This is a genomic window from Endozoicomonas gorgoniicola (genome assembly GCF_025562715.2).
GTDB classification, from domain to species: Bacteria; Pseudomonadota; Gammaproteobacteria; order Pseudomonadales; family Endozoicomonadaceae; genus Endozoicomonas_A; species Endozoicomonas_A gorgoniicola.
The window spans coordinates 4,392,501-4,450,171 of sequence record NZ_JAPFCC010000001.1; the positions used below are offsets into that span (position 1 = coordinate 4,392,501).

Genomic DNA, 57,671 nt, shown 5'->3' on the forward strand with positions numbered 1-57,671 from the left:
ACCATTTTACCCAGAAGCTGGGGCCTTCACAGGCTCGTCATCAGCGTATAAATCACGTTACATTGACGCGCAACAGAAACCATGACCACTGGGGAGCAGATGTTGCGTGCCCGATGTATTCTGCACAGTCGGTACCCGTTGCGCAATCAGTTGAGGAGCAGGCGGGTTACCTGAGGCGTTTGATTTCAGCAATTGTCGGATGTCTGGGCAGGAGAAATGAGCAGCAGGAATCGCCGTCAGATTTTGAACTCAAGCCCGGAGTGCAAAACATGATCATGGAGAACATTAACCCTGACACGCTTTAAACTGCAGGTTGGGACAGGCGACAAGTAGCGTCGAGTGCCGCAACAATAACACCCCGGGCAACACCATTGTCACCAGCTCTGGTAGCCCGTTAACAATTTCGCTGCCACGTCCTTAGCTCTGCTATTAGCAGAGCTACCCAGCAGAAAACCCCGGAGTATCAAATGTTTTACGTAAAACTTGCGTACATTTTTCTGGCATCATTGCGTCAGGAACGTATTCGCTTGAAAGGAATGCGAAAACACAGTAAAGCAAACACAACAACCAGATAAAAGACCGGTTGGGAGTAATCACTTTTAACCAGCCAGAGATAATGGATCACTGCCAGAATGGCAGCCACGTATACAAGACGATGCAGCCTTGACCAGTTTCTCCCCAGCCTGCGCATCATCCCCTTTGTTGAAGTGATACCCAGAATAATAAGAATGATAACCGCCAAAGCTCCGATAATAATATAAGGTCGTTGGTAAAGATCTTCCAGCAAGGTCAGCCATTGCCAGCCAAGCATAAAAGCCAGATAGGAAACAGTGTGCAACAGACCATAAAACAGGGTAAACAGGCCGAACATACGACGAAAGCGAATCAGTTTCGGAACCCCTGTCACCTTTCTGAGGGGCGTTATCAACAACGTCAGACAAAGGAAGCGCAAGGCCCACTCGCCCAGCTCTTTAGTCAGGGCATTGCCCGGGTCCGGCCCCAGCTGATTGGAAAACGCAAAATATACGGTCAAACCCAGCGGAACCAGGCAAATGGGAAAAGCAATAAGCTTCGTTCTGGCTATCCAGTCCATCGTATTTTTCACCGTGAAATATTTTTCACCACAGAGGGTGGCGAAAATATTTAATCCCTTTATGCCTGTCTGTTATCTACATTACCCATAAAGCTACTGGCTGCAACCCGTGTAGTCCAGAATAATATTTCTTAATAAGTAAGTACATGCTGCCAATCAACGCTTTTATTCATGCTCAAAAAACATCAAATCTATATGTCATTTTTTTTTGCATTTTCAGTATCACTGCCTTTGCAATGGACTCCTATGAAATGACGTACTTTCAACCCTATGAGGTAGAGGCTGATGTGGATGTAATGGGTGGGGAAGAAACAGGGGAACCCTTACCAGAGCCCCCGGCAAGGTTGTATATAGGCAGGGTGGGGAGAGAACACTGGATGGCTTTGGAAAGGCGTTGGCTGGGGCAGTTAATGCTTAGCTGGCGCTGCCTCTCTATCCCTTCCATCCTCAGCCGACTGTTCGGCCTGGAGTATGAAAACGCGGAGTCGCTATTTTGTACAATGAGAGATTCACATCAATTTGGCTTCACACATCTTGAATTAGCCTATCTTTGGACACATCTTTGCAACGGACGGCGCTGCGAAATCACCGCTTTCGATAGCCACAGAACAGTAAGAGTCATTAGAAGGGGAGAAGCCGTTGATGTTTTTGGCCGCAGTGCCGACGACAAAGCTTTTCGTAACATTTTTTCTTTCTGGGCGATATACTCACAGATACTTCTTCAAACCAACAGTGCAAGAGTGCAGATCAGGGCATCGCTCTCGTTGATATACCCCGAACCATCATCTTACCCTCTTGTTGTATACCAGAGAATTGAGTCTGACGAGGTCATCATTCTACAGATGAATCCATTCAGGGAACGCAGATGGCCCAGAATAGAACTTGCTGCTGACTGGATTATTCAACAGACGAGAGCTAATGCGCAAACTATCAGAACAGAGCATTTTATTATTAGAAGAGAGTAATGCTCGCATTGATAAGAACTGCGTCAGCACTAATCAGTTTCATCATCACCCAGCATCGATTTATAAAAATCAACAACCGTATCTGACTGCATTGCAAAGTTCTGACTGTACAGCTCTTTAATGGCTTTTAGCTGATCCGGTGAGAGTTGCTGTTGATCTGAAAGATTGAAACTGTCCATATTCCAGTCATTGAATCCACGCTCTGGTACTTCCTGATCCACAATCCGAATAACCTCTGCATGCCGTGGATCAGCAGTCACAACGTCCATCAACCCTTCCAGATCAGGCTGTTCCCCTTCGATAATCTGCAAAAATTGCTGGTTGTGGTAAAACAGCAACCCGGTGATGTTGAGCGCAGGGTTATTGTGCTTTGCTGTCTGGGTGATAGTGCGCAGATCATCTGCGATCTGAGAGGTCTCGCCAGTATAACGGCTGGTATAAATGATGAGGTGCATTCCTGAGTCCCTGTAAGTATCTACTTCCCTGTCAAAACCAACTACCTATCAATTAATATAAGCGGTTGCACACAAAAACAAAACGTTTTATGTGTATCGCTTTGCCAGTTCTTTTATTTTTCACTTCCGCCTCGCTGAGTACCTCATCACCTAATGGCGGCGCGCTTATGCAGCCATCTATTTATGGCAGGGCTGAAGCATCAGTAAAACCGCTGTAAATCCATACCTTTATACAAGTGAGCCACTTCATCCCCATAGCCATTAAACATGAGCGTATCCCTGCGGTTCGGGCTTAACAGGGTAGCAGGCAGGCGTCGCTCTGACGCCTGACTCCAGCGGGGATGGCTGACATTCGGGTTCACATTGGCATAAAAGCCATACTCCCGGGGTGCAGACAGCGCCCAGGTGGTGTCCGGCATTGTCTCAGTAAAACGAATTTTAACGATGGATTTGATGCTTTTGAAACCGTATTTCCAGGGTATCACCAGCCTGACTGGCGCACCGTTCTGTGGCGGCAGTGTTTTGCCATAAACACCTACTGACATAAACGACAGTGGATTCATTGCTTCATCCAGTCTCAAACCTTCTACATAAGGGTATTGAATGGAACTGAAACGGGACTTCTGGCCGGGCATCTGTTTCGGGTCGTACAAGGTAGTGAATTCAACAAACTTTGCTTTTGAAGTGGGTTGAAAGCGTTTAATCATATTTGACAGAGAAAAACCCACCCAGGGAATAACCATTGACCATGCCTCGACACAGCGTAGGCGGTAAATGCGTTCTTCCATCATTTCCGGCCGGATTAGATCCTCAAGATGATAGGTTCCGGGCTTTTCCACCGCGCCTTCAATCACCACCGACCATGGATCAGTGACAAAGTCTTTAGCATGTTCCGCCGGATCGGTTTTCTCATAGCCAAACTCATAAAAGTTATTGTATTGAGTCACATTGGCATAAGGCGTGAGTTTTTCATCGGTGACAAAATCACTGCGTTTATAGGTGGAAACTTTTTCTTTTAACCACTGTGGTGCAGGTAACTGGGGAATGTCCTGATAGTCACTGGCAACAGAGGCAACGGTTTTATCAGAAGCGTCCGAGCAGCCCGTCAGTGCCAACCCCAGGCTGGCAAAGGCGTACTGTCCTGACTTTTTCAGAAAGTCCCGACGTTGCTGGTAGATGGATTCTGAAGTAATTTCACTACTGCTGACATCGCTGGTTCTTTTCGTTTTTATTAGCATTATCATCGACCAAAGCTGTGAGCCAACCGTAAACTCTACGCTACTGACAACGGTGTAAGCTGTCCATCATTTTTCTGTGTTGAATAAAAAGCATTAGGTAAGGCGGGGCTATTGCCCCGTCCTTCCCACAGAACCGTGCGTACGGACCTCGTACACGGCTCCTGCACTCTCTATCCCTTAACAATAAGGGGCAAGAACGCCCGTTTTAACGCCTTCCAAATTGAACAACTTTATCTCATTGAACCAGTTGTTCGGCATGGCTAAATGCGACAGGGGACTGCACGCATTTCTCCATGAACGCATTTTGATGTACTTAAATGGTGGCTTGTAACCCAGTTGCTTCAGCCGACGATGCAGCTTCGCTGGTTTCTTCCACTGTTTCAGTTGTAAACATCTCAGCCTGCGCCTCATCCATCCTGTCAGCCGTTTTAATTCACGACTACAGTTCGCTATCCTGAAGTAATTAGCAAATCCTCGTATCACAGGGTTCAGTTCTCGGATTACTCCTTCAAGGTTCGTTCCCCGATTCCTTTTCGTGATTCGCTTTACCTTTGCTTTCAGTGCGTTGAGCTTCTTTTCCTGTATGCGCGTATAGCTGCTCAGGATTTCAACTCCCAGAAATTTCACACCCTCGCCGCTATGGGCTATGTGTGTTTTATTCTGGTTGACCGTCAGTTTCAGGTCTTGCTCCAGTACTTTGGTCGCCACTTTCAGAGCGTTTTCTGCCGCTGCTTTGGAGCCACACAGAATCAGGATATCGTCCGCATAGCGGACAATCCTGTGCTTGCGTCGCATCATTTCCTGATCAAACGCATCAAGATAGACGTTTGAGATTAAGGGACTGATCACTCCGCCCTGTGGACTGCCTGTTTCCGTGGCTTCCAGTTGATAGCCAACCATCACCCCGCTTTTCAGGAACATTCTGATCAGGTTCAGGATGCTTCCATCTGCCACTTTGTGCCTGAACGCCTTGAGAATTAACTCGTGGTCGAGTCGGTCAAAGCATTTGGACAAGTCCATGTCCACCACCCAGCGTCTGTCGTACTTCCGTATGAACAGGGTCGCCTTGGTAATGGCTTGATGGCAGCTTCGATTCGGTCTGTACCCATAGCTGGACGGGTGGAAGTCCGGATCAAAGATCGGGGTCAGGATATTTAGAAGTGCTTGTTGGACGATTCGGTCTTTTACTGCGGGGATTCCCAGCAGACGCTTTCCACCGTCTTCTTTGTCGATTTCTACACGCTTTACCGGTAGCGGTTTGTAGCGCTTTTCCCGCAATTCAAGCAGTAACTGTTCAAGATTCCCACGCAGATTCGAGGCGTAGTCGCTCAGGCTCTGCCCATCTATTCCGGCCGCACCTTTCGCTTTCCATACCTTTTTGAATCCGTTGTAAAGCGCTTCCATCGTCAGCAAGCGCCCATACAGGCTATAATATACTCTCATCAGTTACTGTCTCACGACAGACAGATTGCGCCATCCTTCTACTGTGGCCGGATTCTTCATGGACATTCACAGGCGTTCTGGCTCAAGGCAATCTACCTGCTACCTGTCCTTTACTCCCGAGCGCGGCTCTTTCTTTTAGCAGGATTGTTCCCAACCTCACCAGCCAAAGATGTCCTGCCTCGTCAGGCAGCTTGTGCGCTCACAGTATCATTCCTGCGGTCTGACTGTTCTTTAAGAATGCTTCACCCCTTCGCAACATCTGCCGCTTTTGACGACACATGCCCTACAGTCACTCTGGCTGTAGTCATTCCGGTTTTGCCCTCCGAACGGTTACCCGCCTTCACAGGCCGGAATTTCATCACTACTACAGGATCATCTGCCACCTCACACCACTGTTACCCTTGAGTTTCCTCTTGCGATAACAGCCCCTGAGATTCAGAGATTGATGCCAGGCTTCCCCAGTTAAGTAAATGATCCACGTTCTTAGAACGTGGTTTTGCTTTATGCCCCCTAAAAGGGGGCTGAAACCGCCAGCCTTCAGAGAAGGCTGGTGAGAGTTGTCCCAAGATTGCAGGTTATTTCCTGAAGTCTATCTCCTGTTGGAGACGTTCTTTCTTTTCTTGGTACTTCACATACTTACGGATCATTTCTGCATCTACACCGACAGTATCGACACAGTAGCCTTTTGACCAAAAGTGATTGCCCCAGTATGGTTTCTTCTTGAGGTACGGAAATCTCGTGAACAGCCTCAAAGCTGTTCGCCCCTTCAACGTTCCCAGGAGCGTCGATATCGAAACTTTCGGCGGCACTTTTACCAGCAAATGCACATGGTCACTCTGGATGTTCAGTTCCACTACCGTACATCCAAGCTGACTACAAAATACTTGAATACTGTTATGAACCTCGGCTTTCACGGCTCCGGTCAGGACTCGAAACCTGTATTTGGGCACCCAAACTATATGATATTGGCAATGCCAAATGACATGCGTTAACTTTTCAAATCTACTCATGCTACTTCCTATCTCTAGTAGTTGTGGGGACAACTCAGAGATAAGGAGTAGCATGGGTAGTTCATGGCAGGCGGAGCCAACCATTCATGACCACGTCCATAGGACGTGGGTTTTCACGATGCACTAAACGGTTCCCCGTCAGAAATGCCACCCTCAAGCACAGAGTTGGGACTGACTGAGTATCGGGCTTTGCGCTATTTCGCACGCTTGCCGCTCCCAACCTGCCGAATCAGGTTCGCTTGCGCTGTGTACCTCTGACTTCCTATGGCTTCCTTCAGACCCAACCGTTGGCCAGTTACGCCCTTGCCATTCAGATTGCCTTCCCCTCAGTCGGGGCGGCTCAGGCTTCTTTCAGCCTGACGGGTTTGCCCGCTTCGCTGGGCAAACAAAAAAAACGCCGTCATCTGACAGCGTTTTTTAACCTTATCGGCAGGGTATCAGTCCGAAGTGGATTCCTTTTTATCATGCCTGCCCATTCGCATGATGGCCGTCACAGGGCCAGAGCAGGCATAGGCAAGGAAAATCAACAGCAGTACACGGGGTGGGTCAGTAAATACGACAGCGAACCCAAGTACCATGACCAGCAGGAAGATAAAGTGTACCCGTCCACGCAGGTCGAATTTTTTGAAGCTCTGGTACTGAATATTGCTGACCATCAGAATGCCCGCACCGGCAGTGATCAGGGCTCCAAGAAATGACACCAGCACCGTGGTTTCACCATCAATGCCAAAATCACTCAGCGCCCAGACCATACCAATCACCAATGCGGCGGCTGCCGGGCTGGCAAGGCCGGTAAAGTAACGACTGTCAGTCTCTTCAATCTGAGCGTTGAAACGAGCCAGCCGCAACGCGGCACAGGCTGCATAGATAAAGGCAACCATCCAGCCGACTTTGCCCATGTCACTTAATGCCCAGCTGTACGCCACCATGGCGGGTGCCACACCAAAGGTCACCATATCAGCAAGGCTGTCGTACTGTTCACCAAATTTACTCTGGGTGTTGGTCATGCGGGCAACACGTCCATCCAGCCCGTCCAACACCATTGCCACTAATACAGCGATACAGGCAGCGGCATAGAAGCCCGCCTGAGCACTGATGATGGCGTAAAAGCCACAAAACAGGTTACCTGTAGTAAACAGGTTTGGAAGAATATAAATGCCTTTGTGGCGAACGGTTTGTCCGCCTTCGACCACTTCTTCAAAATGCTCGTCGACAGGGAACATCCCGTCAACCGCATTACCGCTATTTTCGGGTCGTTCCGGTCTATCGGTCATTGCGAAATCTGCTCATGTAAAAGCCATTAATCGAAGGCATCACTTTACCACGATTTATCACTATGCTGTATGTAACACAGATCAACCAAACAGCCATGATCAACGGAGAATAAACTTTAAAAAATTGAGCGCCCTGCTTTCTGAGCAAAATACTTAAGTGCCTCCATCCCGACAATAGAGTTGCCTTTCGGTCCCAGCTCAGGGCTCCAGACGCAGATCGACATTTCACCAGGAATGATGGCAACAATCCCTCCACCGACACCGCTCTTGCACGGAAGTCCAACTCTGAACGCAAATTCTCCGGCTTCGTCGTAAGTACCACAAGTCATCATCAGAGAGTTAATCCTTCGCGCCTGTAGCCTGGAAACCACCTGTTCATCTTTATATGGGTGTTTACCATCCTGAGCCAAAAAGCGGAAAGCCCGGGCAAGATCACGACAACTCATGGATAGAGAACACTGGTAAAAATAGAAATCCAGTACACGGGAAATATGGTTATCCAGGTTGCCAAAGCTTTTCAGGTAGTTTGCCAGTGCCGCATTACGCTGACCATTGTCGTATTCAGAACGAAACACTTCTTCATCGTAATGTACGTCAATGTTATTAGACAGACCTCGTACAAAATCAAGAAAGTCCCGTTTGGGGGATTTCACAAACTCCAGCAATGCATCAGTTACCACCAGCGCACCGGCATTGATAAAGGGGTTACGGGGAATACCGTTTTCATACTCAAGCTGGGATAACGAGTTGAACGAGGTTCCCGAGGGTTCTACACCAACACGCTTAAACAGGTCTTCACCGGCATAATGCATGGCAAGGCTCAGGTTGAATACCTTGGAAATACTCTGGATTGAGAAGAACTCATCAGCATCGCCAATCACAAAGTCATCGCCATAAACCGTACTGATTGCCACTCCGAACTTGCCGGGGTCCACCTGCGACAGTGCCGGTATATAGCCTGCTGGCTTACCCTGACCAAAAGTGTCAGCAACAACCTCTGGCAAAGATGCCAGTACATTCTGGATGTTCTCCATTCTTCTGTGATCCTCAGTCTAAGACTGCTAAGAAATAACAATAGAAATACGTAGTTCAATATTTTTTATATAACTTGAAAATATAGGCTTGCCCGGATTAAAACAGCTTAAGGAATACTATGCAGCGTATTACCATGATCGTCGCCATGAAGCAGGAAGCGGCTCCTATTATCAAACACCTGAACCTGTCTGAAGTCAAAATGCAGGACCCGGTGCTCACCTGTCAGGCATTTCAGGGAAACTATAAAGGTCTGGATATTTCTCTGGTCGTAAACGGCACTGATCGTGAATATAACGTAGAGTCTGTGGGAACTCAGCCAGCAACCATTACCACTTTAGAAGCCATTCGTCAGTTCACACCTGACCTGCTGATTAACGCGGGAACCTGCGGTGCCTTTAAAGACAAGGGCAGTGCAATCGGTGACGTTTACATGGGTGAAAGAATCCGTTATTTCGACCGTCGTATCCCACTGGGAGAAAACTATTTTGCCTACGGTGATGGCAGCTATGAATCAGTGTTGGCCCAGAATTACGCAACCCGGCTTGGACTGAAGGGAGCCGTTGTATGCACAGGCAACTCTCTGGACATGAGCCCGACCGACGAAGCCATTCTACGCGAAGAACCTCTGGTAGCAAAAGAGATGGAAGCAGCGGCTATTGCAGCGGTTGCAAAAATGTATAAAACACCACTGCTTGCTATTAAATCCGTCACCGATCTGGTTGATGACGAATGTACGACAGCAGAGCAGTTTCTGGCTAATCTGGCCAGGGCTTCTGAACTATTACAACAGAATGTTTTCAAGCTGCTGGACGTGTTGAGCAAAGACGCAAAATCTGCTGTTTAAAACGTCTTGATCGTGGTTGTTCCCGCCTTTTCCATCAGGCAGGGAACAGCCCTGCAGGCAAGGTATAAGGGGCTGTTCTGTATCTATTGAGTGCAACCATCCATATCCCCAGAATATATACTGCAACGCCTGCCTCCAGCACCAGTCCAACAGAACAGATCGCTGTGAGTAACCGTGCGCCTACTGTATGTATATTGCTTTCTCTCTCACAAATTTGCATAAGGGGCTGCACAGCGTTAATGACCTCCCGGCAACCTCCCTGCCCCAGTGGTAAAAAACCACTGTAGGCTACCTGAATATTGAATTGACCGCCTTGATTACAATGAATTCCGTCATTGCAGACGACAGTCGTCATGCATTCGAAACGGGAATGCCCTGTACTAAACAGTACGCCATTTTCGTTGTCCTTACTGATATCAAGAGCGTTGTTGGTGATATCGATCATTATGTCTTTAATGATTTTTCTGGTAACGCAGATTTCGGCATGAGGATCATGGCTGTCATTTGTTCGTGAAAAATAAAATGGGTACTCTTTAGCGATATCATTTTTGTGAAACATCTCCCATACCGTACAGGATTCACCGGATAATTTATTCACTTGCGGACACAGATTCAGGTTGCCTGAGCTAAAGAGTTTGTCTGAACTTTCTATTTTCCGGATCACCCAGGGAGAAATTGTGTTCTCATTTTGATCGTCTGCCCAAAGCATTTTGCTGGTAAACAGCAGCAACAATGGCAATGTGTATAAATAATATGAATGCACACTGGCTCCATTTACATGGTTACGAAAACAAAATCGGATTCTATACTTTGCAGGCTTATGAAAAAATGTACTCACTGAGTGTATTCCTGCTTGATATAAACCGTGAACCTTATTAATGGGTAACTGCTCATATTCCATTGGCAAGAACCGTTTCCTGATAGCCTGATGCCTTCAGGATGAGATGCCCCAGCTGCGGAATCAGATTGGTTCCAGTCAGCCTGTCCCTGAGATAGTTGGCAAAGGACACCCCGTGTTGTTTACAGGTCTTTTTCAAACTGGCAAAGGTGTCGCGGCATTTCCTCCCAAGTTTACTCCGGGTACCACCGCTAACCTTTCGCCGTTTCACATACTCTCTGATCTGCCTCTCGCTCAGGTTGTTGTGCAGTGGCAGCCACGGATACTCAAGAACCAATAACAGCTCTTCCCTGACAACCATCAGTTTGCCCAACTCAGCCTGCAAGGCAGGGTAGTCAACCCGCTGTGTTACCCAACGATCAAACTCCTGGTAGAGCTTCTGTTTCTCCTTGTCCGTTGGTTTTTTCTGGTAGGCCTCAATGTCGTCGTAGAGGCACCAGTACTGATCCTGCACGGTGTCACGGGCGGCTCGTTCCAGGTCATTGGCCGGTATCAGCTTGTCCATGTTTCTTCCCGCATGGTACCAACACAGCGAATGCTGAAAGGCTGTATCAAACTGCCGGGCTCCATCGCTATGGATAATCAGGTTCTCAAGGCGATGATTGAGCATCAATGCGGCCTTTAAAACACCCTCTGTCGCCCAGCGCCTTTGTTGCGGGGCAGCACAACCAATGCTGTTAAGGAAGCTCTCCCACTCTTCTTCTGTTGAGAAACGCTTCTCGCCGCATTCGGATAGCGCAGTGATCCACTTCTTCGACACATCAACCTGATTCTCCATGTAGTCAATGGCAACGTCGTTGAGAAGATAAAGCCGCTGCTGCCCTTGCAGACAGCCCAGGAAATTAATCCTGCTCTTACTGTCGCTGCTATGGAAGTAGGAAAAATAAGGGTTGCCGATAAACAGGCAGTAGCCGTTTTTTCCTTGGTGGCGAGCACCTGTGTCGTCGGCCTGGAGATAATCAGAGCAAGTCAGCCCTGCTTCCAGCAATTCTTCTTTTTCCTGGTGGAAAATATCATGGCCTTTCGTCAGGATGTTGCTCAGGGAACCTTCTGATATTGAGCATCCATGGTCGTGCAGCCAAGATAGCAGTAGTGGCTGTGTCGTACTGCATGAATGATAAAAATCCAGCAGATGGGCTTTCAGGTTGTCGCCAAAACGGTCTTTCACATGATCAGGTAGCGGGGCTGACACCCCGCCTTCCGGAGTTGTGTAATACTCACGCCTGTAGCGAGTAGTGACAAAACGCAAGTCCAGCTCAGTATGGAAAAAGTCGATATAGCACTTGAAGCGCCAGTTCTCACCGGGAGCAGCGATTGAACAGATTTCCTCTCGGTCAACAGTCATTGGTGGTGCAGCGGTTTCACCGGCTTCTTGTGATCGTGGTCGTTTACTTTTCGGCGGACGATCAGTGTCACTTTTCCCGGCAGCCTGATCAGTGTCTTCCGCAGAAGAGCTGTCTTCCTGATCATCGCCCTTGTCCGAGACATTAGGCCTGATTTTAGGCTTGCCCTTGTGCTTCTTCAGGTGGCGAATTTCTGCTCGAAGCTGTTCGTTCTCTTCGACCAGCTGTTCGATCTGAACGCGCTGCCTTTCAATTTGCACAGATTGCTTCTCGACCGTGTCGAGAAGGTTTTTGACGAATGAACGCAACTGTTCATTGTCTGTACTGGAGAATAGTGAGTCAGGCAGGTGCATACGGTGAAATATACGAAAGATCAGGATAACTTTCTTTGACCTGTAGAGGTTGATTTGCCAGTCAATTTTGAGCAGTTACATTAATGGTGACTTTGAACGCATGTTGGCATGCTCTGGATTATAGCCATTACTGCGTCAGCGACAGCCTGATTCGTTTCAGTGCCTGTTAGACAGCCATAAGCCAGTAAAGATAAACCCTGCCCCAGGGCAGCGAGAAGCCTCTTTCTAACAGCTCCATCCTTTATCATTCTGATTTTTCCATTGAAACCACCAAATTATTGACTTTGAAGGTTGTAGTATCTGTTTGTTTTTATGAATTGGAGTACAGGGGTTATGACACCATCCATCAAAAAACTAATGTAACCAAGGAACTTTACTGAAGCCAGCCAATCTATAGACCCGTCGGACAAAATTAATTTGTCTTATCCAGTTCCTGACATTCAGATATTATGGAGAATACCGATGTCACTCCCTGTTTCTAACCCTGTTTCTAACCCTGTTTCTATCCACACTGCCTCAAACTTCAGCAATTTTACCGAAGTATCTGCTTCAGACCCAAAACCGGAAAGCGAAAATCAATGGGGTACCCGGAAAATAGGGAAAAGCCACTCGTCCAAAATCACTGATAAGAAATCAGCCGCAGTCAATGGTAAAAGCTTTTTTGATATGTCGATAACAGAGCGTCTTGTTTTTGCTCTTAGTCTTTTTTCAGGTTTGCAGGGTGCGTTTGCACAGAATAGCGGAAAAAGTGACAGTCACAGTATGATTTATCCAACAAAGCCTGAACTCAGCACCTGTCCAAAAACAGATTTTTCAGACTGGATCACAACGTTAGATCAAAAAAACAGTAAAAGAAGTTATGCACAAGCAGAGTGCCTGACAGACCAATGCTCAGCACCGGAAGTAACAACCAAAAAAGAAATATCACCATCTAAAAAAGAAAGTCAGTTACCATCCTGTCAAAAACCAGATCTGATGGAACAGATAGGTCCAGTGGACAAAATGACGGGTGTTTATAAAAAGTCAGATGAAACCAGCATAACTCTTGGTATTAAACATCCTGAAACAGTGCCTGTAATGAGAAAATATAAAGACCTTGCCAATTTAGAATCCAAGGCAATGCAGCTGACACAGACACTGGAGCAAATAAATAACTACATAATTCAAAACAACTATGATTTCAGAATGCTGACCTACAATGAAAAGCAACATATCATGCAGAACACTTTCAGAATCAGACCATTAACCCCGTGTATGAAAGGTCTGATTGACGAACTGGATAGCTATGATACAGCACTTAAAGAAATTTTCATGTACCAAAAAGAATCCGGTGATTATCAAGCCTATGCTGAAGAGCTGAAAGCATTAACAGAGGGACGAAAGGCCATCATAGTTAGCTTGTTGAAATCATTAAAAGCAGAGCTTCAAGGTATAGATAATTACACATCTGCTGTATTTAAAGAGCAACATGATAAAGTAGAAAGGAATTTCCAAAAAAATAAAAAATATATTTCTTCTCAGCTTAAAAAATCAGAAGCCATACTCAGCTCTAAAGAAATAAACAAAATGATGCAACAGTGCCTTAAAGATCAAAGAAAATGCATCAATGAACAAAAAATTGCAGAGGCTAAAGACATTGCTGACAGAGTCAGAGCCCAGAGGGAAGCAAACAAAAACAGCTTCGGCATGAAGCTCCTTAATTTATTCTCTGCAACTTATTTAGCTTCCTTTATTGGTCTGGTTACTTCTTCACTTGCAATGATATGTTTACCTAAAAAGGTAACCCGTTACTTCACCTCCATAAAAAAAATAAACACAAGACGTATATTAGAGCAGAGAATAAAAGATAAGAAAGTAGTATTACCAAAGAACATCAAACAATCTATGGACAGGTGTGACAGCGCAGAAGAAAAAATTCGTTCAAGCCAGACCAGCAGTAAACTTAATCCATTTCCTGAAGGCTGGGAACAGGTAACCCTGTCAAAGTATCATGACGTAACTCAGCTTAAAAAAGAAAAGCGTGACAAACGAAGCCAAAGAACAATGACTGAGACACTTAAGGATATTGTCATGCCAGAAGAAAGCAAGATGCCAGAGATGCCGTGGAAAACGGATATTTCGATAAACCACCAATTTATAAAGCCTGTCTACAGGAGAGGTTTTGTACCATCAGATAAGGAAACCAACAAAAAGAATATTGTTGCCTATGCATTTTTTGATCCTTCATCTGATGGGGTTAAAAACTCAATATCGGATGATGGCATTAAAAAAATGCAAAGCATTCATGAAGCTGGCCGATATGCGCCACACGAAAAAAGCGCTACAGGCTACAAATGCTTTAAACATAAAAGCTCGCTTTTGTGGGAATTTAAAGTGGCCGGAGATGAACGTTTGTACGGAGTAACCATTCCAGCAAACGACGAAGGGAAAAAAGCGGGTGTCGCTCCCCTGGTTGTATTTGACACAATATTGAGTGAAAAATTATAAACGACGTCCGGCTCTTATACTCAATAATTAAGAGCCGGAGCATTAAGATGAAAACTTAGTTTTTTGTCTTATCTACCAGCTGGTTAGCAGTAATCCAGGGCATCATTTCACGCAGCTTGCCACCCACCTTCTCGATAGGATGTGCTGCATTGTTGCGACGATAAGCAGTCATGGACGGATAGTTGGTCGCCCCTTCAACAATAAATTTTTTGGCGTATTCACCGTTCTGAATATCCTTCAGGCAATCGCGCATGGCCTGACGGGATTGTTCGTTAATGACTTTTGGTCCCGTTACATACTCACCATATTCCGCATTGTTAGAGATGGAGTAGTTCATATTGGCAATGCCGCCTTCGTACATCAGGTCAACAATCAGCTTCAGTTCGTGCAGGCATTCGAAGTAAGCCATTTCCGGGGAGTAACCGGCTTCGGTCAGTGTTTCAAAACCAGCCTTCACCAGTTCAACCGCGCCACCACAAAGAACAGCCTGTTCACCAAACAGGTCGGTTTCGGTTTCGTCCTTGAAGGTGGTTTCAATGATACCGGTACGACCGCCCCCCACACCAGAAGCGTAAGATAAAGCAACGTCTTTAGCCTTACCGGAAGCGTCCTGGAACACAGCCACCAGGTCTGGGATACCGCCACCTTTAACAAATTCAGAACGAACGGTGTGACCCGGAGCCTTGGGGGCAATCATGATCACGTCCAGATCTTTGCGAGGCACAATCTGATTGTAATGAATCGAGAAGCCGTGGGCGAAAGCCAGAGTAGTGCCTTCACGCAGGTTCGGTTCAATCTGCTCTTTATAAAGCTGAGACTGGAACTCGTCGGGTGTCAGGATCATCACGACGTCTGCCTGCTCAACGGCAGCCGACACTTCCTGCACTGTCAGGCCGGCAGAAGCGGCTTTTTCCCAGGAAGCTGAGCCTTTGCGCAGACCTACCGTTACATCCACACCCGAATCTTTCAGGTTGTTGGCATGGGCGTGCCCCTGAGAACCGTAACCGATGATAGATACTTTTTTGCCACGAATAATGGAAAGGTCACAATCCTTATCGTAATAAACCTGCATGTGAAGGCTCCTCTTTATTATGAATATGTTGTTCTTATGTCAGTGCAAATTCGATAGGCGTAAGATAGGTCAGACAATACGTTTCGTAAAATGATATATTTGAAAAACAGTATCCCGAATTATGAAACAAAAGATTAACGCTTATGGATACCAGACTGCTGAAACACTTCCTGGGCCTTGCCGACAGCCTGCATTTTGGTCGTGCCAGCCAAGCCTGCCATGTCAGCCCTTCCACCCTGAGCCGGAGCATTCAGCATCTCGAAGAAACCCTTGGTGTTTTGCTGTTTGAGCGAGACAACCGCAGCGTCCAGCTCACCCGGGAAGGCTTACTGTTTCAGGAATACGCCAGAGATACCCTGCAACAATGGGACGGAATCCGTAACCGGTTAATGACTGCCGCTGAACAGCTCAGTGGTGAAATCAGCGTCTACTGTTCTGTCACTGCCAGCTACAGCTTTTTATACGACATTCTTAGTCAGTTTCGTCAAAGCTACCCCGGCATTGAAATCAAATTACATACCGGCGACCCGGAACCTGCCATCCAATATGTATTGTCAGGGCAGGAAGATATCGCCATGGCAGCTCGCCCTGACCAGCTGCCTGCTGAACTGGCATTTTGCAGTATTGGTCTGTCACCTCTGGTCTTTATTGCTCCCGCTGATGGCAGCGTTAAACAACCGGCCAGCGATCAGGACTGGGCAGATACCCCGATGATCCTTCCTGAAAAAGGCATCAGTCGAAACCGGACCAATCAGTGGTTTGCCAACAAAAATATCAAGCCCAGAATCTATTCACAGGTAGCAGGCAACGAAGCCATTGTCAGTATGGTCAGTCTGGGGTTTGGCATTGGCGTCGTTCCCCAGATTGTAGTCGACAACAGTCCGCTATCAGGCCGGGTACAGGTCATTGATGTAAAACCCTGGCTACCGGCTTACGACGTGGGACTTTGTGTTCTGAAAAAAAAACTCAAAAACCCTTTGGTGGGGGCTTTCTGGTCGCTGCTTGATAACGCGTGTCAGGATTTTTCCTGACCAAGGATGTCTATGCGCCATCCTCTGCTATGCTCAAAGCCCAACCAATAAAAACGAGCTGTACCGATGTCGATAGAAATGAGATCCGTAGAAGCAAGACTGGACAAACTGGAAGCCCAGCATCGTAACCTTGATAAAGAAGTTCACGGCCTGGCCAGGGTCTGTGCAGATATAAAAAATATTGCTCTGACTAACCAGCATGATATAGCGAGCCTGACGACTTGTGTAAAATCGTTAGCTGAAGCAACACATGCAGGGTTCAAACGAGCCGATGAGCAGCATTTAGAATTTGTAAAAGAAACCCGTGAACGTTTCGACCGCGTCGAGAAGCAACACTCCGAGTTTGTAAAAGAAACCCGTGAACGTTTCGACCGCGTCGATGAACGCTTCGAACGCGTCGATGAACGTTTCGATCAACTGGAACTTCTTATCCGTCAACGCCTTCCGGCAAACTGACACACACAATTCTGTCGCTCCAACCGATGGTCAACTGAAAGATTAAGGGGCTTTTACAGGTTGGCTGATGGAAAATGAGGGGTTGCAACAGAAATAGCCTTTCAGGAAAGATTGATTTGAACAGATCAAAATTTCTGAAGGATCAGACATGTGTACAACACCCTCACTACGTCCTATGTTCGCATTTCCCGGCTGGGTAATCGAGCAGATTGATATTGATTGGGAAGTCAAACAAGCTTTTGTCTATCTCCGCAGGGATGGCCGAATTCAGCACGAGAAATGCAGTCAATGTGAAACCCCTATGGGACAAATGAAGACAAAAGATCGGTGTGTCCAGGATTTACCACTGGGAGTTCTACAGGTAAATCTTCTCTTCACAGCTTTTCAGGGCCGCTGCTCACACTGCAACAATATTGAAACCGTTACTATTCCTGGTTTAACTCCCAAGGCTCAGGCAACCGATCGCCTTAAACGACACGTCAGCCATTTATGTCGCTATATGCCCTGCGACAAGGTGCCTGAATTCATTGCTATATCCGGTGGTACTGCCCGTCGTTGGGATAAAGAGATGCTGCTGAGAATGCTTTCAGCTCCAAAGCGTGACGGTATTCGCGCTCTGCTCATTGACGAAAAATCCATTGGCAAAGGCCATCAGTATCTTACCGTTGTTCTTAACGCCGACTCAGGAGAAACCCTCTTCCTTGGTGAAGGCAAGCGAAAAGAGACTCTGGATGAGTTCTTGAGCAGCCTGACTGAAGAGCAAAAAGCGAGCATCGAGTGTGTTGGCATAGACCGTGGTGGCAGCTATCAGGCTTCGGTGAAAGAGCACTTGCCCAATGCGGATATTGTATACGACAAGTTTCACATTATTGCCAATTATAATGATGTGATAGATCAGATAAGGCGCAGGGAGTGGCGTCAGGCTGAAGAAGAGAACAAGCCCTTTATCAAGGGTCAGCGGTTCAACCTGTTCATGAACCCTGAGAACCTGACTCCAAAGCGAGAAAGCAGTCTGAAAGAGCTCTTGAGCATGAACGAGGATCTCAATCAGGCTTACATCCTGAAAGACATGCTCAAACAGCTATGGACGTACACGTACAAAGCGTGTGCCGGCAAGTTTCTGGATAGATGGATAGAGTTAGCAAAAGAAACCGGAATTGCAGAACTTAAGAGGTTTGCTAAGGGCTTGGACAGGGCAAGAGAGGGCTTGCTGTCGTACTGCCATCATCGTATAACCAGCGCGAAGATTGAAGCTTTCAATGGAGTCATCAAACGGATTATCTACAAAGCTTGTGGCTACAATGATCTTGATTACCTCTATCTTAAAATCAGGCAGGAGGCTGTAAAATGATCAGCCAACCTGTAAAAGAGCCAGATTAATGGCAGGCTCAGGCCTGCCGGTTTTATCTGACCAGCAGTTGATTTCCGTCAATTTATTTCAATAGCAGGTTAATTTAACCGGCAGTCAGAATAGTTTAAAATCCGCCTTGAAGAACCTATAACATCTGACTCACTCTCAACCATGAAAACCGGCATTTACCAACAGCTATCCTTGAGCAGCCTGCGAGCAATGCTTGGCTTGTTTGGCGGTCGGTGTCTGTCTGTTTATTACGATACGCCTTACCAAGCCAATTAAGCTATTTCACATTTTTTCAGAACATTAAATTTGCAGCTATTAATTTCTGCAAACACTTTATCGTGCCTGAAAAATAATCACTATTTTTTTTATTTTAAGGTGTACTGCTATGACACTGAGTCGTCAATGGCTGGCTGACACTCTGGCTTTAATTTCATTTACCGTTGTTACCGGTATGTTTATTGAGATAGCTATTGTCGGAATGGCTGTGAAACAATCGATTATCTCCCGCTTAATGTGCCAGCCATTAAATATTAGCCTTGGCAGGCTTTACGGGATTTATCGTGATTTTATTATCCGCAAACTATGCGGTAATAATCATTCAGCCATTAAAGAGGCGCTGGGGGATATTATCGCTTATCTAACGTTTCAGCTCCCTCCCTATATCGGGATTCTTGTAGTCGTCGGTATGGATTTTAATGGAATTATCACAGCGTCCATCAGTCAGACAGCTGCCCTGGTTATTCTGGGTGGTCCTTATGGACGCTGGCTGAGCTTTGTTCGCAGCAAGTTCATTCCAGCAGCAGCTATGAAACCTGGGACAGTATAAAACAAGATAACCATGCGCTTTTCATTACCTCAAATAAAAAGCGCATGGTTCTGTCAAAGCCTGCTAAATCATAGCGAGAGCACTTTTTCACCCCGGGCAATGCCCGTTATGCCACTACGCACGACTTCCAGCACCTGGGCGTGCCCCACCGCTTCGATAAACGCATCCAGCTTGTCCTGTGTTCCCACCAGCTGAATGGTATAGACCGAGCTGGTGACATCAACGATATGCCCACGGAAAATATCCACTGTGCGTTTTACCTCGGCACGCAAAGGTCCACTGGCCCTTACCTTTACCAGCATTAGCTCCCTCTCAACGTGCGAACCTTCCGTCAGGTCCACCAGTTTCACCACATCAATCAGCTTGTTCAGCTGCTTGGTGATCTGTTCAATCACCTGCGGATTGCCGGAAGTGGTAACCGTCAGCCGGGACAGGGTGCTGTCTTCCGTCGGAGCCACATTTAACGTTTCAATGTTGTAGTTTCGCTGGGAAAACAGCCCGACGATGCGTGACAGCGCGCCCGGCTCGTTTTCAACCAGTACAGAGATGATTCGCCGCATCAGGTTCTCTCCGTTTTACTGAGCCACAGATCACGCATGGAACCATCCTTGATCTGCATAGGATAAACATGCTCGTTGGCATCCACCCGGATGTCCATAAACACCAGACGATCTTTCAGCGAAAACGCCTCTTCCATCGCCGGATGCAAGTCTGATGACTCAGTGACCTGAATACCCACATGGCCGTAGGATTCTGCCAACTTCACAAAGCAGGGCAGGGACTCCATATAGGAATGGGAGTAGCGGCTGTCATAATTCATATCCTGCCACTGTCGCACCATGCCCAGAGCCTGATTGTTGACGTTGATGATTTTCACACCAAGGTCATACTGCAGACAGGTCGACAGTTCCTGAATATTCATCTGGATACTGCCTTCACCGGTCACACAGGCAACAGTTGCATCAGGGTGAGTCAGCTTAACACCCATGGCTGCTGGCAAACCAAAGCCCATAGTGCCGAGGCCGCCTGAGTTGATCCAGCGATTGGGCTTGTCAAAACGATAATACTGAGCCGCAAACATCTGGTGCTGACCCACATCGGACGTAACAAAGGCATCCCCGCCTGTTACTTTATACAAAGCCTCAATGACCTGCTGAGGCTTCAAAATGGTTCCGTCGCCTTTATCGTAAGGGAACAGGCCGCCACGGCTGTCACGCCATTCATCGATCTGGCGCCACCAGGCGTCAATAGCCTCCTGATCCCGACTACCGGAGTAATCGGTAACATGACGCAGGAAGCCCTCCAGCACTGCACTCACCGGACCAACAATAGGAACATCCGCTGTAATGGTTTTGGAGATACTCGCCGGATCAATATCAATATGAATAATCTTTGCGTCCGGACAGAATTTTGCCGTGTTGTTCGTCACCCGATCATCAAAACGGGCGCCCACCGCCAGAATAACGTCAGCATGATGCATCGTCATGTTGGCACAATAACTACCGTGCATGCCCAGCATGCCGACAAACTGACGGTCTGATCCGGGAAAACCACCAAGACCGTTGAGCGTATTGGTCACAGGAACATTCAGGTCTTTCGCCAGCTGGGTAAGCTGGGTGGAGGCATTGCCCATAATAACGCCACCACCCGCATAAATGACGGGACGTCTGGCCTGCATCAGCAGGTCAATGGCTTTACGAATCTGACCGTTATGGCCTTTGCTGGGCGGCGTATAAGAGCGAAGTTTTACGGTTTCAGGGTACTGGTATTCAAACTTCAGGTTTGGATCGGTAATGTCTTTCGGAATATCAACCACCACCGGCCCCGGCCGCCCGGTCTGTGCAAGATAAAAGGCTTTTTTGATGGTTGCCGGAATATCTTCGGCCCGTTTCACCAGAAAGCTGTGCTTAACAATCGGGCGGGAAATGCCCACCATATCCACTTCCTGAAACATATCCGAACCAATACCCGCTGAAGGCACCTGTCCGGAAATAACCACCATCGGAATGGAGTCCATATAGGCGGTGGCAATGCCGGTAATGGTGTTAGTTGCACCGGGTCCTGATGTGACCAGTGCAACCCCCGGTTTTCCTGTCGCCCTGGCATAACCGTCGGCCATGTGAGTAGCTGCCTGCTCATGACGTACAAGGATATGTGAGACATCTTTCTGTCGGAAAATGGCATCGTAGACGTGTAGAAGCGCCCCACCCGGATACCCATAAATATGCCTGACCCCTTCGTCAGCCAGCGAGCGAATCACCATGTCCGCACCGGATAAAAGCTCCACGTGTGCTTCTCCTCGGCTTAATTGTTAGAAATGAATTCGGCTGGTCTTTGTCACCAGTGGGGTGCAGACCTTTTCACCGAAGATTTTTATTAGTTGTAACAGCTACAACAGTCACTTACGACAGCTGGACTTCAGGCCTCTGCTTAATAAGACCTCAACATTCCTGTGCGGATAGGGGCAGTGGAGCGCTGGCAGCTGAACCGGCAAGGTATGACTGTCTGCCTCCAAGGAATGCTATCACCAGTTCCACTGTTGATGTTCCTGATGGTCGCATAATCAGCTAAAACTATCGGTTTTATAGTTTTAGCTGCCGCCATTCTTTACCGTCTGTCCATTTGAGTCAATAGTTTAGCGAAGCACAATTACGGAAATTGCTTACATTTAAAAAAGAGATACAAAAAGGAACCCTTGGGATGAACGGATTCATAAAGACCATTTTGCTCCTGCTGCCTCTGGCTTTTTCCGGCGCAGTTAATGTTGAAACCGCTCACGCTGAAAAAGTGTTTATCTGGAAAGACTACAAAGGCGTAACACATTACTCCGACCGACCGGGTCCGGACGGGATGGATACAGATTTTGTTATTTCTCCTGATGGCCCTGAAAGCGTGCACGAGCCTTTGCCAGACGATTCATTAAGCAATTCTTTAAACGAGTCATCAAGCGACTCAACCTCTGAGGTACCCAAAGAAACTTCCGGACAACCAGCCTCCCTTCCAGACCCTTTCGCGCCTGAAACCATAGCCTTCTGTGAAAAGCTTAAGGGCAACCTTAACGCACTGAAGGCGAAAGGACGGATTCGCCTTACCCATGAAGACGGCCGGGAAGAAATTCTCGACGATGCCGGGAAGGAGCAGGAAAAGCAACGACTGATGGACATGATGAAGCAGTACTGCAAATAGCCTTCAGGTAAAACAACGCTTAGGTAACAACAAACAACCGTTATTTCATCAGCACGTCAAACTGCTCAACCAGGTTTAACAGCTTTACTGAAGACACCTTTTCAACCATCAACGCTTCTTCTGCATACGGTTTAATATTTGCGCCCTTTGGCAAAGCCCCGCCCTGTTCAACAATGGTTCTGACTCTTGGAATAAACAGCCACTGCAACCATTGGCTGAATGGCATGGCATCCATGCAAAAGGGAACTTCACTGGACATAGCTTCCGGAGCAGGAGGCATAGTCTGCCAGCATCCCAGAACTTTCAGTTCCGCTTCCATCTCTTCCAGTAACCGGATGATTTGTACACTCATATTCTCAACTCTTAAGGGAACTTAGCAGGGCTTCCAGCTTATGGGTCATTTGCTGATCCGGCCCAAGGCTCAGGGCTCTGCCAAGCAGCTGTCGTGCCTGATCCGGATCACCCTGCTCTATACGAATTTCTGCCATGTGATAGTAAATGGCGGGCTCCACCGGGTTGATGCGCATAGCCCGCGACAACCACCCGACCGCTTCTTCCAGAAGGCCTGACTCAATCGCCTGATAAGCATTATTCAGCAAAACACCCACGGCATCTTCGCGGTCCGCGTAAGGGGAGCCCACCAAAACAGGTTCTGATGGTGCATAATAAACCCGGCCTCCACAGCCAGACAAAATCACAGCAAACAGAAACAAGATGATGGGTCTGGTCAACGACTGAAGCAAACCTTTATTCCAACGATCATGCATGGGTTAATTGAACCAGGATTTAATGGTATCAAAGAAGCCTGCGTCATCCTGCGGGGCGGATTGACTACAGCTGTCCGCTATAGAAGGCGCTGAACCTTTAATATAAGGAAGCAGTCTGGCTCCCTCACAGCCCTGACGACTACGCAGGTTTGATTCAGGCTGCACCCAGACATATTCCAGCCGGTCACTGGCAAGGGGCTGGACACCACTGATGGGCGTTCGTTGCATCAGGTCAGTCCAGACCCGCAGAGCACCACTGCTGCCCGTGAGTCCGGTAGAGCTGTTGTCATCATTCCCCAGCCAGGTCACAGCCATCAGGTTACCCGAGAAGCCTGCAAACCAGCTGTCTCTGGAATCATTGGTTGTACCACTCTTACCCGCCAGGTCAATATCCTGACTGATACTCCAGTAAGCTCTGCGACCTGTACCTTCTCTCATAACACTGACCATGGAGCGCCTTAACAGCTCCATGGGCGCCGGATCAACCACCCGCTCAACCGAGAAGCTGTACCGACGCAACGGCCTGCCACTGGCATCCACCACGGCATCAATCGCTCTTAAGGGCATCCGGAAACCACCACTGGCAAAGGTCTGATACATGACCGCAATGTCCATGGGGGTCAGGGAAGCAGCCCCCAGCAGCACTGAGGGATAATTGGGCAGTGACCGTTCAACACCAAGACGACGAATAGTGTTTAAAACATTCGGCACGCCTACTTCCATCCCCGTGCGCGTGGTGGCCTGATTGAAAGACCTTGCCAGCGCCTCATAAAGTGGAACGTCTCCACGGGATTTGCCATCGTAATTGCCCGGTTCCCAGAACCCACCCCGACCATCTTCTACCTTAATCGGAAGGTCTTTTACCGGTGTCGTTAATGTGTAGCGTCCCGGTTGTTCGAGGGCGGTCAGATAAATCGCTGGCTTCAGAAGTGAACCTACTGGACGACGTGCGTCTACAGCCCGGTTAAAGCCGACGTAGCCGGGATGCTTATCACCGACGACCGCCAGCAAATCTCCGGTCTGTGCGGAAGTGACGATCATTGCTCCCTGTAACTTGTCCTTGCTAATGGCACTGACCGTCCGGGTCAGGCTGCTTTGGGCATGACGCTGGATAATCGGGTCCATATTGGTGAATATACGCAACCCTTCCGAGGTCAGGTCCCGTTCAGCATAATCCTGCCGTAGCTGTTTTTTCACCACATCAAGATAAGCGGGGAAAGCATTGGTACGCATCTGTTCACGGCTGACAATGCCCAGCGGCAATTGCTTTGAACGTTCAGCCTCGGCCTTCGAAACCAGGCCTTCGTTTGCCATAACATCCAGCACCAGATTACGACGCTGCATGGCTCGCTCGGGAAAACGCCTTGGGTTGTAATACGAAGGTCCCTTGACAATACCCACCAGCAATGCGGTTCTGGCAAGGCTCAACTCCTGAATCGGCTGGGCAAAATAAAACTGGCTGGCAAGACCAAAGCCATGTATTGCCCGTCGCCCCTGCTGACCCAGATAAACTTCGTTGAGATACGTTTCCAGAATTTCATCTTTTGAGTAATGCAGTTCCAGCAACACAGACATGATCGCTTCCTGAACCTTACGGATCAGGGTACGTTCATTACTCAAATAGAAGTTCTTAACCAGCTGCTGCGTCAGTGTACTGCCACCCTGGACGACACTGCCTGCCCGGACATTAACCAGCAGAGCCCGGGCAATAGACGACAACGATATACCCCAGTGTTCATAAAAGTCCCTGTCTTCAATCGCCATCAGGGCCGGTACAAGATAGTTGGGTGCCTGCTCAAGACGAATAAGCAGACGATCTTCATAGCTGGCCGGGTAAATCCCCCCAACCGGTTGAGGATCAAGTCGCAACAGTGGCAGCGGCTGCCGATGTCTGTTGGTCAGGCTGATAACCTGATTGCTGTTAAATTGAACATGGGCGTAGCGGGAGGATTCTGTGCCGTCGGGAAAATGAAACCCCCGACTGTAAATAATGAACTCATTACCCGTCCGGGCAAAGGTACCCGGACGACGAACAGTGGTGACTGGCTGGTAGCCCTGACGTCGTAACTGTGCCTGCAATTCATCGGGCTTTAGAAGACGACCTTCGTACAATTCAACCGGGCGTGCGTATACCTTGGCCGGAATTGCCCACTTTTTGCCTTCAAACTTTGGAATAACCACCGCGTCCAGATATACGACAAACGCCATAAAAATGGCAAAACCGCAAATACCCAGTTTGAGCAGCAGTATGCCCCATCGTCGAAAACGATCAGACGGTTTACGCTGGCTGGTTGAACGGTTTTTCTTAGGCCCAGAACGTTTGGTCTTTTTCTGTGGCGTCTCTTTATTACTTGCTACCATGGTTCCGTATTATACGTAATCCACGGGACAGACAAAGCCGATAAAACCGAAGTAAGCCACGTTCGTTTATAATCAGTAATAAAAACAGACACTACATACTGTTCACGACACTCTATGAATACATGTCTCATCTGCCTTCAGGGTTTGTCAGGTTCTGGAAAAACAACCGTCGCAAATTTCCTGGCCTCAACCCTCAATATTCCGGTTTACCACTCTGACGTTGAGCGTAAAAAACTGTTTGGGCTCGACCCGACAGCAAACAGCGCTCTTGCCGATCTTGATATTTACACAAAAGAAGCAACTAACCGAACGTTCCAGAAGCTTTATGAACTGGCTTTTGAAGAACTCTCGGCACGACATTCTGTTCTGGTGGATGCTGCGTTCCTGAGACATCATGAACGGCTACGGATGCAGCAACTGGCCCGGGACACCGGAGCGATTTTTCTGATCGTCAAATGTCAGGCTCAACAACAGGTAATGATTGATCGCATAAGAACACGCCAACGTGTTGGCAACGACCCTTCGGAAGCCAGTGAAGACTTGATTCACAAACAAAAACAATGGCAGGAAGCTCTGACTGCAGATGAGTTACAAACGTGCATAAAAGTCTTCACAGAAGAAAAAAACTGGCAGGAAACACTGCTTCAGCGCATTTACCGCTATATTTCATAGCGGCTTTTGTCAGAAAACTAATCAAATTCTGGGCAGTCAGGCAGACTCGTCTATAGTTACGTCTATAGTTACAGGGTATTAGAAAAGAGTCACATCTGACATTCAGTAATATCAAAAATTTTCATATCGGACTTAATATCGGACTTAAAGAGTTTGACCCAGGGAACCAATATGGCTACCGACCTGATTGAATTAAAAAATTTAGGTAAAACTTCGGTACAGTGGCTGAATGCTGTGGGCATCCGAACACTTGAACAACTCCATGAAGTGGGCACCGTTGCCGCATACTGTAAAGTCAGGGACAGAGGTTTCAAGGTTTCCAAAGTCCTGCTCTACGCTATGGAAGGTGCCCTGATCGGCAAGCACTGGAACGATCTTGATGAAAACTACAAACAGCGCCTGCTGAAACAGGTAGAAGAGTTCCCCTCCGGTTAATTCCCCTTTCCTTCCAAGTAACTTGCCCTACAGGGCTTGGTATCAGTGGATGTATGCTTTTAGAAACATCGTACCTGAAAGGGTCTGATTGGAACGAAAGTTTCTCGTAGATGTTAATCCGCCGTGGCGGCTTGAGGCGCTCCTGGGGAGGTCTGGAAGAAGAATTTGCTGGGAGGGAGGTCGTCAAAAGTATTCGTGAGCGATTGGATCATGATGATCTCATTGAGCTGCACAATAACTCCTGGATTCGCTATTTTTTAATGGATCTTGCCGGATTTCCTGCCACACGATCATAGGGTCTAACATCTTTTGTTACTACGGAACCGGCACCAACAATAGCACCTTCACCTACGGTAATATTGGGCAGAATAATGGCTCCTCCGCCTATCCAGACCTTATCTTCAATAGTTACCGGCTTGGCAACTTCGTCACCTGCGATACGTTCTTCGGCATCCAGTGAGTGGGCGGCGGTATAACCGACATTCACCACCCAACATGACATTTTTCTAATACCTGCTATCTATCAGATAAGCAAATATCAAGAAGCCTTGTTATGCCTCCTATTCAATACCGCTCTCAGGTCATGGATCATCTCGGTCTAGTGGCTGGAATGTGCAAAGAGCTGGGCATTGCCGACCATATCGACAGGCGCGCGCCCAAAGTATCTGACGAATGGAACATCTCCCACGGTGAGGCCGTTGTCGCGATGATTATCAATGGCCTCGGCTTTACGGGGCAGTCTCTCCACATGTTCCCTCAGTTCTTCTCCAATAAACCCCTCGATAAACTGATCAGAGAGGGGATTGAGCCCGAGCACATAAACGACAAAGTTCTTGGAAGAGCACTGGATGAACTGTTTGAACTGGGTGTCAGTAAAGTCTATTTTGAGCTGGCTATCAAGGTGGCTACGCATCTCAAATTGCCATGTGATGCACTCAACCTTGATGGCACAGGATTTCACGTCGATGGCCGTTATAACAGCGAGGAGGAAGTCAGTGACGAAGACCTCAATTGCATCAGGCTTTGCAAGGGCTACAGCCGAGATCATCGTCCTGATCTGAACCAGGCCATATTGCTCCTGCTGACCGAAAACCGGGCAGGCATTCCGATGTTTATGAAAGCAGCCAGCGGTAATGTGACGGACAAGACCAGTTTCAAACAAGTGGTTTCTGAGCATATAAAGAGCTTCAAAGCGGCACTGAATGCCCGTTACTTCATCGGTGATGCCGCATTGTATGTGGCTGAAACCGTTCAGGAACTGAGTCAGCAGGATCAGTTGTTTATCTCCAGAGTTCCTCTCAACATTGGTGCAGCCAAAGAACTGGTTCAAAGTGCGCCATTGCGCTCAATGGTTGAGGTTGAAGGGTTTGAGCATTACGAATCTGTAGAAACTCTGTCTGACTATGCAGGTGTCGTACAACGTTGGGTACTGTTTCGAAATAATCAAAGCCAGAAAACAGAACAGAAGACACTGACAAGGCGTATGCAGAAAAAGTCCCTGAAGGAATTCAAGGAACTTGAGAAATTGGGCAAGAAGCCATTCTGTTGCGAATCGGATGCCATGGAAGCTTTCAAGCTATGGCAAAAACAGTCCGTATACTGCCAGGCTGAACCTGAGATCATCGAGAGTCCCTGCTATAAAACCAAAGGCCGTCCTGCTGATGGGACAGTTCCCGACCACTATGAATATTATGTGACAGGCTCCTGCGCGGTTGCTGTACAGACTCGTCGTGATGCAGAAGCATCGTTGGGTTGTTTTGTTCTGGCAACCAACGATACAGATACAGCCCGGCTTGACGCTGGCGAACTACTGAGGACGTATAAATCCCAGCAGCAGGTTGAGAGAGGTTTTCGCTTCCTGAAGAGCCCTGATTTTCTGGTGTCTTCACTGTATCTCAAAAAACCTGAGCGTATTGAGGCCCTGTTAATGGTGATGACACTCTGTCTTATGGTCTATGCTGCAATTCAGCATCGAATCCGCTATGAACTGAAAAGGCAGAGCCGAACGTTCCCGGACATGAAGAAGAAACCAGCCCAGAACCCAACGGGCAGATGGGTTTTCCTGTGCTTTGATGGGATTCATGTGCTGTCGGTTAACGGGACGGAGAAACACATGGTTGGAATATCGGAGAGGCAATCGACGATCATTTTTATTTTGGGCTCAACGTACCAAGAAATTTATTCCTGAATAGGGTGGTGAATGACGGGTATAAATTTGGACTCTCGGGCCAATCATCACATGCCTGCCGATGGTGACCTTACCGTTATCCAGAATTAATGCACCGCTATTGATGTAGCTGTTTTCCCCCATTGAAAGGTGGCAGCCGTAGCTCATTTCCAGTGGTGGCGCTATATAGCTGCTGTTCGGAACCAGAGCGCCAGCTTGTTTAAGTAATGCTGCTCTCTTTTCGCTATCGGCTTCATGATTAAACTTAAACAGTGCAGCGAACGTTTGACCTCTTATTGCAGCTAACTCCTGATCAAGGCAGTTGTATGTCTGCCCTTTTCTCATTTTCTCAAGTTCTGACATGGTGATTCCTCACTAATTTACTATGAAAATAGTGCTCCGAACTCGCAAAGCACTCCATCCTCACCGATCTCAGCAATCAACCCTGCTGCTGCGATCTCATCGACTCCAGAAAGGGTTTTTCGAGCAACTTGCCCTACAGGGTTTGGTATCAGTGGATTTATGCTTTTAGAAACATCGTACTTGAACACACAGGGCATTCCGGGTCAGCTTCCAGAGACATGGTCTGCCATTGCATGGTTTGAGCATCAAGCATCATTAAACGTCCGCTGAGATTTTCTCCGAAACCGGTAATCAGTTTAATGGTTTCGAGGGCTTGTAGAGTACCAATGGTTCCTACCACTGGCCCCAGGATACCGGATTCAGAACAGGTCAGTTCTTCAGCCACCTGCTCAGAATAAAGACAGCGATAACAGGGAGCGTTATCCTGCCAGCGGTCAAACACAGTCAGCTGTCCATTCAGGCGAATAGCGGCACCAGACACCAGAGGGACACTGGCTTGAACGCTGCAACGATTGATAGCAAAACGGCTGTCAAAATTGTCGGTAGCATCCAGTACTACGTCCGATTTTTCCATTACCTCCCTCAAATCTGCTTCACTCAGCTTTGCCGTGACAGTATTCACCTGGATGCCTGGATTAATGGCACTGATTCTCGCAGCGGCAGCATGAACCTTGAACTGCCCGATATCATCCGTTGAAAAGGCAATCTGCCGTTGCAGGTTGGTCTGATCGACAACATCCGGATCGACAATGGTCAGTTGCCCGACACCTGCCGCCGCCAGATAAATAGCCGCAGGGCAACCGAGCCCACCCATACCCACAATCAGCACATGGGAGTCCAGCAGTTTTTCCTGCCCTTCGATGTCAACCTGAGGCAACATAATCTGTCGGCTGTAACGCAACAACTGATCGTCATTCATCATGAAAACAATGGAACCTTCTTAACAAGCTTTAATCAAACAAAGAAAATCGAGCAGGGAGTGTTTCTCCGGCACAGAGCGTATTATCCGGTGCCGGAGAAGACGGATATTTATCAGGCTTCAGATTCGACAAACTCAGCGTAGGCCTCAGCATCCATCAATTCGGACAGCTCCCCTTTATCAGACAGTTTAATCCTGAAAAACCAGCCTTCATCATAAGGGTTGCTGTTAACTGTTTCAGGAGCTTCTTCCAGTGCTTCATTGACAGCAACCACTTCGCCGGACAATGGGGCGTATATTTCAGAAGCAGCTTTCACTGATTCAACAACACCAGCCTCATCATCAGCGGCCAGAGTCGAGCCGACTTCTGGTAACTCCACAAACACCACATCTCCGAGCGCTTCCTGAGCATGATCGGTAATTCCGATGGTTGCGGTACCATCGTCTTCAAGTCGAATCCACTCATGAGAGTTAACAAAACGCAAATCGGAAGGAATGTTACTCATCAATTTTTTTCCTCTGGTCGTCTGGATTGTATCTCACAGCCATTGTTAGCCCTGGCTGCTGAGAGCAACCCGGATTTTATATCGTTCTTGGATAATGAAATTGAAGCATTCTAACGGTAATTCAGGGCTACAGCCAATGTGTAATAAACAGTAAGCTTTAGCTGCCCACCTATACATTTGCGACTATTCTATGCAAACTGACTAAATAACTACATAATCAGCCAATCAAAAATGACGGTACATCGTGCTTGCCAACTTAACATAGAAACTCTGACCGAGCTTTCTGAACTGCTTAAGCAACTCCCTGACAAGTATTTCAAGGCCAGGCTGTCGGGCTATTGCGGGCCGGTTGGTACTCAGATCAGACACATTATCGAGTTTTATAAAGGCTTTCTTCAGGGACTGGAGCTGGGAACTGTCAATTATGATGACCGCCCAAGAAACCCCGACCTTGAAACATCACGCGATAAAGCTCTGGAAGAGATTGGTATCATCTGCCGCCACATGGCTCTGCTTGACGATCAGTATGAAGCCCTTGATTTTCAGGCTTGTGGCGGTACTGACCAGACCCTTTCCACCACCAGCAATATGCACCGGGAGCTGCTGTTCCTTCACAACCATACCGTTCATCACAAAGCCATCATCACTCTGTTGCTTGAACCGACCGGCTTTAAGCTGCCTGACACCTTTGGACTGGCACTGGCAACCAGAGTTTACCAGCAGAATAAAGCTCTGGCGGACTAGGCAGCAGGACGATGGAAATCCAGAAAGCTTTTTGCTCCGGCAGCTCCCAGGTATTTGCTCAGGGTTCGGTTATCGACCCTGGTCAGGTTGACAATAATCAGGCCATCCAGCGCATTGTTAAAATCAGGGTCAACGTTAAAGGCTGCCAGTTCGCCGCTCAGCTTCAGGTATTGTTTAAGCAGGACAGGAATGCCCTTGTTGTCTTTTTCAATCTGCTGAACCAGGGTTGACAACTTGTCCACATCACTCAGCCCCTGAAGGTGATCCACACTCCAGAACTGCCCTTTGTGTGATTTCAACGGAGTGGTTGGCTGTACCAGTGACTGCAAAGCTTCATCAGAGTTGTTTATCGACAAACATCCAGCCATCAGCTGGCGGGAGACTTCGCTGTAATGACTGCTGATACTCACCGGACCAAACAGCACCTTGTAGCGGGGGTTAGCCGCAACATAAGCACCAATACCCTTCCAGAGCAGCATCAATGCAGTCAGGCTTTTCTGATATTCAGGCCGGACAAAAGAGCGTCCCATCTCCAGACTGCATCCAAGTTTATGAAGAAAGTCGGCGTGATAACGAAACAGGCTGCGGGAGTAAATACCATGCAGTCCCTGCGCTCGTAAAATCTGGTCCACCTGCCCGATACGATAGGCTCCAACCACTTCCTGCTGCTCTCTGTTCCAGAGAAACAGGTGCCGATAGTGGTCATCATAGCGATCGATATCTACCTCTAGCCCAGTCCCTTCACCGACTTCTCTGAACGTCACTTCGCGCAGTCTGCCAATCTCGGGCAAAATATGGGGCAACTGCTGTCTGGTGGCACAGAACACCGCCATTTCATTCTTTTCCAGAAGCAGAGTGTCTTCGGGCAGCTGTTCAATATTTTTCTGCAGCAGGGCTTTATCCACAGGACTGGCTATACCTTTAACCTGTCGTTCTGTTTTCTTTTCAGGTTTATTCAGCTTCAAACCACCCAAGCCATGCTTACCAGAACCACTCTTACCAGAACCACTAGTGTCAGAGCTATGAGCCGACATGGCATAAGTGTGTAGCCGCAGATAGTTGGTTACAGCGCTGTCTGAATCCAGAGATTCATAACTGGCAGGCTCAAGGGTTTTGCCAACCCGAAAGCCGATGGTATGCCCTTTTTTGTTGATCAGCTCTCGTATCAACCTGACCGTCCTCAGCCTGGAGTGGATCATACCCAGTGCCTGAAACAGCCAGCCATTGCGACCTTCAACAAAGACCGGAGTCACCCTGGCCCGAGCCTGTCTGGCAATTTTTGCCGCAGTAACGCGCCAGGTAGGGTCAGTCACCTGTTTAAGATGCCTGTTAAAGCTGGACACTTCTCCGGACGGAAACATCAGCAGCAAATGCCCATCAGATACCCATTGCTGAGCCTCAGCAATGGCAGCCCTGTTTTTTTGACGGGCATTTTTGCTGAGAACATCGACACCAATAAACAACGCTCTCAGCTCGGGAATCTGGCAGAGAATCTCGTTGGTCAGCACCTTCACATCTTTACGTCTCTGTAGCAATAACTCTGCCAGTGCAATACCTTCAATGCCGCCGTAAGGGTGATTTGCCACCACAACCGACGGGCCTTCAGCAGGAATCCTTTCCAGACGGCCAGAAGCAACCTCATGCTGAACCTGAAAAATCGTCAGAACCCACTTCAGGAAACGGTGGCTATCGTACTCATTGGCACTCTTTTTTCTGTAAAGGCTGTCGAGTGTTCTTAAACCCAGTAGCCATTCTGCTGCCAACTCCGGAATGCCCGACCTGGTTTTGCGCGGAAGACGAAAAGGAGATTGTTTGCTAGCCATCCGGATTCCCTTGTTAGTGTGGTTGTAGTCCGGCTTATGAGTGCCTGCCTCTATAATGAACAAGCCAGCTTACATGAACAAGCGTAGGCAGGAAAAATGACAGGTTGGTTAAGGCAGAATGAAACTCTTATTAAAGCCGGGCAAAGCATAAAGCCTGTCCGGCTTTAACCATCGGGTATTGAGATTATCGGAACAGTATTCGCTTAACAGCATTGTCGGTACCAAAAAACTCCATGGCTGTCACAATCAACGATGCCGCAAGCACACCGCAGGCGTTATAAAAAAGCAAACCTCCATCATCGCCAGTTACATTACCCATTTCGTCAAACTCCGGCATGGCAATGCCCAGCGGGGTAAACAGGTGGAAAAATACGGCTCCCATCATCACACCACTGGCAATAGATGCTCCATAAAGGCGTGAGGGGGCAAAAAACAGCATAATGGCGGCAATCAGCTCAACTGTACCTACCCCATAAGCGCCGTAATCAGCAAACCATTCAAGACCCGCCCAGGCTCCCAGAGTGCTGAAGATATGAATCGTTTCATAGGCATCAGTAAATTTGAAGAACAACGACTGAATAAAGACAAATGCCACATAAATGCACAAAATCCATTTGACTGCATTTTTCATAGATCAATCCTCCTCTATTGATCAAGCATTTTAGGCCAGTTTTCATCGGCCTTTTGGATAAATCCCGGAATATCTTTAAGCCATTTTTGCTGAACACTGTTGTCGTAATTCAGGTAAAGCTTACCATCGACAATTTTCCAGTAGTTGGGATCTCCGGGGGCTCTCTGTTTTTTGGCAGCTACCGCCCAGGCACAAAAACCGCCATACTGAGGTCTGTATTTATCCGGGTTATTTTTGAAGAGTTCCAGGTTTTCAGCTGAATTAAAATACCACTCAGCATCCAGGTATTTGAATTTGAATTTGGCATTACCTTTCACAGCTTTGTGTTCTGTGAAATAAGCAACTGTGTCGTAACCGCTCACGGCCTTGTTGCTGAACCAGCCAGTATAGATATCATTGCCAGCCCAGGCAGCTGAACCGAAAAACAGCAGCATGATCACACTGATGAGTCGTGCCATAGTGTTTACGCTCCTTGAATCGCCTTTGATCAGGTTATTCCGTATCCGGATACCTTCGAACCAGTTTTCGTTCGTGCTTCCATGCATGCAACAACTGTTTCAGGGAAGGAGGACGAAATCCCCGGTGCCGGTTCACCCACCCCAGTTGAAACAGTGTTCGGTATTGATAAAACAGAACCCGATACACTTCTTTCAACGTACTGCGACTGTCCCAGATATGGGCGGCTTCACTGCTGGCACCATTAATTTCAAGTATATAGTAGTTTTCGCCATTCATAAGAGAATTGATATCTCTAAATCGAATATCTATTCGGCCGTAATAATATTCTGGCAACCCGTTAGCCACCTCATCAAAGGCAGCTTCCAGTGCAGGTGTTATAAATTCCCTGCCATCCCTGAAAATACACCCACGGGAATGACTGCCAGCAAACGTCAGCCTGAAAGGTTGTCCCTCAGGAAGCACCTGCTCCAGCAGTTGGTAATGACGCTTGAAATATAACGGCGTCAACTGCCCTGCCCGCTCATCATTCTGAATTAACTGCCGCAGTGTATCTTTACCATTACCAATCACGTAAGGCGGGTATTTCAGGGTAATGGAAAAAATCCTGCCTTTTTTCTCCCCTGGCTGGCGAATATAAAAAATGCCGGCTTCAGCTTCGTAAGGCACCAGTTGCTGCAATATGACCTTACCTTCTCTGGGAAACGCAGCAATATAATCTTTCAGTTCCCGGGCAGAACGAACAATTCTGACACCGGCTCCCCGGCAGCCAATGTCGGGTTTTGCAACCAGAGGGTAACTCAGCCCAACCGACTGCATTCGTTGCCGGGCCTGAAACTCAGCATCTTCTGGCGATGCCCATTCAGACAATACGCACCAGTCTGGTATCTTTTCTCTGGCCTTTCCTTTCGCCATGGAAAAGATATCATTTTTGGATTCCCCCACCATACCACTGAGGTGAATACCAGGATTACTGTTCAGTGGCAGGGTAAAACCACGGTAACGAACGGCTAACCACAGCGCCTGCAAAATAACCGGGATATAAATGACAAACCCCGGCCAGAATTCAAAAAAAGAAATCGGCCGCTCCCGTTTTTCCAGCTCCGGCATACCGGGATGAATTTTCTTATCCTGAGCGGTTGGCCGGATAAATGCTTCTATCTGGCGGTCGCTTTCAGTCATGTTCATATTAATTAAAAAAACCTTTATTTATTTTTATTTTTTTATGACCAAACACAAAAAAAACTGCCAGCACAGGGATTAAGAGCCATTTCCAGAAACCAAGACCAGACCAGAACAGGGTTCCAATACTGAACAGACCGAAAAACACGACAGCAGTCCAAAGTAATGACGCCAGAAAGACCAGTGCTGTAAAGTGTTTCCAGGGAAGTTTGAAAAAACCACAGGCAGTGTAAACCGGAAGCCTTAGACCAGGGATGACACGCACCAGCAAAATCGTCGCCGTCATTTTTTGCTGAAGCCAGCCATGGGCTCGATGGACCGCATCTATATCAAGAAAAGCAGTGAGCCTCGGGATACGATTCAGGTAACGACCCAATACATACAAGCCAAGGTCACCGGTAAAAATCCCCAGAAACAGGGCGCTGAACGCCAGTTGAGTGCTGATCAGTCCGTCGGCCCCCAGCAGGGCTGCGGTAAGAATGGCAGCATCTTCCAGAATATAAGTACCAATAAGAATGAACAACGCCAGCAGCACTGGACTGTGTGCAACGCTCAATAGTTGTTCATAGAGAAACGACATCACGCTTTCCCGTTTAAATGACTGTCAATTTTTCGCCACAGATAATCAGGTTATAACGAGGGTCGCCGCAGATTCAATTCGAATTGGCAAAATACTATCCGTCAGCCGCTAAACCATACTGATTTTTACACCGTCTTTCTTCTCAGGAATAAACATCATGACAGCAAGGATTGCTTTATTTTTATTATTAGCAGGATTCAGCAGCTTCTCACTGGCTCAACAAATTGATGGCACCATTCCTCCCCGTCAGGTCACAGACCGGATTGTTGTTCAGTATCACCCTGAGCCAACCTACGGCAATGCCATAGCATTTATCAAACAAGGTATTACCAGCGGCTCCTTTGGTGTTGCTGCCGGTAAGCAGAAAGACATCCTGGATCTGGGCTCAAGTGTTAACATTGACGACGCTGTAATACTGGCAAACAGCCTTAATATCGATCCTCAGGTGGACTTTGCCGAGCCGGATTACATCATGCAGGTCATGCAAATTCCGACCGATTCACGCTTCAGCGAGCAGTGGAACCTCAAAAACCCGGTGTCCGGAATCAACGCGCCATCTGCCTGGAATATCACAACCGGTGACGAGAATATTATCGTAGGCGTTGTTGATACAGGCGTTTTAAGGCACTCAGATCTTGTATCTAATCTGGTGGACGGTTATGACTTTGTTAGCCATCCATGGATTGCCAACGATGGCGATGGCAGAGACAATCACCCCAAGGACCCGGGTGACGGTATTACCCAGATTGGAGCCTGCGGCTCTGTAAATGGCCTTCCTATTCCAAGCCGCCCGATGGACAGCAGCTGGCATGGTACCCATGTTGCCGGCACTATTGCGGCATTATCCAATAATAACAAGGGGGTCAGTGGGGTTGCCTGGAATACCAAAATCATGCCTCTAAGAGCACTGGGGCGATGTGGCGGCTACTCCTCCGATATTATCGACGCCATGCTCTGGGCAGCCGGATTTGAAGTCTACGGCCTGCCCAGGAATCCAAAACCGGTTAAAGTCCTTAACCTCAGCCTTGGCGGCAGCGCTGTAACCTGTCCCAGAATTTATCAAAACGCTTTCAATAAACTGGCTGCAGCCAATATTTCCGTTGTAGTAGCCGCTGGTAATGAAAACAGGGATGCATCACTGGCAACACCTGCGAACTGCGACAATGTCATCACAGTGGCCGCCATAGACAGAGAGGGAAACCGCAGCTGGTATTCCAATTTTGGCAAAAAAGTTGATATCGCCGCCCCCGGAGGCGAAACCCTGAACCTTGCCAACGGCATTTTATCGACATCCAACAATGGAACCACTTCACCCAACCTCGATAACTATGAATACTATCAGGGTACCAGCATGGCGACTCCTCATGTCGCAGGTGTTCTGGCATTAATTTTCGCAGTCAATAAATCGCTCACTGCAGCTCAGGCTAACCAGATTATTCTGGACACCGTCCGGGCATTTCCAGCAGGAACCTGTAATACCACTCTTTGCGGCGCAGGGTTGCTTGATGCCGGAGCGGCTGTACTCAAAGCACAACAAAGCAAGTGACGAACAGATATTCTTTTACTAGGTTTTAGTTAAACGATAACGAAATCAGCCTGACCGTTTCAGCAGTGCCGTCAGGCTTAAGTTATTCCATGGAGTGGAATTTTGAAAACACAACTGCTGCCCTCAATTCTGGCTTCCTCCCTGTTTTTTGCCATAAATGCCCATGCTGATCACCCGGCACAGGAATCGGAAGATGATGATTTTCTCGATTTCAGTCTTGAAGAACTGATCTCACTGGATATTCCCGATGTCACATCTGTGTCCCGTAAAAAGCAGCGTTTAATGGATTCAGCAGCGGCTATTTATGTCATCACTTCCGAAGATATCCTGCGCAGTGGCGTGACTTCGATTCCTGAAGCCCTGCGCATGGTACCTGGCATGCAGGTCGCCCGAATGAACGGCAACACCTGGTCCATCAGTACCCGGGGATTCAATTACATCTTTGCTAATAAGCTACTGGTACTGATTGATGGCAGAACCGTTTACTCACCACTCTTTTCAGGTGTGAACTGGGATGTTCAGGATACCCTGATGGAAGACATTGACCGTATTGAAGTCATCAGGGGGCCGGGAGCAGCACTCTGGGGAGCCAATGCGGTTAACGGCGTCATTAATGTCATCACAAAAAAGGCGGCTGACACCCAGGGTAGTCTGGTTTCTTTGGGAGCCGGTAATGAAGAAAAGGCTTTCGGCGCCTATCGATATGGTGGTGAGTTCGGGGAAACCGGCTTTTACAAAGTTTATGTCAAAACCTTTGAGCGGGACGGTCTGGCAAAAACAGACGGCTCTGACGCCAATGATGACTGGAAAATGAAACGGGTCGGTTTCAAGACGGAGTGGAAACCCGCTGCAGATACCGACTTCACGCTACTGGGTGATCTCTATGAAGGAACCACCCGGCCCGCTTTAACAATCTTTAAAAACGACGAGCCTTTCGCTGGCGATAAAGGCATGCAGATGTTGGAAAATATAAGTCGTGACCAGAGAGGCGGAAACCTGATTGCCCACTGGAAAAAAACGGTGAGCGATACCGAAGACTATTCATTAAGAGCGGTTATCGATGACTACCAGAACTTTGATTACCGTGTCACTGAAAAAAGACAGTCCTTCGATATGGAGTTTCAGCATTACTTCCAACCCATTGAAAATCATGACCTGGTCTGGGGACTGAGTTTTCGCAGGACCTGGTATCAGATGAGTGATATGAGAAATATCATTCACCGGGATGAAAACGGGCAACCAAAAGATTCCCGCCAGGATAATTTATACAGCCTGTTTGCCCAGGATGACATTACCCTGAACCATCACTGGAACCTGTCATTCAGCGCCCGTTATGAACACAACGAGTTTACCGGCAAAGAGTTTCAACCCAATGCCAAGCTGACCTGGAAGGTCAATGACAACAGAACACTCTGGGCTTCTGTCTCCAAAGCAGTCAAAACGCCTTCAGTGAGTGAAACGGCTGTTCTTTCTGACAATATCACTTTTGTTAATACGGGCCCCTCCAACGCTATTTTATCCATTGCCGGAAACCAGAAACTCCAATCAGAAGAATTGAATGCGTTTGAACTCGGCTATCGGGAACAATTCGGATCATTATTCCGACTGGATGTTACCGGATTCTACAACCAATACAAAAACATAGTCGCCTATGTAGAGGCCTCAAAGTGTCCTGACGGATCAAGTCTCATTTACCCACTGGGCCCTGATTTCGGTATTTGCCAGCCAAAGAACAATTCACTGATAAGCTTGCCATCAACCCTTATCAATGGGCTTGATGCAGCCACCTACGGGCTTGAAATTGTAGCCGACTGGCAGGCAAAAGACTGGTGGAAACTTCAATTGACCTATAGCTGGTTACAAGTTGATGCATCTCCAAACAGCAGCAACCCGAGCCTGGCTTATGCTCTAAAGCGAAACGAGTGGCTGGTAGAAGACCTGAACGCTAAACAAACAGCCACCCTCCGTTCCAGCATGAACCTGCCAAATCAATGGTACTTCGACTTCTGGATCAGAGGTATGAGCAACATGAAAAATGCTGGCGTACCCGGCTACACGGCACTGGATATGAGACTGGCCAAAAAAATAAATGACAATCTGGAGTTGTCACTGGTTGCTCAAAACCTCTTTGACAAACAAAGAGCCGAATTCACCGAAGTGTTCAGCGGATTAAGCGCCACAGAGATTGAAGAATCCTGGTATGCGCAAATCCGCTGGTCATTTTAAATAGGATGAAGGAGGACTGCTTCATGTCGATTTTTACCAATGCTTCAGCCAAAGCAACCATAAAAGTAACAACCAAAGTAACAATTATCAGTCTGGTATCTGTAATCCTGTTCAGCTTTCAGTTCAATACAGCCAGGGCAGCCACATCGCCGGAAGATAAAATTAAAACCGCCATTATTTTTAAACTCACCAAGTTCATCAGCTGGCCAAAAAAGACACAAAGTCTGACCATCTGTGTGCTCGGTGAAGGTTCCATCAACAATGAGCTCCATAAAATCAATCGCAAGAGCACGATGGGAAGGCGATTGTCAGTCACTCACAGAAACGCTAACTCTCCGTTCGAAAAGCTGTGCGATGCCTTGTTTATCCATAACATCGACAATGTCACGGTCAAATCGGTTCTGAAACGACTGGAAGGCAAACCTGTTCTCACCATCAGCGATATCCGGTCCTTCGTTGACTACGGTGGCATGATTGGCCTAAAACGCAGTGGTAAAAAAATCAACTTCTCCATTAACAATACTTCCGCAACCAATGCCAGCTTAAGTATCAACTCCAGACTACTGAAGCTGGCTAAAACTGTGAAGTAACGATGATTACCTTCAAAAATCTGCCTATAAAAAAGAAGCTTCGTTATGCCATGCTGATCACGGCTTATGCCGTGTTGCTGGTGACGCTATCGATCCAGACGGTTAGCGACCTGATCAAATCCCGGTCAGCCCTTGTCAGCAATCTGGAAGTTCTTGCGGAAGTGATTGGCGCCAACGCCGAAGCTGCACTGGTTTTTGGAGACAGGAAGTCAGCAACAACCCTGCTTAAAGGCTTTGCCTCTGCCACCAATATTCAGTCCGCCTTCCTGCTGACGTCGGAAGGCAATGTAATGGCTACCTATAACCGCCATGATAGACAACCCTGGTCCATTACCTTTGATGACCTAGAACGCTCTTTAACAGTATTCAGCAATACACGCCTGCATCTGTACCGTCCAATTTTTATGGACGGAAAATTGATTGGGGCCATTTACATCCAGTCAAACCTGAATCAGCTTTACCTGCAACTGACCCAGAATCTATTGCTGGCCCTGATCGCCGCGCTGGTGTCCGTTATCCTTGCTTCAATACTGGCCTCAAGGCTGCAGAAACTATTAGGTCAGCCCATTATTGAGCTGGCAGAAACCATCAGTTCGATGACCGCAAAACAGCAGTATGATCAAAAAGTTCATCGATTTGATGACGATGAAATCGGGCAGCTCTACGACGACTTCAATGAGATGCTCATGTGCATCAAAGAGCGGGATCAGCGCCTGCAAAAGCAAAGGGAAACACTGGAGGCCTCTGTCGCAGAGAGAACCCGGGAACTGCATGATGCTAACCGGGACCTGAAAGAAAATATTTCCGAACTTCGCGAAGCCAAAGAAGCCGCCTTTGGAGCAGCCAAGGCCAAAAGCTCTTTTCTCGCCAACATGAGCCATGAAATCCGAACCCCGATGAACGGTGTCCTGGGCATGCTTGAACTGTTGAAGGACACTCCGATTGACAGAACCCAGCGGGACTTTTTGGAAACAGCATACAGTTCAGCGGATGCCCTGCTGCAAATCATTAACGACATTCTCGATTTCTCCAAAATTGAAGCGGGGAAAATGGAGATAGAGAGCATTGACACCAATATCGCTGAAATAGCTGAAGACGTCTGCGCACTACTGGCTGGTAAAGCGAGAGAAAAACATCTGGAAATCAGTTGCTTCACCGACGTCGACCTGCCAAACGTACTGAAAGGCGATTCCGTTCGTTTACGACAGGTACTCACTAACCTGGTGGGTAATGCTGTGAAATTCACCGAAACCGGAGAAGTGATCGTACGCCTGAATATGGCGGAAAAAACAGCTGACACAGTCAGCGTCGAGTTTATGGTTGAAGACACCGGTATTGGTATTGCAGAGGATGTACTCTCCAACCTGTTCAGTGCCTTCACCCAGGCAGACGGCAGCACAACCCGCCGGTTTGGTGGAACCGGCCTGGGGCTGACCATTTCGAAACAGCTCGTAGAACTGATGGGTGGCTCCATTCAGGTCACCACGGCTGAAGGGCTTGGCTCAACCTTTTCATTCGTACTGGACATGGAAATTTCAGAGTCTGAGCCTTGGCCATCACGGAAAATCAACCATGCCCTTGATGGAATAAAAGCCCTGGTTGTTGATGACAACACCACGAACCGGGAAATTCTTCGCCACTACCTGACAGCCTGGGGCATTGACCATTCAGAGTGTGACAGTGGACAAAAAGCCCTGGACATGATGCAGCAGGCCTTAAAAGACGAGCAACCTTATGAGCTGGTTCTGCTCGACATGGATATGCCCCACATGGACGGTTTAATGCTGTCCAGAGAAATAGAAAATGACCCGGAGCTGGCAAAATCCAAAAGGATTATGTTGAGTTCTGCCGGTTTCATCACCCGGGCCAGGCAACAGGAAGTGGGTATTTCCGCCTGTCTCAGTAAGCCTTTCCGGCAATCACGCCTGCTCGATTCAGTCATGCAGATTATGCACGAACACCAGACTGGCCAGAACGATCAGCACCCGATAGAAAGCAGCAATACCGCCTTTTCATCTTCAATAAGGCTGCTGCTGGTTGAAGACAATATCGTCAACCAGAAAGTTGCGGTCAGTATGCTGAAAAAGATAGGTCTGTCTGAACCGGATATTGCCATTGACGGCAAGGAAGCGGTCACCATGTCGCAAAGTAAGGAGTATGACCTGATTCTGATGGATTGCCAGATGCCCGGTATGTCCGGCTACGAAGCCACGGGCCTGATCCGCAAAAGAGAGCAGTCACTTCATCAGCCGAGAATACCGATTATTGCCATGACCGCCAATGCAATGCAGGGCGACAGGGAAAAATGTCTGGCAGCGGGTATGGATGACTATCTGTCCAAACCCATAAAATCAGAAATCCTGCGCAATATGCTGACTCAGTGGCTCTTATTCGATGAAAGAGAGTTCGATGAAAAAGTGTACGATGAAGACCAGACTGAACAAACCGCCGAAGCCTTGCCCCGGGATACGACAGAAGAAATCAAAGCAGTGACTATCGATAATAATGAGCCGTTGATTGATCAGGACACTTTCAACACCCTCAGGGACATCATGGAAGACGAGTTCAGCAGCCTCCTCGACAGTTTTTTTGAAAATGCCCCGACCTTGCTGGATGAACTAAAGCAGGCTGCCAGGGCAGCAGACCTGGAAGTGGTAATTCGCGCCGCTCATACTCTTAAGTCCAGCAGCAGTAACCTTGGGGCAAAACTGCTCTCAGAGATTGCTGACAATATTGAAGTACTGGGGAAAGAGGGAAAACTGCAGGAAGCATCCAGTTTAATCCCGGGGCTTGAGCAGGCAATGAATCAAACACTGGAAGCCTATCGCCAGCTGAGTTAAACGAGCCTCTTTAATAAACAGCACCCCATTAAAAGAAAACCCCGCATTTGCGGGGTTGAAGAACACTGGACGTACTCCTTTTGGCATCCTGCCTTTTTATTGTGCGTCCTTGCCTCTACAGTCCTTGTAGATTTTACTCATCCAGTTACTTAACTATAGACTCAAAACTGATCTATCAGTCAACTATCCAGACTGGTCAAAATTGTTCATCAGCCATACTGTACAATTCTTCTACTCCGGAAGTGGCTGCCGCCAGCAACGCTGAACTCCTCGGTAGCAGTCGTTTATAGAAATAACGTGCAGTGGCTATTTTGGCTTTATAAAAGTCCTGATCTACAGTACCAGTTTGTAACTGAGCCTGAGCGACCTCAGCCATTCGAGCCCACATCCATCCGTAAGCGACATAAGCAAAACCGTGCAGGTATTCAACACAGGCCGCATTAATCGTATTGAGGTTATCTGTGGTTTGTTTTAACAGGGTTTCCGTAGACTGTTCCAACTGAACCAGGGCGCTTTCAAGTGCAGAAGCAAACTCACTGTTTTCAGCGTTGTTGATGAATGCCCTGACTTCATCAGCAAACAGCCGGAAATAAGCACCGTCGTTAGCCGCTATTTTACGACCCAGTAAGTCCAGCGACTGTATGCCATTGGTGCCTTCATAAATCTGCGTGATACGCACATCACGAACTAACTGTTCCTGTCCCCATTCGGCAATATAACCATGACCACCCAGCACCTGTTGACCGGCAACGCAACATTCCAGCCCCATGTCGGTGAAGAACGCTTTGGCTACCGGTGTTAACAGTGCCACCAGACCTGCCGCCTTTTGCCTCTCATCATCCTCACCAAATTTGGTTTTATCCAACTGTTGCCCAACGTAGGTTGAAAAAGCCCTGCCCCCTTCATTGAGCGCTTTAATATTCATCAGGGTTCGACGAATATCACCATGAACCATTAAAGAATCCGCTTCCTTTTCCGGTTGTGCAGCGCCGGTGGCAGCCCGCCCTTGCAAACGATCTTTGGCATAAGCCAGAGCATTCTGGTAAGAGCGTTCAGCACTGCCCAGCCCCTGAATACCGACAAACAGACGTTCATAGTTCATCATGGTAAACATGCAGTTCAAACCCTTATTCAGCTCTCCCACCAGATACCCTGTTGCCCCGTCAAAATTCATGACGCAGGTGGAAGCCCCTTTAATGCCCATCTTGTGTTCAATGGAACCGCAGCTGACAGCGTTAGCTTCAGACAGAGAGCCATCCTCGTTTACCTGAATCTTTGGTACCAGAAAAAGAGAGATACCTTTCGGACCTGCCGGTGCGTCAGGCAGTTTCGCCAGCACTAGGTGAACAATGTTTTCTGACAAATCATGCTCGCCGCCCGTGATGAATATTTTCGTACCGGTAATGCGATAACTGCCATCGTCTTCTGGAACGGCTTTGGTTCGAATAATGCCAAGGTCTGTCCCGGCATGAGGTTCAGTCAGGCACATGGTGCCAGCCCATTCTCCGGAGTACATTTTGGGCAGATACAAGGATTTAATCGCTTCAGAAGCATGGGCATCGATAGCCAGAGCCGCACCTGAGGTAAGACTGGGGTAAAGCATAAAACCAAGGTTGGCACCGCAACTCATTTCATCAAACTGAGCCCCCAGAGCTTTGGGCATACCCATGCCACCAAAGTCAGGGTTGCCACTCAGACCGGTCCAGCCACCTTCGGAGTAGATTTGATAGGCTTCTTTAAAACCAGTGGGCGTAGAAACCTTGCCGTCCTGCCAGTGACAGCCCTGTTCATCACCCATTCGATAGAGAGGAGACAGAGTTTTGGAAACCAGTTTGGCCCCTTCTTCGAGAATGGCGTCAGCGGTTTCCCGGTCGACCAGTTCACTGAGTGATTCCCAGCGAGCCCAGTCAGCAGCGACATCAAACACTTCATACAACACAAAACGCATATCACGCAGGGGAGCCTGATAATCAATCATAGCGACGGTACTCCTGTTATTGTTATGTGGACAGAGTAGGGTACACCCTATCTGTCTTAAAGCACTTTTGCGGTAGACCCGTCGCTATATTACCTGTCAACTACGCCTAAAACACGGATTTTAACATGCGTTTTTGATTCCCTTAACTACTGCAAACCGCTGTTTGTACGAACTCCGAACAATAAAAGAAAACTTGCTAAATTAAGCAAACTGCTATTATTACTGACCCGCATACCGGATGCATCTGATAAAACTTCCTCATTAGCGGCCTGAAGATCGTCACTCACACCATGAATAGCACCCAGCCAATGCCCCCGACCGTTGTGAACAAGAAATATATCATTACTGCTTATGTCGTCTGGCAATGAGTCCATGCCTTGACCATCAGGATTGAATACCATAGTACCAATTTCACTCCCTCGCATCTGAGGATAGATAACAATCACACGCCTTCTGCTCATTTGAGCCATCACCAGCGCGATTCGAATATTACCCCATTCATCCTGGTTTTCTATCTCTCCCAGTAAACGTGAAAACTCATCACCGGCAAATACAGGGTTATCTCTCGTAAAATTCTCTGCATTACGGGTGAGGTAACTGGATAATTGCTGTCGAAGAGCGTGTCCGTTACCTGTTTCCGTTTGCCTGGCCAGAGCATGATATAGACATGAGCCATCCTTCGGAGTTGACAGTAATTTTAATTGAGCATTATTGAGAAACGTCTGAAGATTTTCTGAATAACCTTCTTGATCCTCATGATTAAGCTGAGATACTTCTGCATCCTGCTGCCACTGTGAAGGTTTAGGAGGTTTGTAACATTCAAACCTGACTTTCCGGGACTTTGGATTAACAACCAGCTCATTAGGCATGCCTTTATATTGCCCCATATGCCTTGCCAAATGGGGCGGTAACGAAGGTAGCTCTTCCTTATATTGACTATCCTGCCGCTTAATAAGCTTGTACCGGTTGAGGTTTTCTATTCTTTCCTTAAAAGTTTCAAACCACGGTTCAAATCCGGAAGCTGCTATATGTTTAAGTCCGGAATAACGTTCTAACTGCTCTGTTAGCAAGTCTATTTGATTGTCTTCCAGATAACTCCAGCTAAGATCAATTTGCGTAATGCCGGACGTATTTGAAGTGTCGGAGAAATGCTCAATGGCTTTCAGAGGCAGTCCGAACATACTCAGGTCAAGCGTCGTAAGCTTAGCACCCCGGCTTCGCTTGAGACTGCGAGCTTCCACGGCCTCCATTTGATCGTCATTGTTGAGCCGCACCAATACCAGTGATGGAACAAAAGTAGTCTTTTTATTAGAACTAATATATTTATACTGTCTGTAATTTTCCTTTACAGGAACACTAGGAATACGTTCTTTTATATCCAGCTCAACCGGAAGCATAAGCTGATAAGCAGACCATCCAGACGCACTGGCTGTATCAGCATCAACCAACAGATTTCGCTGACCAGCTATAACAACCATGTCAGCTACTCCATCCTGGATAAGTTGCTGTAATACCCTTAAAGCTGCATAAGTTCCCCCAAAAAGGACTTTCCGGTTCAATAGTCCTTCCGCAATAACCAGAGTCAGAGCCTCAGAAGAAATTCCGAGTTCAGCTTTATGATCTCTGATAAGCGCTGCTGACTGGAGAGCATCTCCCTGAATGATGCTGTAATCCGGAAATTTTGTAACTGCTCATATTCCATTGGCAAGAACCGTTTCCTGATAGCCTGATGCCTTCAGGATGAGATGCCCCAGCTGCGGAATCAGATTGGTTCCAGTCAGCCTGTCCCTGAGATAGTTGGCAAAGGACACCCCGTGTTGTTTACAGGTCTTTTTCAAACTGGCAAAGGTGTCGCGGCATTTCCTCCCAAGTTTACTCCGGGTACCACCGCTAACCTTTCGCCGTTTCACATACTCTCTGATCTGCCTCTCGCTCAGGTTGTTGTGCAGTGGCAGCCACGGATACTCAAGAACCAATAACAGCTCTTCCCTGACAACCATCAGTTTGCCCAACTCAGCCTGCAAGGCAGGGTAGTCAACCCGCTGTGTTACCCAACGATCAAACTCCTGGTAGAGCTTCTGTTTCTCCTTGTCCGTTGGTTTTTTCTGGTAGGCCTCAATGTCGTCGTAGAGGCACCAGTACTGATCCTGCACGGTGTCACGGGCGGCTCGTTCCAGGTCATTGGCCGGTATCAGCTTGTCCATGTTTCTTCCCGCATGGTACCAACACAGCGAATGCTGAAAGGCTGTATCAAACTGCCGGGCTCCATCGCTATGGATAATCAGGTTCTCAAGGCGATGATTGAGCATCAATGCGGCCTTTAAAACACCCTCTGTCGCCCAGCGCCTTTGTTGCGGGGCAGCACAACCAATGCTGTTAAGGAAGCTCTCCCACTCTTCTTCTGTTGAGAAACGCTTCTCGCCGCATTCGGATAGCGCAGTGATCCACTTCTTCGACACATCAACCTGATTCTCCATGTAGTCAATGGCAACGTCGTTGAGAAGATAAAGCCGCTGCTGCCCTTGCAGACAGCCCAGGAAATTAATCCTGCTCTTACTGTCGCTGCTATGGAAGTAGGAAAAATAAGGGTTGCCGATAAACAGGCAGTAGCCGTTTTTTCCTTGGTGGCGAGCACCTGTGTCGTCGGCCTGGAGATAATCAGAGCAAGTCAGCCCTGCTTCCAGCAATTCTTCTTTTTCCTGGTGGAAAATATCATGGCCTTTCGTCAGGATGTTGCTCAGGGAACCTTCTGATATTGAGCATCCATGGTCGTGCAGCCAAGATAGCAGTAGTGGCTGTGTCGTACTGCATGAATGATAAAAATCCAGCAGATGGGCTTTCAGGTTGTCGCCAAAACGGTCTTTCACATGATCAGGTAGCGGGGCTGACACCCCGCCTTCCGGAGTTGTGTAATACTCACGCCTGTAGCGAGTAGTGACAAAACGCAAGTCCAGCTCAGTATGGAAAAAGTCGATATAGCACTTGAAGCGCCAGTTCTCACCGGGAGCAGCGATTGAACAGATTTCCTCTCGGTCAACAGTCATTGGTGGTGCAGCGGTTTCACCGGCTTCTTGTGATCGTGGTCGTTTACTTTTCGGCGGACGATCAGTGTCACTTTTCCCGGCAGCCTGATCAGTGTCTTCCGCAGAAGAGCTGTCTTCCTGATCATCGCCCTTGTCCGAGACATTAGGCCTGATTTTAGGCTTGCCCTTGTGCTTCTTCAGGTGGCGAATTTCTGCTCGAAGCTGTTCGTTCTCTTCGACCAGCTGTTCGATCTGAACGCGCTGCCTTTCAATTTGCACAGATTGCTTCTCGACCGTGTCGAGAAGGTTTTTGACGAATGAACGCAACTGTTCATTGTCTGTACTGGAGAATAGTGAGTCAGGCAGGTGCATACGGTGAAATATACGAAAGATCAGGATAACTTTCTTTGACCTGTAGAGGTTGATTTGCCAGTCAATTTTGAGCAGTTACCTATATTCTTATAGCCACCCAATATACATCGTTTATGCCGGACACGATCATTTTTTTGTTGCACTTCCAAAGAAAAAAATACTTAAAAATCTCTCAGATATAGCATCATTAAACTTCTTTTTGAATAAAGATGACCCAGGCTCTGATTTTTCAATAATGCATCAAGAAAAAAAAATACTTGATACAGCTACAAGGGCCCGTACTCCGTCGGTTAATATTGATATAACAAGCCAGAACAAAAAAATCAGAACCATTAATAAAAAAGAAGAGCAAGACGTCACTGGTGGCGGTAGCAACGACAAAGAGGGGGCTGCTACGGCCATTTATGCTGATGATAAAGTCAACCCTACCATTCCGAAAAGCACTTTGAGTCATGGAAAAACAGATTCTGCCGACCTGCCTGAAACGGAGCATATTTCAGAAGAGATTGAAATCCCAAAAGCAGTATTAGTAAAAGAGTCTGACAGCAAGGCTGAGATGAGCCCTCCAGGGCAGCCATCCAAAAAAAGAAAAGGAAAGAAAAAGAACAAAACAAGATCAGCCTTTACTGGTGCGCAGGCTGATGAAACCATAGCTCAACTAAAATCGCTATTAACGGAACAAAAGGCAAAATTGCAAGATAGTGCTCAGCTGATGTCGGAAACAGAAATACATAAATTGGCAGGTGATATATTCAATCTGGTAATAGCCATTATCGGACGCAAAATAGAAGCCCCTCCTCTCTCTGAAAAGAAACACGAAGCAGGCTCTGTAACTGTCAACCAGAAAACTGCGGAGAATATGCCACGCAGAAATAATGAGCGTTATCAAATAGAGCTGGATAGCTGCAACCAGGAGGTTGTTTATAATGCATTGCTTTTTTTGCACGAAAAACTAAACGATCCGTTGGCTCCTGTTATCCTTGGGGCAATGAAACTAACAGAAGGTAGCAAAACTTTAAAAACGGATCAGCTGGAGGCTATTGCCTATTTTAAATCAAGTGTTGTTCGAGGAAACAAGCAGGGTTTGTTGCTTCTTTCCGGTCTGGCACATACTCTTGATAGCCCGGAAGCGTTAAATACTGGTTTGTGGCTGGTAAAAAAGAGGCCTAAACTACTGGATGACCAGTTTCCGGTATTTGATTTCAAAATACCAGTTTCAGAAGACAATATTTTTGTAGAGATAAAACGATATATTCAGCATCATATTATAGAATCACACCAGATTAATTTAACTGATCTTCATGAGTTAAACCAAAACATAAATAGTAGTTTGGAGCAACTATTAACACCTGCTGTCTTAGTCGACCGACATATACTTGATGGCTATAAAAACAAAGATCTTGGTTATTCAGTGACAAGTAATTTATATCAGGCATTTATTTATATTATTTTAGGAGACCCTGTTAAGGCATATAACAGCTTTAAAAAAAGTACAATTGCTTATTTAGTGCCTGTCCGAAAACCCTCAAGCCCTTGAAAAACACAGCCTGAGGCCAAATATAATACTCGAAGATTTTCCCAGACAGGCTGTTTTCGAGTTTATGCGTCAAACCATTAATCCACAAATGCAGTTGGGCGAGGTTGATATCTCCGCCATCACATTCAACCCCAAGTCCAGAGATGATATTCCCCGGCTTTTGCGGGGCTTGCAGCACATATGGGTTACACCTGATCTGAGAGAGCAGGTCTTTCAAGTTCTTGAAAGTATGATTCCTGCCAGCAGTAATAATGGTCGTCCCGGTATGGATCTCTGGAACATACTGGTGTTTGGCACCCTGCGGCTGGTCACTAACTGTGATTATGACCGTCTTCAGGAGCTGGCCAATGAACACGGCACGCTACGGAAAATGCTTGGGCACGGTCCTTACTGCACGCACTCTTATCATATCCAGACATTGCAGGATAATATCAGCCTGTTCACGCCCGAAATACTGGACCAGGTAAACCAGATTGTCGTGGCAGCAGGCCATCAACTGGTTAAAAAAAAGATGAGCCGCTATATGGCCGTGCCGATTCGTTTGTAGTCAAGACCGATGTTCATTTTCCCACAGACATCAGCCTGTTAAACGATGCCTGTCGTAAGGCTATTGAGTTTGCGTCCACCCTGGCTGGCCAGTACCAGTTACCAGCGTGGCGTCAGCGGGAATACCTGAAAAAACAGCATCGAAAGCGCTATCACAAGGTGCGGAATCTGAAACATTCCGTTGCTGCCTGCGAGTTTAAACAGCGGTCACGTCAGCACGATATTGAAACGGCACACCTTGAATACATTAAGTACAGTCTCGACATTATCCGCAAGGCAGAAAGCACAGCTGCCCTGGTAGAAAAAAGCGCCCCCGATGAGTCTGCGCTGGAGAATCTCAAATACTACATTGCCCACAGTCGTCACCAGATTAATCTGATTTATCGTCGGGTGATCGAGCATCAGCAGATTCCTCACAGCGACAAGGTGTTCTCGATTTTTGAACCCCACACAGAATGGATCAGCAAGGGTAAAGCCGGAGTTCCTGTAGAGTTGGGGTTGCGGGTATGCGTACTGCAAGACCAGTTTGGCTTCACGCTGAATCACCATGTGATGCAAAAGCAGACAGACGATCAGGTTGCAGTGCCTATCGCAAAAGGAGCAAAACAACGCTTTCCCATGCTGAGCCAGGTCAGTTATGACAAAGGGTTCTGGAGCCCCGCCAACCTTGAGGAACTTGATGGCTTTCTGGAACGAACCATTCTGCCGAAGAAAGGCAGGCTTTCCGCAGAAGACAAAAAACGAGAGCACCACCTTGAGTTTACCCGGGCAAAAAGAAAGCATTCCGCCGTAGAGTCTGACATTAATGCTCTGGAAGCCAATGGCCTCGATAAATGTCCGGACAAGGGCATTGATGCCTTCAAGCGCTATGTTGCCCTTGCGGTTGTGGGTGGCAACCTGAAGCGCTTGGGCAGGATTTTACAAGAACGGGATTTTTAGCCCTACTGACAGCAGTCTTTTGCCGTCCGAAATTTGATCATGGGTGCATGAGGGTTCTGCACGTTCGTAAAATGGCAGTTTTGGCTATTTTGCAAGCACTTTGATCAAGAAGTGCCCTATAAGCGAGACTCTGATAATGCTTGCGGAGCAGTTCTACTGTTTGATGAATGTCAGTGACTCAATTTTCATAGGTTTTCTGACAGGCACTATTTAGCGTTAAAAAAAAGGTATTCTATAACATCGGGCATAGTAAATTCAGCCGGGTTAGCTGCCATTTACAATTTTCTCCGTCTTCCAGAGAAAAATGAGTTTCTTAAAGATGGATTTGAATACCCACAAATACTAAACAGTTTACGTTTCTTTCCAGATCGTAAAATATTCATATACAGCTCATTAGCTGCAGGCTCCCAAGAACTTAGTTTGAATCTTTTGTTTGTAATGCTGTGCTACATGGAATCATTATATGAGCCTTCAAAGTTAACAGGGGGAGCAATGCTGCCTCTTGTTTTCAGTAAGTTCCTTGATGATGAAACAAGTAATAATCAACCTGATTCATATGCGATAAAGTCTAATTCAGAAAAAGAAGCACTTACCATTGGTGCCTTCCGGGAAAATAAAGAAAATATGAAGAAAAAAATTAGATCTAAACAGGTGATGCGCAAACGTAATAACAAGTTGTTCAGTACAGTTAAGCTTCACGGCACGGCAGATTTAAAAACCAGAGTGCTGGCTGTGATTAATCAGTTCGCTGCAGATGCTAACAAGATTATCGACGAAACCAATGATTTATTATTAACCATTGATGCCTTGGATGGTTCTTACGACAAAGCTAAAGAGAAGTACGACAGAGTTGAAGAACTTTTAGACCAGTCAATAGATATGTTGGACAAAAGAGTTGACTTTATAAAGAGTCATTTCAAAACAGACAAGAAGTTATTTAATCTTACTGATCATAGAACAACTCTTGCCAATACAGTTATCCAGTTATTTGATGCGTTATATGTTATACAAAAAAAATCAGGTATAAAATTCAACCCCATAATAGCAGATTACTTATACCGCTTTTACAAATATGGCTTAAATGATGAAATATATGAAAACATAAAAAAATTAAACGACAAGGATAAAGAACACTATACCAATGTTTTTCATGTTTCTTACGGAAAATTATTAAACCTGATAGATCCTGATAGTTTCTTTGACTCGGATAAAAGCATTACCGGGTTGTTATTGAGTGTCGTGTTATTAAGGAAAGATTATATTATCGATTCGTTAACTGATGATTCTGTCTATACACTCGAAAAATCACTTATAACAGTGATACCACGCTGTAATCAGTTTGATGAAATGACGGATATTTTATCTTTTATTCTGGAAATAAATGAACTGTTTTATGGTTTTGAATATCTTATTGATGACATGCTTGTAAAAATTTACGAACTACTGTTACCACTGGATGAGCAACATTTAAGAGAATTATCAAAACGTGTGGAAGAAATTTTAAGCAAAGCTGAAAGCTATGAAAAAAAAGGTAGTTTGATACAAACATGGCGTAATGCGATTGATACCTTTGTAAGAGACTCTTCATCAATTGTGACCCCAAGTTACAGTCGAAGCATCGAGGCTTGGAAAGAACTTTTAAAAAGTGAAGAAGAGGCTATAAGAAAAAATAAAGAAGAGAGCAATAAATATAAAAGAACAATAAAAAATATCGCCCAAGGCACTAGTGCCAAACCCGATAACAACGATAATTCTAAAGATGATTTCTTTGTTGCCTCAGTTATAGAGGAGGAGAACTTGCACCTCAGCACAGATATAAAAGAGTCTGACTCTGATAGTGTTGACATTAAGTTATACAAACTAATTGAAGATAATGATTTTGACAAGGCTATTGCCGAGATTAAGCAGTTGTTAGAAAATGAAACGGATACTTTTCATTTAGTTAAACTAAAAGAACTGCTAGCGGAAGCTATCCTTGAAAAAACATTATTGTAACTGCTCATATTCCATTGGCAAGAACCGTTTCCTGATAGCCTGATGCCTTCAGGATGAGATGCCCCAGCTGCGGAATCAGATTGGTTCCAGTCAGCCTGTCCCTGAGATAGTTGGCAAAGGACACCCCGTGTTGTTTACAGGTCTTTTTCAAACTGGCAAAGGTGTCGCGGCATTTCCTCCCAAGTTTACTCCGGGTACCACCGCTAACCTTTCGCCGTTTCACATACTCTCTGATCTGCCTCTCGCTCAGGTTGTTGTGCAGTGGCAGCCACGGATACTCAAGAACCAATAACAGCTCTTCCCTGACAACCATCAGTTTGCCCAACTCAGCCTGCAAGGCAGGGTAGTCAACCCGCTGTGTTACCCAACGATCAAACTCCTGGTAGAGCTTCTGTTTCTCCTTGTCCGTTGGTTTTTTCTGGTAGGCCTCAATGTCGTCGTAGAGGCACCAGTACTGATCCTGCACGGTGTCACGGGCGGCTCGTTCCAGGTCATTGGCCGGTATCAGCTTGTCCATGTTTCTTCCCGCATGGTACCAACACAGCGAATGCTGAAAGGCTGTATCAAACTGCCGGGCTCCATCGCTATGGATAATCAGGTTCTCAAGGCGATGATTGAGCATCAATGCGGCCTTTAAAACACCCTCTGTCGCCCAGCGCCTTTGTTGCGGGGCAGCACAACCAATGCTGTTAAGGAAGCTCTCCCACTCTTCTTCTGTTGAGAAACGCTTCTCGCCGCATTCGGATAGCGCAGTGATCCACTTCTTCGACACATCAACCTGATTCTCCATGTAGTCAATGGCAACGTCGTTGAGAAGATAAAGCCGCTGCTGCCCTTGCAGACAGCCCAGGAAATTAATCCTGCTCTTACTGTCGCTGCTATGGAAGTAGGAAAAATAAGGGTTGCCGATAAACAGGCAGTAGCCGTTTTTTCCTTGGTGGCGAGCACCTGTGTCGTCGGCCTGGAGATAATCAGAGCAAGTCAGCCCTGCTTCCAGCAATTCTTCTTTTTCCTGGTGGAAAATATCATGGCCTTTCGTCAGGATGTTGCTCAGGGAACCTTCTGATATTGAGCATCCATGGTCGTGCAGCCAAGATAGCAGTAGTGGCTGTGTCGTACTGCATGAATGATAAAAATCCAGCAGATGGGCTTTCAGGTTGTCGCCAAAACGGTCTTTCACATGATCAGGTAGCGGGGCTGACACCCCGCCTTCCGGAGTTGTGTAATACTCACGCCTGTAGCGAGTAGTGACAAAACGCAAGTCCAGCTCAGTATGGAAAAAGTCGATATAGCACTTGAAGCGCCAGTTCTCACCGGGAGCAGCGATTGAACAGATTTCCTCTCGGTCAACAGTCATTGGTGGTGCAGCGGTTTCACCGGCTTCTTGTGATCGTGGTCGTTTACTTTTCGGCGGACGATCAGTGTCACTTTTCCCGGCAGCCTGATCAGTGTCTTCCGCAGAAGAGCTGTCTTCCTGATCATCGCCCTTGTCCGAGACATTAGGCCTGATTTTAGGCTTGCCCTTGTGCTTCTTCAGGTGGCGAATTTCTGCTCGAAGCTGTTCGTTCTCTTCGACCAGCTGTTCGATCTGAACGCGCTGCCTTTCAATTTGCACAGATTGCTTCTCGACCGTGTCGAGAAGGTTTTTGACGAATGAACGCAACTGTTCATTGTCTGTACTGGAGAATAGTGAGTCAGGCAGGTGCATACGGTGAAATATACGAAAGATCAGGATAACTTTCTTTGACCTGTAGAGGTTGATTTGCCAGTCAATTTTGAGCAGTTACACATTATTTGATTCAAATACGACTTTCGTAAAGATCGCCTCTCTATATAAGAAAGTAAGTCGCTACAAAATTATTTATCAGTGGTATTACGATAACTTTGATGAGGATGTTTTTTTTAATAGCCCTTATCAAAAGATATTGCCTAAGATTTCAGAAGGAATAAGTAATCATGAGTTAATTTCAATTATGGATACAATATCGTCCTTAATTTCTTGTCTAAAAGAAACTGATAACCCTTTCATGCAAGTGTACTATCACCAAACCGAAGTGATTCAATTATTTAATATGTTATCTTATGGTCTTGACGATGCACCCTATTTAAAAGATCAATTTGATTTTTTAAATATGCAACGTGAACGACTCTTTGATTTAATAAAGCATCTTTCCGAGCTAGCTTCAGATATACCAAAAATAGTATCTATGATAAAATTTTTAGTTAAAAAAATTGGGATCAAAATGTCAAAAATGGGAGTTGAGAACACTTACGATGAAACAAGCATAGCACTATATTCACAACTCTATAGTCGCTCAAACATTCTGAAAAATTCTCTCGACCACATTAAGGTCTTGGACAATTACATAAAAAACAAAGAAAAAGAATCACTTTCCGTGATAGAACTTATAGAAAAAAACCTTGATCAATTCTCAAGTTCAGGGAATTAACAGCTGATTGCTTGATTTGTTATTAAATTTTTATTTCCTATAAGCATCTTATATGAATCTATATTGATGTGAAAAATGTTGCGTCCTTTTTTGTCTCTCTGCGCCTCTATCAGTAGCAACGTATGAAAGCGGTCAGCTGGACTGACCGTCGCTAATGTCAGTCGGTTGAGGTGACTCTTCAGATGGCTTCTCAGGTCTGCAGCCAATGGTATAGTCGATGGAAATCATACCACTGCCCCAGAACAGGTTGATCAGCATCATAAGCCCCCATAACTGATGATCGAGAAATCCTTTCTCCCATAGCAGCGGGTAAGACACTACCGCAATGATATTGAATACGAACAACGCCAGTGCTGCCGGTCGGGTAAACAGTCCCAAAGCTATAAGGACTGGCAGGATCAGTTCAGCAGCAGTGCCAGTGCAGGCGGCGATTTTCCAGTTCAGCAGCGGTACCTGATATTCATACTGGAACAGATAAAGTGTGCTGTCCCAGCTATTGCATTTCACCACCCCGGACTTGAAGAAAGCCCATGCGACCCAGATTCGGGTGAATAAAAGAAATAATGGGATCAATGGCACCGTGATGCGCTGGAAAATACTGTCGGTGGTTTTGAGAAGGTTCAATCTGCGTACTCACCCTCAGGCAAACCGTGAATACGGGTAAAAAACTGTTGCCGGATCAGTTCGCCCAGTAGTGCCAGCATGGAATCATCGGCTTCACCCAGTGGCTGACCTTGCTGGCATAGGCGCATGAGCCCTATCGCAGAAGGGGTTGTTGCGATCACCTGCATACCCTCATGACGGTGCTGGATAATGGCCGACTCTGATCGTGTAATATCAACTGACTCAACCTGGTCGCCTGTGATCATCTGCCATAAGCTGGCAACAGGATATTGCGAGTCGAAGAAATAGACCGGTTCGGCAACTTCAAGTATCAGTTGGCTGAAATTATCTTCGGTGATTCGGGCCAGCTGCTCAAATGGGAAGTTTGACGCAATGGCAACATGCTGGCTGGCTCTGTCGACCAGCCATTCAAGCCGGGCTAAGTCGGCAATATAAGGCACTGCTGCAATCACCGGGGTTTGGCTGGAAATTGTATCGACAAAGCGATCACCGTAATCGGTCACGTTCCCTTCCCTCAAAGGTTGGGTCAGGACATACTGGCGGGCGAGTTGGGCAAAGCACTCGTCTCCCAGTACAGCCTTGCAACAAGGGTAGGTAGCTTCCAGCACCTCCGACAGGCTGATAATAAAATTATTGCGATATATCTGTATCCGTTGTTCCGGGCTAAACCGCCCCGCCGCAACCCTCTTGCTGACCGGGCTTGGTCGGTAGTGTAAGGCTTCGGCAAAGTGCTGCTGTAGCTGCTGAAGGTTATCCTGTTGACGACATCCCATGGCTTCTCTCCCCAATAAGAATTTTCTCAACAAGAATTTCCTCAACAAGAATTTGTTGCGCTTTGCTGGCTTCGCCGAACAGGATGTCGAGTTCGGGAATATCCAGGTCCCACTCAATCAGGGTCGGAATACTTCCCAATCGATTCAAATGCTGTCGAACCCACTGGCGATAAAGCTGCCAGACAGGTTCACTGACCGGACGACTGTGGCTGTCTATCCAGACCTCCCCTTGTTCTAATTGCCTGACGGTAAATCCG

51 protein-coding genes and 1 pseudogene (2 of these 52 cut by a window edge) are annotated in these 57,671 nt (G+C 47.1%); 21 read left to right on the plus strand and 31 right to left on the minus strand.

Annotated elements, in window-relative coordinates:
* Positions 1 to 305, plus strand: partial view of a hypothetical protein gene (locus NX722_RS19885; protein WP_262564601.1) — the final stretch only. It extends 1,153 nt beyond the left edge of the window; 305 of the gene's 1,458 nt are visible here — the last part of the coding sequence; its start codon lies off the left edge, out of view; its stop codon occupies positions 303 to 305.
* Positions 306 to 511: 206 nt separating this feature from the next.
* Here NX722_RS19885 and NX722_RS19890 read toward each other — a convergent pair whose 3' ends face one another.
* Positions 512 to 1,033: a protein-methionine-sulfoxide reductase heme-binding subunit MsrQ gene (locus NX722_RS19890; protein WP_262564602.1), complete on the minus strand. Its 522-nt coding sequence runs from the start codon at positions 1,031 to 1,033 to the stop codon at positions 512 to 514.
* Positions 1,034 to 1,239: 206 nt separating this feature from the next.
* Here NX722_RS19890 and NX722_RS19895 point away from each other — a divergent pair, with 206 nt between their 5' ends.
* A complete protein-coding gene (locus NX722_RS19895) occupies positions 1,240 to 2,058 on the plus strand; it encodes a hypothetical protein (RefSeq protein WP_262564603.1) in 819 nt (272 codons plus the stop codon).
* Positions 2,059 to 2,087: 29 nt separating this feature from the next.
* Here the strand turns inward: NX722_RS19895 and NX722_RS19900 are convergent, their stop codons facing one another.
* The 6 genes from NX722_RS19900 to NX722_RS19925 all read right to left on the minus strand — a co-directional run bounded on the left by NX722_RS19900 (position 2,088) and on the right by NX722_RS19925 (position 8,512).
* On the minus strand, positions 2,088 to 2,513 hold the full coding sequence (locus NX722_RS19900) for a BLUF domain-containing protein (RefSeq protein ID WP_262564604.1): 426 nt from the start codon (positions 2,511 to 2,513) through the stop codon (positions 2,088 to 2,090).
* 200 nt (positions 2,514 to 2,713) lie between these two features.
* Positions 2,714 to 3,751, minus strand: coding sequence for a protein-methionine-sulfoxide reductase catalytic subunit MsrP (gene msrP, locus NX722_RS19905; protein WP_262564605.1), 1,038 nt, complete (start codon positions 3,749 to 3,751; stop codon positions 2,714 to 2,716).
* A 177-nt stretch (positions 3,752 to 3,928) separates the two neighbouring features.
* A complete protein-coding gene (gene ltrA, locus NX722_RS19910) occupies positions 3,929 to 5,194 on the minus strand; it encodes a group II intron reverse transcriptase/maturase (protein WP_262563619.1) in 1,266 nt (421 codons plus the stop codon).
* Between the two features lie 575 nt (positions 5,195 to 5,769).
* Positions 5,770 to 6,204 carry an IS200/IS605 family transposase gene (tnpA, locus tag NX722_RS19915; protein ID WP_262564606.1) on the minus strand — a complete coding sequence of 145 codons (435 nt, stop codon included), beginning with the start codon at positions 6,202 to 6,204 and terminating at the stop codon, positions 5,770 to 5,772.
* Between the two features lie 437 nt (positions 6,205 to 6,641).
* The gene (pssA, locus tag NX722_RS19920) at positions 6,642 to 7,478 is read right to left on the minus strand and encodes a CDP-diacylglycerol--serine O-phosphatidyltransferase (protein WP_262564607.1); all 837 of its coding nucleotides are present in this window, start codon (positions 7,476 to 7,478) and stop codon (positions 6,642 to 6,644) included.
* Positions 7,479 to 7,594: 116 nt separating this feature from the next.
* Entirely contained in the window at positions 7,595 to 8,512 is a 918-nt protein-coding gene (locus tag NX722_RS19925; RefSeq protein ID WP_262564608.1) for a glutaminase, read from the minus strand.
* Positions 8,513 to 8,631: 119 nt separating this feature from the next.
* On the opposite strand from NX722_RS19925, the gene NX722_RS19930 reads away from it, so the two are divergent.
* Complete coding sequence (locus tag NX722_RS19930; RefSeq protein WP_262564609.1) at positions 8,632 to 9,357, plus strand: phosphorylase family protein; 726 nt, start codon at positions 8,632 to 8,634, stop codon at positions 9,355 to 9,357.
* 34 nt (positions 9,358 to 9,391) lie between these two features.
* Here NX722_RS19930 and NX722_RS19935 read toward each other — a convergent pair whose 3' ends face one another.
* Together NX722_RS19935 and NX722_RS19940 are read right to left on the minus strand one after the other, a co-directional pair.
* Positions 9,392 to 10,120: a hypothetical protein gene (locus NX722_RS19935; protein WP_262564610.1), complete on the minus strand. Its 729-nt coding sequence runs from the start codon at positions 10,118 to 10,120 to the stop codon at positions 9,392 to 9,394.
* Positions 10,121 to 10,247: 127 nt separating this feature from the next.
* Positions 10,248 to 11,951: an IS66 family transposase gene (locus NX722_RS19940; protein WP_262563696.1), complete on the minus strand. Its 1,704-nt coding sequence runs from the start codon at positions 11,949 to 11,951 to the stop codon at positions 10,248 to 10,250.
* Between the two features lie 462 nt (positions 11,952 to 12,413).
* On the opposite strand from NX722_RS19940, the gene NX722_RS19945 reads away from it, so the two are divergent.
* Positions 12,414 to 14,438: a hypothetical protein gene (locus NX722_RS19945; RefSeq protein WP_262564611.1), complete on the plus strand. Its 2,025-nt coding sequence runs from the start codon at positions 12,414 to 12,416 to the stop codon at positions 14,436 to 14,438.
* Positions 14,439 to 14,493: 55 nt separating this feature from the next.
* On the opposite strand, the gene ilvC is transcribed toward NX722_RS19945, so the two are convergent.
* A complete protein-coding gene (gene ilvC, locus NX722_RS19950) occupies positions 14,494 to 15,510 on the minus strand; it encodes a ketol-acid reductoisomerase (RefSeq protein WP_322740941.1) in 1,017 nt (338 codons plus the stop codon).
* A gap of 143 nt (positions 15,511 to 15,653) precedes the next feature.
* Between ilvC and ilvY the strand changes: the two genes are divergently transcribed.
* The 4 genes from ilvY (at position 15,654) to alaE (ending at position 19,183) form a co-directional block, all read left to right on the plus strand.
* Positions 15,654 to 16,541, plus strand: coding sequence for an HTH-type transcriptional activator IlvY (ilvY, locus tag NX722_RS19955; RefSeq protein ID WP_262564612.1), 888 nt, complete (start codon positions 15,654 to 15,656; stop codon positions 16,539 to 16,541).
* 66 nt (positions 16,542 to 16,607) lie between these two features.
* Positions 16,608 to 16,997, plus strand: a complete 390-nt coding sequence (locus NX722_RS19960; protein ID WP_262564613.1) for a hypothetical protein — start codon at positions 16,608 to 16,610, stop codon at positions 16,995 to 16,997.
* A 148-nt stretch (positions 16,998 to 17,145) separates the two neighbouring features.
* Positions 17,146 to 18,348 carry an ISL3 family transposase gene (locus tag NX722_RS19965; RefSeq protein WP_262563783.1) on the plus strand — a complete coding sequence of 401 codons (1,203 nt, stop codon included), beginning with the start codon at positions 17,146 to 17,148 and terminating at the stop codon, positions 18,346 to 18,348.
* Between the two features lie 394 nt (positions 18,349 to 18,742).
* Positions 18,743 to 19,183 carry an L-alanine exporter AlaE gene (gene alaE, locus NX722_RS19970; RefSeq protein WP_262564614.1) on the plus strand — a complete coding sequence of 147 codons (441 nt, stop codon included), beginning with the start codon at positions 18,743 to 18,745 and terminating at the stop codon, positions 19,181 to 19,183.
* A 68-nt stretch (positions 19,184 to 19,251) separates the two neighbouring features.
* Here the strand turns inward: alaE and ilvN are convergent, their stop codons facing one another.
* The gene (gene ilvN, locus NX722_RS19975; protein ID WP_262564615.1) at positions 19,252 to 19,743 is read right to left on the minus strand and encodes an acetolactate synthase small subunit; all 492 of its coding nucleotides are present in this window, start codon (positions 19,741 to 19,743) and stop codon (positions 19,252 to 19,254) included.
* Positions 19,743 to 21,470, minus strand: a complete 1,728-nt coding sequence (locus NX722_RS19980) for an acetolactate synthase 3 large subunit (RefSeq protein WP_262564616.1) — start codon at positions 21,468 to 21,470, stop codon at positions 19,743 to 19,745. Before NX722_RS19980 ends, ilvN begins: the two co-directional genes overlap by 1 nt.
* Positions 21,471 to 21,883: 413 nt before the next feature.
* On the opposite strand from NX722_RS19980, the gene NX722_RS19985 reads away from it, so the two are divergent.
* Positions 21,884 to 22,369 (plus strand): DUF4124 domain-containing protein, encoded by a 486-nt coding sequence (locus tag NX722_RS19985; protein ID WP_262564617.1) that lies wholly within the window; start codon positions 21,884 to 21,886, stop codon positions 22,367 to 22,369.
* 40 nt (positions 22,370 to 22,409) lie between these two features.
* On the opposite strand, the gene NX722_RS19990 is transcribed toward NX722_RS19985, so the two are convergent.
* The 3 genes from NX722_RS19990 to mrcB are packed head-to-tail and all read right to left on the minus strand — an operon-like array spanning position 22,410 to position 25,497.
* Complete coding sequence (locus NX722_RS19990) at positions 22,410 to 22,721, minus strand: YqcC family protein (RefSeq protein ID WP_262564618.1); 312 nt, start codon at positions 22,719 to 22,721, stop codon at positions 22,410 to 22,412.
* Positions 22,722 to 22,725: 4 nt separating this feature from the next.
* On the minus strand, positions 22,726 to 23,136 hold the full coding sequence (locus NX722_RS19995) for a tetratricopeptide repeat protein (protein WP_262564619.1): 411 nt from the start codon (positions 23,134 to 23,136) through the stop codon (positions 22,726 to 22,728).
* Positions 23,137 to 23,139: 3 nt separating this feature from the next.
* Positions 23,140 to 25,497, minus strand: coding sequence for a penicillin-binding protein 1B (gene mrcB / locus NX722_RS20000; protein WP_262564620.1), 2,358 nt, complete (start codon positions 25,495 to 25,497; stop codon positions 23,140 to 23,142).
* A gap of 114 nt (positions 25,498 to 25,611) precedes the next feature.
* Here mrcB and NX722_RS20005 point away from each other — a divergent pair, with 114 nt between their 5' ends.
* Positions 25,612 to 26,169, plus strand: coding sequence for an AAA family ATPase (locus NX722_RS20005; RefSeq protein WP_262564621.1), 558 nt, complete (start codon positions 25,612 to 25,614; stop codon positions 26,167 to 26,169).
* Positions 26,170 to 26,340: 171 nt separating this feature from the next.
* Positions 26,341 to 26,604 carry a TfoX/Sxy family protein gene (locus tag NX722_RS20010; RefSeq protein ID WP_262564622.1) on the plus strand — a complete coding sequence of 88 codons (264 nt, stop codon included), beginning with the start codon at positions 26,341 to 26,343 and terminating at the stop codon, positions 26,602 to 26,604.
* A gap of 253 nt (positions 26,605 to 26,857) precedes the next feature.
* Here NX722_RS20010 and NX722_RS20015 read toward each other — a convergent pair.
* Positions 26,858 to 27,040 (minus strand): annotated as a pseudogene (locus NX722_RS20015) (DapH/DapD/GlmU-related protein); the annotation flags it as partial.
* Positions 27,041 to 27,157: 117 nt separating this feature from the next.
* On the opposite strand from NX722_RS20015, the gene NX722_RS20020 reads away from it, so the two are divergent.
* The gene (locus NX722_RS20020) at positions 27,158 to 28,792 is read left to right on the plus strand and encodes an IS1634 family transposase (RefSeq protein ID WP_262563709.1); all 1,635 of its coding nucleotides are present in this window, start codon (positions 27,158 to 27,160) and stop codon (positions 28,790 to 28,792) included.
* Here NX722_RS20020 and NX722_RS20025 read toward each other — a convergent pair.
* The 3 genes from NX722_RS20025 to gcvH form a co-directional block, all read right to left on the minus strand.
* Entirely contained in the window at positions 28,766 to 29,134 is a 369-nt protein-coding gene (locus NX722_RS20025) for a maltose acetyltransferase domain-containing protein (protein WP_262564623.1), read from the minus strand. The two genes, NX722_RS20020 and NX722_RS20025, sit on opposite strands and share 27 nt — an antisense overlap.
* A 157-nt stretch (positions 29,135 to 29,291) precedes the next feature.
* Complete coding sequence (locus NX722_RS20030) at positions 29,292 to 30,056, minus strand: HesA/MoeB/ThiF family protein (RefSeq protein ID WP_262564624.1); 765 nt, start codon at positions 30,054 to 30,056, stop codon at positions 29,292 to 29,294.
* Between the two features lie 110 nt (positions 30,057 to 30,166).
* Positions 30,167 to 30,559, minus strand: a complete 393-nt coding sequence (gcvH, locus tag NX722_RS20035) for a glycine cleavage system protein GcvH (RefSeq protein ID WP_262564625.1) — start codon at positions 30,557 to 30,559, stop codon at positions 30,167 to 30,169.
* Between the two features lie 231 nt (positions 30,560 to 30,790).
* Here gcvH and NX722_RS20040 point away from each other — a divergent pair, with 231 nt between their 5' ends.
* On the plus strand, positions 30,791 to 31,303 hold the full coding sequence (locus tag NX722_RS20040) for a DinB family protein (RefSeq protein ID WP_262564627.1): 513 nt from the start codon (positions 30,791 to 30,793) through the stop codon (positions 31,301 to 31,303).
* Here the strand turns inward: NX722_RS20040 and NX722_RS20045 are convergent.
* From NX722_RS20045 to NX722_RS20065, 5 genes are all read right to left on the minus strand, one after another.
* Complete coding sequence (locus NX722_RS20045; RefSeq protein WP_262564628.1) at positions 31,300 to 33,126, minus strand: lysophospholipid acyltransferase family protein; 1,827 nt, start codon at positions 33,124 to 33,126, stop codon at positions 31,300 to 31,302. The genes NX722_RS20040 and NX722_RS20045 overlap by 4 nt on opposite strands.
* A 184-nt stretch (positions 33,127 to 33,310) precedes the next feature.
* Positions 33,311 to 33,757 (minus strand): MauE/DoxX family redox-associated membrane protein, encoded by a 447-nt coding sequence (locus tag NX722_RS20050; RefSeq protein ID WP_262564629.1) that lies wholly within the window; start codon positions 33,755 to 33,757, stop codon positions 33,311 to 33,313.
* Positions 33,758 to 33,771: 14 nt separating this feature from the next.
* The gene (locus NX722_RS20055) at positions 33,772 to 34,215 is read right to left on the minus strand and encodes a YHS domain-containing (seleno)protein (protein ID WP_262564631.1); all 444 of its coding nucleotides are present in this window, start codon (positions 34,213 to 34,215) and stop codon (positions 33,772 to 33,774) included.
* 34 nt (positions 34,216 to 34,249) lie between these two features.
* Positions 34,250 to 35,401, minus strand: coding sequence for an ATP-grasp domain-containing protein (locus NX722_RS20060; RefSeq protein WP_262564632.1), 1,152 nt, complete (start codon positions 35,399 to 35,401; stop codon positions 34,250 to 34,252).
* A 1-nt stretch (position 35,402) separates the two neighbouring features.
* Positions 35,403 to 35,975 (minus strand): DedA family protein, encoded by a 573-nt coding sequence (locus tag NX722_RS20065; protein ID WP_262564633.1) that lies wholly within the window; start codon positions 35,973 to 35,975, stop codon positions 35,403 to 35,405.
* A gap of 157 nt (positions 35,976 to 36,132) precedes the next feature.
* Here NX722_RS20065 and NX722_RS20070 point away from each other — a divergent pair, with 157 nt between their 5' ends.
* The 4 genes from NX722_RS20070 to NX722_RS20085 all read left to right on the plus strand — a co-directional run bounded on the left by NX722_RS20070 (position 36,133) and on the right by NX722_RS20085 (position 43,177).
* Positions 36,133 to 37,521: a S8 family peptidase gene (locus NX722_RS20070; protein ID WP_262564634.1), complete on the plus strand. Its 1,389-nt coding sequence runs from the start codon at positions 36,133 to 36,135 to the stop codon at positions 37,519 to 37,521.
* 102 nt (positions 37,522 to 37,623) lie between these two features.
* The gene (locus NX722_RS20075; RefSeq protein ID WP_262564635.1) at positions 37,624 to 39,747 is read left to right on the plus strand and encodes a TonB-dependent receptor plug domain-containing protein; all 2,124 of its coding nucleotides are present in this window, start codon (positions 37,624 to 37,626) and stop codon (positions 39,745 to 39,747) included.
* Positions 39,748 to 39,770: 23 nt separating this feature from the next.
* Entirely contained in the window at positions 39,771 to 40,337 is a 567-nt protein-coding gene (locus tag NX722_RS20080; RefSeq protein WP_262564636.1) for a YfiR family protein, read from the plus strand.
* 2 nt (positions 40,338 to 40,339) lie between these two features.
* Positions 40,340 to 43,177, plus strand: coding sequence for a response regulator (locus NX722_RS20085; RefSeq protein WP_262564637.1), 2,838 nt, complete (start codon positions 40,340 to 40,342; stop codon positions 43,175 to 43,177).
* Between the two features lie 196 nt (positions 43,178 to 43,373).
* Here NX722_RS20085 and NX722_RS20090 read toward each other — a convergent pair whose 3' ends face one another.
* From NX722_RS20090 to NX722_RS20100, 3 genes are all read right to left on the minus strand, one after another.
* Positions 43,374 to 45,155 (minus strand): acyl-CoA dehydrogenase C-terminal domain-containing protein, encoded by a 1,782-nt coding sequence (locus tag NX722_RS20090; protein WP_262564638.1) that lies wholly within the window; start codon positions 45,153 to 45,155, stop codon positions 43,374 to 43,376.
* Between the two features lie 146 nt (positions 45,156 to 45,301).
* Entirely contained in the window at positions 45,302 to 46,633 is a 1,332-nt protein-coding gene (locus NX722_RS20095) for an OTU domain-containing protein (RefSeq protein ID WP_262564639.1), read from the minus strand.
* A gap of 213 nt (positions 46,634 to 46,846) precedes the next feature.
* Positions 46,847 to 48,550: an IS66 family transposase gene (locus tag NX722_RS20100; RefSeq protein ID WP_262563696.1), complete on the minus strand. Its 1,704-nt coding sequence runs from the start codon at positions 48,548 to 48,550 to the stop codon at positions 46,847 to 46,849.
* Between the two features lie 67 nt (positions 48,551 to 48,617).
* Between NX722_RS20100 and NX722_RS20105 the strand changes: the two genes are divergently transcribed.
* The 3 genes from NX722_RS20105 (at position 48,618) to NX722_RS20115 (ending at position 53,567) form a co-directional block, all read left to right on the plus strand.
* Entirely contained in the window at positions 48,618 to 50,087 is a 1,470-nt protein-coding gene (locus NX722_RS20105; protein ID WP_262564640.1) for a hypothetical protein, read from the plus strand.
* A gap of 64 nt (positions 50,088 to 50,151) precedes the next feature.
* Positions 50,152 to 51,572, plus strand: a protein-coding gene (locus tag NX722_RS20110) for an ISNCY family transposase (RefSeq protein WP_262563791.1) whose coding sequence is annotated in 2 segments (ribosomal slippage) — positions 50,152 to 50,596 and positions 50,596 to 51,572 — 1,422 coding nt in all. Because the reading frame shifts where the segments join, the coding sequence is not laid out codon by codon here.
* 450 nt (positions 51,573 to 52,022) lie between these two features.
* Positions 52,023 to 53,567 (plus strand): hypothetical protein, encoded by a 1,545-nt coding sequence (locus tag NX722_RS20115; RefSeq protein ID WP_262564641.1) that lies wholly within the window; start codon positions 52,023 to 52,025, stop codon positions 53,565 to 53,567.
* Positions 53,568 to 53,571: 4 nt separating this feature from the next.
* Here NX722_RS20115 and NX722_RS20120 read toward each other — a convergent pair whose 3' ends face one another.
* Positions 53,572 to 55,275, minus strand: coding sequence for an IS66 family transposase (locus NX722_RS20120; RefSeq protein ID WP_262563696.1), 1,704 nt, complete (start codon positions 55,273 to 55,275; stop codon positions 53,572 to 53,574).
* Between the two features lie 265 nt (positions 55,276 to 55,540).
* On the opposite strand from NX722_RS20120, the gene NX722_RS20125 reads away from it, so the two are divergent.
* A complete protein-coding gene (locus tag NX722_RS20125) occupies positions 55,541 to 56,017 on the plus strand; it encodes a hypothetical protein (RefSeq protein WP_262564642.1) in 477 nt (158 codons plus the stop codon).
* A 132-nt stretch (positions 56,018 to 56,149) separates the two neighbouring features.
* Here the strand turns inward: NX722_RS20125 and NX722_RS20130 are convergent, their stop codons facing one another.
* The 3 genes in view from NX722_RS20130 to bufB are tightly spaced (each overlapping or abutting the next) and all read right to left on the minus strand, a layout consistent with a single transcriptional unit that may run on beyond the window.
* Positions 56,150 to 56,641, minus strand: coding sequence for a DoxX family protein (locus NX722_RS20130; protein ID WP_262564643.1), 492 nt, complete (start codon positions 56,639 to 56,641; stop codon positions 56,150 to 56,152).
* Positions 56,638 to 57,414, minus strand: a complete 777-nt coding sequence (locus tag NX722_RS20135) for an HvfC/BufC N-terminal domain-containing protein (protein WP_262564644.1) — start codon at positions 57,412 to 57,414, stop codon at positions 56,638 to 56,640. Before NX722_RS20135 ends, NX722_RS20130 begins: the two co-directional genes overlap by 4 nt.
* Positions 57,392 to 57,671, minus strand: partial view of an MNIO family bufferin maturase gene (gene bufB, locus NX722_RS20140; RefSeq protein ID WP_262564645.1) — the 3' portion only. 623 nt of this gene lie beyond the right edge of the window; 280 of the gene's 903 nt are visible here — the last part of the coding sequence; its start codon lies beyond the right edge, outside the window; it ends in the stop codon at positions 57,392 to 57,394. The genes NX722_RS20135 and bufB overlap by 23 nt, the downstream gene beginning before the upstream one ends.

Excerpts from the sequence above, each read along its gene's own strand:
- NX722_RS19895 (WP_262564603.1), top strand. The coding sequence starts at position 1,240 with ATGCTGCCAATCAACGCTTTTATTCATGCTCAAAAAACATCAAATCTA.
- NX722_RS19900 (WP_262564604.1), bottom strand. The coding sequence starts at position 2,513 with ATGCACCTCATCATTTATACCAGCCGTTATACTGGCGAGACCTCTCAG.
- msrP (WP_262564605.1), bottom strand. The coding sequence starts at position 3,751 with ATGCTAATAAAAACGAAAAGAACCAGCGATGTCAGCAGTAGTGAAATT.
- ltrA (WP_262563619.1), bottom strand. The coding sequence starts at position 5,194 with ATGAGAGTATATTATAGCCTGTATGGGCGCTTGCTGACGATGGAAGCG.
- tnpA (WP_262564606.1), bottom strand. The coding sequence starts at position 6,204 with ATGAGTAGATTTGAAAAGTTAACGCATGTCATTTGGCATTGCCAATAT.
- pssA (WP_262564607.1), bottom strand. The coding sequence starts at position 7,478 with ATGACCGATAGACCGGAACGACCCGAAAATAGCGGTAATGCGGTTGAC.
- NX722_RS19925 (WP_262564608.1), bottom strand. The coding sequence starts at position 8,512 with ATGGAGAACATCCAGAATGTACTGGCATCTTTGCCAGAGGTTGTTGCT.
- NX722_RS19930 (WP_262564609.1), top strand. The coding sequence starts at position 8,632 with ATGCAGCGTATTACCATGATCGTCGCCATGAAGCAGGAAGCGGCTCCT.
- NX722_RS19940 (WP_262563696.1), bottom strand. The coding sequence starts at position 11,951 with ATGCACCTGCCTGACTCACTATTCTCCAGTACAGACAATGAACAGTTG.
- NX722_RS19945 (WP_262564611.1), top strand. The coding sequence starts at position 12,414 with ATGTCACTCCCTGTTTCTAACCCTGTTTCTAACCCTGTTTCTATCCAC.
- ilvC (WP_322740941.1), bottom strand. The coding sequence starts at position 15,510 with ATGCAGGTTTATTACGATAAGGATTGTGACCTTTCCATTATTCGTGGC.
- ilvY (WP_262564612.1), top strand. The coding sequence starts at position 15,654 with ATGGATACCAGACTGCTGAAACACTTCCTGGGCCTTGCCGACAGCCTG.
- NX722_RS19960 (WP_262564613.1), top strand. The coding sequence starts at position 16,608 with ATGTCGATAGAAATGAGATCCGTAGAAGCAAGACTGGACAAACTGGAA.
- NX722_RS19965 (WP_262563783.1), top strand. The coding sequence starts at position 17,146 with ATGTGTACAACACCCTCACTACGTCCTATGTTCGCATTTCCCGGCTGG.
- alaE (WP_262564614.1), top strand. The coding sequence starts at position 18,743 with ATGACACTGAGTCGTCAATGGCTGGCTGACACTCTGGCTTTAATTTCA.
- ilvN (WP_262564615.1), bottom strand. The coding sequence starts at position 19,743 with ATGCGGCGAATCATCTCTGTACTGGTTGAAAACGAGCCGGGCGCGCTG.
- NX722_RS19985 (WP_262564617.1), top strand. The coding sequence starts at position 21,884 with ATGAACGGATTCATAAAGACCATTTTGCTCCTGCTGCCTCTGGCTTTT.
- NX722_RS19990 (WP_262564618.1), bottom strand. The coding sequence starts at position 22,721 with ATGAGTGTACAAATCATCCGGTTACTGGAAGAGATGGAAGCGGAACTG.
- NX722_RS19995 (WP_262564619.1), bottom strand. The coding sequence starts at position 23,136 with ATGCATGATCGTTGGAATAAAGGTTTGCTTCAGTCGTTGACCAGACCC.
- mrcB (WP_262564620.1), bottom strand. The coding sequence starts at position 25,497 with ATGGTAGCAAGTAATAAAGAGACGCCACAGAAAAAGACCAAACGTTCT.
- NX722_RS20005 (WP_262564621.1), top strand. The coding sequence starts at position 25,612 with ATGAATACATGTCTCATCTGCCTTCAGGGTTTGTCAGGTTCTGGAAAA.
- NX722_RS20010 (WP_262564622.1), top strand. The coding sequence starts at position 26,341 with ATGGCTACCGACCTGATTGAATTAAAAAATTTAGGTAAAACTTCGGTA.
- NX722_RS20020 (WP_262563709.1), top strand. The coding sequence starts at position 27,158 with ATGCCTCCTATTCAATACCGCTCTCAGGTCATGGATCATCTCGGTCTA.
- NX722_RS20025 (WP_262564623.1), bottom strand. The coding sequence starts at position 29,134 with ATGTCAGAACTTGAGAAAATGAGAAAAGGGCAGACATACAACTGCCTT.
- NX722_RS20030 (WP_262564624.1), bottom strand. The coding sequence starts at position 30,056 with ATGATGAATGACGATCAGTTGTTGCGTTACAGCCGACAGATTATGTTG.
- gcvH (WP_262564625.1), bottom strand. The coding sequence starts at position 30,559 with ATGAGTAACATTCCTTCCGATTTGCGTTTTGTTAACTCTCATGAGTGG.
- NX722_RS20040 (WP_262564627.1), top strand. The coding sequence starts at position 30,791 with ATGACGGTACATCGTGCTTGCCAACTTAACATAGAAACTCTGACCGAG.
- NX722_RS20045 (WP_262564628.1), bottom strand. The coding sequence starts at position 33,126 with ATGGCTAGCAAACAATCTCCTTTTCGTCTTCCGCGCAAAACCAGGTCG.
- NX722_RS20050 (WP_262564629.1), bottom strand. The coding sequence starts at position 33,757 with ATGAAAAATGCAGTCAAATGGATTTTGTGCATTTATGTGGCATTTGTC.
- NX722_RS20055 (WP_262564631.1), bottom strand. The coding sequence starts at position 34,215 with ATGGCACGACTCATCAGTGTGATCATGCTGCTGTTTTTCGGTTCAGCT.
- NX722_RS20060 (WP_262564632.1), bottom strand. The coding sequence starts at position 35,401 with ATGAACATGACTGAAAGCGACCGCCAGATAGAAGCATTTATCCGGCCA.
- NX722_RS20065 (WP_262564633.1), bottom strand. The coding sequence starts at position 35,975 with ATGTCGTTTCTCTATGAACAACTATTGAGCGTTGCACACAGTCCAGTG.
- NX722_RS20070 (WP_262564634.1), top strand. The coding sequence starts at position 36,133 with ATGACAGCAAGGATTGCTTTATTTTTATTATTAGCAGGATTCAGCAGC.
- NX722_RS20080 (WP_262564636.1), top strand. The coding sequence starts at position 39,771 with ATGTCGATTTTTACCAATGCTTCAGCCAAAGCAACCATAAAAGTAACA.
- NX722_RS20085 (WP_262564637.1), top strand. The coding sequence starts at position 40,340 with ATGATTACCTTCAAAAATCTGCCTATAAAAAAGAAGCTTCGTTATGCC.
- NX722_RS20090 (WP_262564638.1), bottom strand. The coding sequence starts at position 45,155 with ATGATTGATTATCAGGCTCCCCTGCGTGATATGCGTTTTGTGTTGTAT.
- NX722_RS20095 (WP_262564639.1), bottom strand. The coding sequence starts at position 46,633 with ATGGTTGTTATAGCTGGTCAGCGAAATCTGTTGGTTGATGCTGATACA.
- NX722_RS20100 (WP_262563696.1), bottom strand. The coding sequence starts at position 48,550 with ATGCACCTGCCTGACTCACTATTCTCCAGTACAGACAATGAACAGTTG.
- NX722_RS20115 (WP_262564641.1), top strand. The coding sequence starts at position 52,023 with ATGGAATCATTATATGAGCCTTCAAAGTTAACAGGGGGAGCAATGCTG.
- NX722_RS20120 (WP_262563696.1), bottom strand. The coding sequence starts at position 55,275 with ATGCACCTGCCTGACTCACTATTCTCCAGTACAGACAATGAACAGTTG.
- NX722_RS20125 (WP_262564642.1), top strand. The coding sequence starts at position 55,541 with ATGGATACAATATCGTCCTTAATTTCTTGTCTAAAAGAAACTGATAAC.
- NX722_RS20135 (WP_262564644.1), bottom strand. The coding sequence starts at position 57,414 with ATGGGATGTCGTCAACAGGATAACCTTCAGCAGCTACAGCAGCACTTT.